This window comes from Haloterrigena sp. KLK7 (assembly GCF_037914945.1).
Lineage (GTDB): Archaea > Halobacteriota > Halobacteria > Halobacteriales > Natrialbaceae > Haloterrigena > Haloterrigena salinisoli.
Window position 1 is genome coordinate 3759534 of record NZ_CP149787.1, and the last position, 56396, is coordinate 3815929.

At 66.2% G+C, this 56396-nt stretch carries 56 protein-coding genes (2 of these 56 cut by a window edge); 21 read left to right on the forward strand and 35 right to left on the reverse strand.

The window, feature by feature from the left end; genetic code table 11:
• The 5 genes in view from WD430_RS18615 to WD430_RS18635 are tightly spaced (at most 2 nt apart) and all read right to left on the reverse strand, a layout consistent with a single transcriptional unit that may run on beyond the window.
• Positions 1 to 89: the beginning of an ABC transporter ATP-binding protein gene (locus tag WD430_RS18615; RefSeq protein ID WP_339103913.1), read on the reverse strand. 610 nt of this gene lie to the left of the window's left edge; only the first 89 of its 699 coding nucleotides appear in the window; its start codon is at positions 87 to 89; its stop codon lies off the left edge, out of view.
• Positions 89 to 868 (reverse strand): ABC transporter ATP-binding protein, encoded by a 780-nt coding sequence (locus WD430_RS18620; protein ID WP_339103914.1) that lies wholly within the window; start codon positions 866 to 868, stop codon positions 89 to 91. Before WD430_RS18620 ends, WD430_RS18615 begins: the two co-directional genes overlap by 1 nt.
• A complete protein-coding gene (locus WD430_RS18625; protein WP_339103915.1) occupies positions 868 to 1974 on the reverse strand; it encodes an ABC transporter permease subunit in 1107 nt (368 codons plus the stop codon). Before WD430_RS18625 ends, WD430_RS18620 begins: the two co-directional genes overlap by 1 nt.
• Entirely contained in the window at positions 1971 to 2852 is an 882-nt protein-coding gene (urtB, locus tag WD430_RS18630; protein ID WP_339103916.1) for an urea ABC transporter, permease protein UrtB, read from the reverse strand. The genes WD430_RS18625 and urtB overlap by 4 nt, the downstream gene beginning before the upstream one ends.
• A gap of 2 nt (positions 2853 to 2854) precedes the next feature.
• Positions 2855 to 4123, reverse strand: a complete 1269-nt coding sequence (locus WD430_RS18635; RefSeq protein WP_339103917.1) for an urea ABC transporter substrate-binding protein — start codon at positions 4121 to 4123, stop codon at positions 2855 to 2857.
• Between the two features lie 1089 nt (positions 4124 to 5212).
• Here WD430_RS18635 and WD430_RS18640 point away from each other — a divergent pair.
• The 8 genes from WD430_RS18640 (at position 5213) to WD430_RS18675 (ending at position 12053) form a co-directional block, all read left to right on the forward strand.
• Entirely contained in the window at positions 5213 to 5623 is a 411-nt protein-coding gene (locus tag WD430_RS18640; protein WP_339103918.1) for an urease subunit beta, read from the forward strand.
• Positions 5620 to 7326, forward strand: a complete 1707-nt coding sequence (ureC, locus tag WD430_RS18645; protein WP_339103919.1) for an urease subunit alpha — start codon at positions 5620 to 5622, stop codon at positions 7324 to 7326. The genes WD430_RS18640 and ureC overlap by 4 nt, the downstream gene beginning before the upstream one ends.
• Before the next feature lie 87 nt (positions 7327 to 7413).
• Positions 7414 to 7791 carry an urease subunit gamma gene (locus tag WD430_RS18650; RefSeq protein ID WP_339103920.1) on the forward strand — a complete coding sequence of 126 codons (378 nt, stop codon included), beginning with the start codon at positions 7414 to 7416 and terminating at the stop codon, positions 7789 to 7791.
• The gene (gene ureG / locus WD430_RS18655; protein WP_339103921.1) at positions 7791 to 8411 is read left to right on the forward strand and encodes an urease accessory protein UreG; all 621 of its coding nucleotides are present in this window, start codon (positions 7791 to 7793) and stop codon (positions 8409 to 8411) included. Before WD430_RS18650 ends, ureG begins: the two co-directional genes overlap by 1 nt.
• The gene (locus WD430_RS18660) at positions 8408 to 9418 is read left to right on the forward strand and encodes an urease accessory protein UreD (RefSeq protein ID WP_339103922.1); all 1011 of its coding nucleotides are present in this window, start codon (positions 8408 to 8410) and stop codon (positions 9416 to 9418) included. The genes ureG and WD430_RS18660 overlap by 4 nt, the downstream gene beginning before the upstream one ends.
• Positions 9418 to 10071: an urease accessory protein UreE gene (gene ureE / locus WD430_RS18665; RefSeq protein WP_339103923.1), complete on the forward strand. Its 654-nt coding sequence runs from the start codon at positions 9418 to 9420 to the stop codon at positions 10069 to 10071. The genes WD430_RS18660 and ureE overlap by 1 nt, the downstream gene beginning before the upstream one ends.
• Positions 10061 to 10858 (forward strand): urease accessory protein UreF, encoded by a 798-nt coding sequence (locus tag WD430_RS18670; protein ID WP_339103924.1) that lies wholly within the window; start codon positions 10061 to 10063, stop codon positions 10856 to 10858. The genes ureE and WD430_RS18670 overlap by 11 nt, the downstream gene beginning before the upstream one ends.
• Before the next feature lie 100 nt (positions 10859 to 10958).
• A complete protein-coding gene (locus tag WD430_RS18675; RefSeq protein WP_339103925.1) occupies positions 10959 to 12053 on the forward strand; it encodes a glycosyltransferase family 4 protein in 1095 nt (364 codons plus the stop codon).
• Between the two features lie 25 nt (positions 12054 to 12078).
• Here WD430_RS18675 and WD430_RS18680 read toward each other — a convergent pair whose 3' ends face one another.
• A complete protein-coding gene (locus tag WD430_RS18680) occupies positions 12079 to 12492 on the reverse strand; it encodes a MarR family winged helix-turn-helix transcriptional regulator (RefSeq protein ID WP_339103926.1) in 414 nt (137 codons plus the stop codon).
• A 153-nt stretch (positions 12493 to 12645) separates the two neighbouring features.
• Between WD430_RS18680 and WD430_RS18685 the strand changes: the two genes are divergently transcribed.
• Positions 12646 to 13215 (forward strand): hypothetical protein, encoded by a 570-nt coding sequence (locus tag WD430_RS18685; RefSeq protein WP_339103927.1) that lies wholly within the window; start codon positions 12646 to 12648, stop codon positions 13213 to 13215.
• Here the strand turns inward: WD430_RS18685 and WD430_RS18690 are convergent.
• From WD430_RS18690 to WD430_RS18710, 5 genes are all read right to left on the reverse strand, one after another.
• Positions 13202 to 14416 carry a transposase gene (locus tag WD430_RS18690; RefSeq protein WP_339103928.1) on the reverse strand — a complete coding sequence of 405 codons (1215 nt, stop codon included), beginning with the start codon at positions 14414 to 14416 and terminating at the stop codon, positions 13202 to 13204. The genes WD430_RS18685 and WD430_RS18690 overlap by 14 nt on opposite strands.
• Before the next feature lie 263 nt (positions 14417 to 14679).
• Entirely contained in the window at positions 14680 to 15654 is a 975-nt protein-coding gene (locus WD430_RS18695) for an aldo/keto reductase (protein ID WP_339103929.1), read from the reverse strand.
• A gap of 474 nt (positions 15655 to 16128) precedes the next feature.
• Complete coding sequence (locus WD430_RS18700) at positions 16129 to 17286, reverse strand: ABC transporter permease (RefSeq protein ID WP_339103930.1); 1158 nt, start codon at positions 17284 to 17286, stop codon at positions 16129 to 16131.
• Positions 17276 to 19219: a PrsW family intramembrane metalloprotease gene (locus WD430_RS18705; RefSeq protein ID WP_339103931.1), complete on the reverse strand. Its 1944-nt coding sequence runs from the start codon at positions 19217 to 19219 to the stop codon at positions 17276 to 17278. The genes WD430_RS18700 and WD430_RS18705 overlap by 11 nt, the downstream gene beginning before the upstream one ends.
• A complete protein-coding gene (locus tag WD430_RS18710) occupies positions 19216 to 20259 on the reverse strand; it encodes an ATP-binding cassette domain-containing protein (RefSeq protein ID WP_339103932.1) in 1044 nt (347 codons plus the stop codon). Before WD430_RS18710 ends, WD430_RS18705 begins: the two co-directional genes overlap by 4 nt.
• Positions 20260 to 20356: 97 nt before the next feature.
• Between WD430_RS18710 and WD430_RS18715 the strand changes: the two genes are divergently transcribed.
• Entirely contained in the window at positions 20357 to 20791 is a 435-nt protein-coding gene (locus WD430_RS18715) for an SRPBCC family protein (protein WP_339103933.1), read from the forward strand.
• A gap of 86 nt (positions 20792 to 20877) precedes the next feature.
• On the opposite strand, the gene WD430_RS18720 is transcribed toward WD430_RS18715, so the two are convergent.
• Positions 20878 to 22968, reverse strand: coding sequence for a glycosyltransferase family 2 protein (locus tag WD430_RS18720; RefSeq protein ID WP_339103934.1), 2091 nt, complete (start codon positions 22966 to 22968; stop codon positions 20878 to 20880).
• A gap of 615 nt (positions 22969 to 23583) precedes the next feature.
• On the opposite strand from WD430_RS18720, the gene WD430_RS18725 reads away from it, so the two are divergent.
• The 3 genes from WD430_RS18725 (at position 23584) to WD430_RS18735 (ending at position 25407) form a co-directional block, all read left to right on the forward strand.
• Positions 23584 to 23928 carry a helix-turn-helix domain-containing protein gene (locus WD430_RS18725; protein WP_339103935.1) on the forward strand — a complete coding sequence of 115 codons (345 nt, stop codon included), beginning with the start codon at positions 23584 to 23586 and terminating at the stop codon, positions 23926 to 23928.
• 102 nt (positions 23929 to 24030) lie between these two features.
• Positions 24031 to 24780, forward strand: a complete 750-nt coding sequence (locus WD430_RS18730) for a pirin family protein (RefSeq protein WP_339103936.1) — start codon at positions 24031 to 24033, stop codon at positions 24778 to 24780.
• Between the two features lie 66 nt (positions 24781 to 24846).
• A complete protein-coding gene (locus WD430_RS18735; RefSeq protein ID WP_339103937.1) occupies positions 24847 to 25407 on the forward strand; it encodes an FAD-dependent oxidoreductase in 561 nt (186 codons plus the stop codon).
• Between the two features lie 57 nt (positions 25408 to 25464).
• Here the strand turns inward: WD430_RS18735 and WD430_RS18740 are convergent, their stop codons facing one another.
• The 4 genes from WD430_RS18740 to WD430_RS18755 all read right to left on the reverse strand — a co-directional run bounded on the left by WD430_RS18740 (position 25465) and on the right by WD430_RS18755 (position 29331).
• Positions 25465 to 26079 (reverse strand): TetR/AcrR family transcriptional regulator, encoded by a 615-nt coding sequence (locus WD430_RS18740; protein WP_339103938.1) that lies wholly within the window; start codon positions 26077 to 26079, stop codon positions 25465 to 25467.
• 279 nt (positions 26080 to 26358) lie between these two features.
• Positions 26359 to 27216, reverse strand: coding sequence for an adenylyl-sulfate kinase (gene cysC / locus WD430_RS18745; protein ID WP_339103939.1), 858 nt, complete (start codon positions 27214 to 27216; stop codon positions 26359 to 26361).
• The gene (locus WD430_RS18750; protein WP_339103941.1) at positions 27216 to 28082 is read right to left on the reverse strand and encodes a hypothetical protein; all 867 of its coding nucleotides are present in this window, start codon (positions 28080 to 28082) and stop codon (positions 27216 to 27218) included. The genes cysC and WD430_RS18750 overlap by 1 nt, the downstream gene beginning before the upstream one ends.
• Before the next feature lie 25 nt (positions 28083 to 28107).
• Entirely contained in the window at positions 28108 to 29331 is a 1224-nt protein-coding gene (locus tag WD430_RS18755; protein ID WP_339103942.1) for a hypothetical protein, read from the reverse strand.
• A 468-nt stretch (positions 29332 to 29799) separates the two neighbouring features.
• Here WD430_RS18755 and WD430_RS18760 point away from each other — a divergent pair, with 468 nt between their 5' ends.
• From WD430_RS18760 to WD430_RS18770, 3 genes are all read left to right on the forward strand, one after another.
• Complete coding sequence (locus WD430_RS18760; RefSeq protein ID WP_339103943.1) at positions 29800 to 30477, forward strand: recombinase family protein; 678 nt, start codon at positions 29800 to 29802, stop codon at positions 30475 to 30477.
• A gap of 113 nt (positions 30478 to 30590) precedes the next feature.
• On the forward strand, positions 30591 to 32792 hold the full coding sequence (purL, locus tag WD430_RS18765; protein ID WP_339103944.1) for a phosphoribosylformylglycinamidine synthase subunit PurL: 2202 nt from the start codon (positions 30591 to 30593) through the stop codon (positions 32790 to 32792).
• A gap of 124 nt (positions 32793 to 32916) precedes the next feature.
• Positions 32917 to 33510 carry a HalX domain-containing protein gene (locus WD430_RS18770; RefSeq protein WP_339103945.1) on the forward strand — a complete coding sequence of 198 codons (594 nt, stop codon included), beginning with the start codon at positions 32917 to 32919 and terminating at the stop codon, positions 33508 to 33510.
• A 19-nt stretch (positions 33511 to 33529) separates the two neighbouring features.
• Here WD430_RS18770 and WD430_RS18775 read toward each other — a convergent pair whose 3' ends face one another.
• The 6 genes from WD430_RS18775 to WD430_RS18800 all read right to left on the reverse strand — a co-directional run bounded on the left by WD430_RS18775 (position 33530) and on the right by WD430_RS18800 (position 40885).
• Positions 33530 to 35431, reverse strand: coding sequence for a PAS domain-containing protein (locus WD430_RS18775; RefSeq protein WP_339103946.1), 1902 nt, complete (start codon positions 35429 to 35431; stop codon positions 33530 to 33532).
• A gap of 152 nt (positions 35432 to 35583) precedes the next feature.
• Positions 35584 to 36585, reverse strand: a complete 1002-nt coding sequence (locus tag WD430_RS18780; RefSeq protein ID WP_339103947.1) for an ornithine cyclodeaminase family protein — start codon at positions 36583 to 36585, stop codon at positions 35584 to 35586.
• 90 nt (positions 36586 to 36675) lie between these two features.
• Positions 36676 to 37902: a GNAT family N-acetyltransferase gene (gene eis, locus WD430_RS18785; RefSeq protein WP_339103948.1), complete on the reverse strand. Its 1227-nt coding sequence runs from the start codon at positions 37900 to 37902 to the stop codon at positions 36676 to 36678.
• A gap of 299 nt (positions 37903 to 38201) precedes the next feature.
• Positions 38202 to 39359 (reverse strand): aminotransferase class I/II-fold pyridoxal phosphate-dependent enzyme, encoded by a 1158-nt coding sequence (locus WD430_RS18790; RefSeq protein ID WP_339103949.1) that lies wholly within the window; start codon positions 39357 to 39359, stop codon positions 38202 to 38204.
• Between the two features lie 2 nt (positions 39360 to 39361).
• Positions 39362 to 39847, reverse strand: a complete 486-nt coding sequence (locus WD430_RS18795; protein ID WP_339103950.1) for an Lrp/AsnC family transcriptional regulator — start codon at positions 39845 to 39847, stop codon at positions 39362 to 39364.
• Between the two features lie 324 nt (positions 39848 to 40171).
• Positions 40172 to 40885, reverse strand: coding sequence for a hypothetical protein (locus WD430_RS18800; RefSeq protein WP_339103951.1), 714 nt, complete (start codon positions 40883 to 40885; stop codon positions 40172 to 40174).
• 231 nt (positions 40886 to 41116) lie between these two features.
• On the opposite strand from WD430_RS18800, the gene WD430_RS18805 reads away from it, so the two are divergent.
• The gene (locus WD430_RS18805) at positions 41117 to 41686 is read left to right on the forward strand and encodes a thioredoxin family protein (protein ID WP_339103952.1); all 570 of its coding nucleotides are present in this window, start codon (positions 41117 to 41119) and stop codon (positions 41684 to 41686) included.
• A 190-nt stretch (positions 41687 to 41876) separates the two neighbouring features.
• Positions 41877 to 43040 carry a mechanosensitive ion channel family protein gene (locus WD430_RS18810; RefSeq protein ID WP_339103953.1) on the forward strand — a complete coding sequence of 388 codons (1164 nt, stop codon included), beginning with the start codon at positions 41877 to 41879 and terminating at the stop codon, positions 43038 to 43040.
• A 110-nt stretch (positions 43041 to 43150) separates the two neighbouring features.
• On the opposite strand, the gene WD430_RS18815 is transcribed toward WD430_RS18810, so the two are convergent.
• Both WD430_RS18815 and WD430_RS18820 read right to left on the reverse strand, forming a co-directional pair.
• The gene (locus tag WD430_RS18815; RefSeq protein WP_339103954.1) at positions 43151 to 43609 is read right to left on the reverse strand and encodes a hypothetical protein; all 459 of its coding nucleotides are present in this window, start codon (positions 43607 to 43609) and stop codon (positions 43151 to 43153) included.
• A 158-nt stretch (positions 43610 to 43767) separates the two neighbouring features.
• Positions 43768 to 44874, reverse strand: a complete 1107-nt coding sequence (locus WD430_RS18820; protein WP_339103955.1) for an NADH:flavin oxidoreductase/NADH oxidase — start codon at positions 44872 to 44874, stop codon at positions 43768 to 43770.
• Between the two features lie 381 nt (positions 44875 to 45255).
• On the opposite strand from WD430_RS18820, the gene WD430_RS18825 reads away from it, so the two are divergent.
• On the forward strand, positions 45256 to 46086 hold the full coding sequence (locus WD430_RS18825; RefSeq protein ID WP_339103956.1) for a BtpA/SgcQ family protein: 831 nt from the start codon (positions 45256 to 45258) through the stop codon (positions 46084 to 46086).
• Here the strand turns inward: WD430_RS18825 and WD430_RS18830 are convergent.
• From WD430_RS18830 to WD430_RS18850, 5 genes are all read right to left on the reverse strand, one after another.
• On the reverse strand, positions 46083 to 47330 hold the full coding sequence (locus WD430_RS18830; RefSeq protein ID WP_339103957.1) for a tripartite tricarboxylate transporter permease: 1248 nt from the start codon (positions 47328 to 47330) through the stop codon (positions 46083 to 46085). The two genes, WD430_RS18825 and WD430_RS18830, sit on opposite strands and share 4 nt — an antisense overlap.
• Before the next feature lie 159 nt (positions 47331 to 47489).
• Positions 47490 to 48185, reverse strand: a complete 696-nt coding sequence (locus tag WD430_RS18835) for an HAD family hydrolase (RefSeq protein WP_339103958.1) — start codon at positions 48183 to 48185, stop codon at positions 47490 to 47492.
• A gap of 88 nt (positions 48186 to 48273) precedes the next feature.
• On the reverse strand, positions 48274 to 48627 hold the full coding sequence (gene rpl12p, locus WD430_RS18840) for a 50S ribosomal protein P1 (protein WP_339103959.1): 354 nt from the start codon (positions 48625 to 48627) through the stop codon (positions 48274 to 48276).
• A 21-nt stretch (positions 48628 to 48648) separates the two neighbouring features.
• Positions 48649 to 49698 (reverse strand): 50S ribosomal protein L10, encoded by a 1050-nt coding sequence (locus WD430_RS18845; protein WP_339103960.1) that lies wholly within the window; start codon positions 49696 to 49698, stop codon positions 48649 to 48651.
• 1 nt (position 49699) lies between these two features.
• Complete coding sequence (locus WD430_RS18850; protein ID WP_339103961.1) at positions 49700 to 50332, reverse strand: 50S ribosomal protein L1; 633 nt, start codon at positions 50330 to 50332, stop codon at positions 49700 to 49702.
• Between the two features lie 285 nt (positions 50333 to 50617).
• Here WD430_RS18850 and WD430_RS18855 point away from each other — a divergent pair, with 285 nt between their 5' ends.
• Positions 50618 to 51226, forward strand: coding sequence for a hypothetical protein (locus tag WD430_RS18855; protein ID WP_339103962.1), 609 nt, complete (start codon positions 50618 to 50620; stop codon positions 51224 to 51226).
• Positions 51227 to 51592: 366 nt separating this feature from the next.
• Here WD430_RS18855 and WD430_RS18860 read toward each other — a convergent pair whose 3' ends face one another.
• From WD430_RS18860 to WD430_RS18885, 6 genes are all read right to left on the reverse strand, one after another.
• Complete coding sequence (locus tag WD430_RS18860; protein ID WP_339103963.1) at positions 51593 to 52081, reverse strand: 50S ribosomal protein L11; 489 nt, start codon at positions 52079 to 52081, stop codon at positions 51593 to 51595.
• 92 nt (positions 52082 to 52173) lie between these two features.
• Complete coding sequence (cutA, locus tag WD430_RS18865; RefSeq protein WP_339103964.1) at positions 52174 to 52476, reverse strand: divalent-cation tolerance protein CutA; 303 nt, start codon at positions 52474 to 52476, stop codon at positions 52174 to 52176.
• Positions 52477 to 52578: 102 nt separating this feature from the next.
• Positions 52579 to 52776 (reverse strand): HEWD family protein, encoded by a 198-nt coding sequence (locus WD430_RS18870; protein WP_339103965.1) that lies wholly within the window; start codon positions 52774 to 52776, stop codon positions 52579 to 52581.
• Positions 52777 to 52931: 155 nt separating this feature from the next.
• Entirely contained in the window at positions 52932 to 53264 is a 333-nt protein-coding gene (locus WD430_RS18875; RefSeq protein ID WP_339103966.1) for a hypothetical protein, read from the reverse strand.
• Positions 53265 to 53456: 192 nt separating this feature from the next.
• Entirely contained in the window at positions 53457 to 54968 is a 1512-nt protein-coding gene (locus tag WD430_RS18880; protein WP_339103967.1) for a phosphoenolpyruvate carboxykinase (ATP), read from the reverse strand.
• Between the two features lie 335 nt (positions 54969 to 55303).
• Positions 55304 to 55744, reverse strand: a complete 441-nt coding sequence (locus WD430_RS18885; protein ID WP_339103968.1) for a plastocyanin/azurin family copper-binding protein — start codon at positions 55742 to 55744, stop codon at positions 55304 to 55306.
• A 117-nt stretch (positions 55745 to 55861) separates the two neighbouring features.
• On the opposite strand from WD430_RS18885, the gene WD430_RS18890 reads away from it, so the two are divergent.
• Positions 55862 to 56396 carry the 5' portion of a protein sorting system archaetidylserine synthase gene (locus tag WD430_RS18890; protein WP_339103969.1) on the forward strand. It continues 191 nt past the right edge of the window, so 535 of the gene's 726 nt are visible here — the first part of the coding sequence; the start codon lies at positions 55862 to 55864; its stop codon lies beyond the right edge, outside the window.

Here is a 56396-nt window from a genome sequence, read left to right on the forward strand (position 1 = left end):
ACGATCTCTCCCTCGTCGACGCTGACGTCGACGCCGCGGAGGATCGGTGTCTTGCCGTATGACGCGGATAGATTGGTGATATCGAGCATTAGTCGTCCTCTCCGAGGTAGATCCGCTTGACTTCGGGATCGCTCGTGACCGCCTCGATGGAGCCCTCCCTGAAGATCGAGCCCTGATCGAGGACGGTGACGCGATCCGCGATCGATTCGACGAAGTCGATGTCGTGTTCGATGACGATCAACGCGACGCCGTCGTCGTCCGAAATCTCCCGCAGGAGGTCGGCGATCTCCGCGGTCTCCTCGACCGAGAGCCCGGCGACGGGTTCGTCCAGCAACATCAGTTTCGGCTCGAGCGCCATCGCCATCCCGATCTCGAGTCGCTGCTGTTGGCCGTGCGAGAGGTCGGACGCGACGGTCCCGCGCTCGGCGAGCAGATCGAACCGGTCGAGGATCTCGGTCGTTCGTTCCTCGAACTCGTCGCTGTCGGCGACCTGCTGGAGCGGAATCCGCAGGTTCCCCGCGACGGTCAGCCCCTCGTAGATGCTCGGAACCTGGAACTTCATGCTGATGCCGCGGTTGACCCGCTCGTGGGACGGCAGCTCGGTGATCTCGTGGCCGTCGTAGTAGATCTCCCCGGCGGTGGGCTCGAGCTGGCCCGTCAACAGGTTGAGGAAGGTGCTCTTCCCCGCGCCGTTGGGACCGATGAGACAGCGCAGTTCCCCCTCCTCTACGGCGAAGTCGACGTCGTCGGTCGCGGTGAGCCCGCCGAACTCCTTGCGCAGGTCCCGCATCTGCAGGATCCGCGAGGAACCCTCACCGGTCTCGTCGACGGCCTGCGTCGTCATGACGGTCGGGTCGCTAGCGCCCATCAGTCGCTCACCTCCTCGGTCCCGGCCGGGGTATCCGCCGGCGTCGGCTCGGACGAGCGGTAGTCGACGATCGCGTCGCGGAGCCGCGGCGCGACCCCCTCGGGCATCACGAGGACGACGAACACCAGCAGCGAGCCGATGATCACCAGTGCCCACTCACTGCCCGACAATGCGAGCTGGTAGTCGACGAACTGGATCGCGAGCGCGGCGCCGACGGTGCCGATCAGCGAGGTCCGACCGCCGACGCTGGCCCAGACGACCGGCAGGGCGGCGGCGGTGATGCCGAACACGCTCGGATCGATGTAGTTGTTCTGCGTCGTGAACAGGACGCCGCTGAGGCCGGCGATCGCGCCGCCGAGCGTGAAGACGGCGAACTTGATGAACGTCGTGTTATAGCCGAACATCTCGGTCCGGCTCTCGTCCTCGCGAGTCGCGACCATCGCGTACCCGAACTGGCTGTTGACCAGCGCGCGCAGTCCGAGGTAGGTCGCCACGAGCGCGCCCAGCGTCACGTAGTAGTGGGCGACGATCCCGACCTCGAAACCGGTCGAGCCGATCCCGACGGCGAGGTCGGGGACGCCGCTCATGCCGTTGAAGCCGCCGAGGCGGGCGTCGCCGATCGCCCACTCGCCGCCGGCGGTCTGGCCCATGAACGTGTAGAGGACCAGGGCGACGACCAGCGTCATGATCGTCACGTAGACGTCCCGGACGCCGCCGTAGAACATGAAGTAGCCCAGCGCGGCGGCGAAGGCCGTCGAGGCGGCGACGCCCGCCAGCAGGCCAAGCGTCGCGCCGGCCGGCGTCGGCACGTTGATCGCGACGACGCCGAACGCGTAGCCGGCGACGCCGAAGAAGGCCACCTGCCCGAAGCTGAGGATGCCGCAGTAGCCCCAGATGAACGCGAGGCTCACCCCGAGCAGGGCGTAGGCGAGGAACACGGCGCCGATCTCGGCGGCGTAGTAGCCGAAGAGGACCGGCAGCGCCGCGAGGACGGCCACGGCGACGGCGAAGCCGAGCCAGAACCCCGGCGTGTTGCCCATCGTGTTCGGCCCCTCGAACGGCCGACGGAGCCCGGCCAGGGGTCCGTCGCTCGAGTCGACGCTCATTCGCTCTCACCTCCTCGCTCGCGGAGGTCCTCGAGCAGGCCGGTGATCCCGTCGGGCAAGAGGCGGATGGCGACGATGGCGGCGACCAGCATCGCGACCTGTCCCATGAAGGTCCCGGCGAGGTTCGTGACCGCGGCGTTGACCGCACCGAGGAAGCCACTGGCCAGCACCGTGCCGACGAGGACCGAGGCGCCGCCGACGACGACGGCGACGAACGACTCGACGAGGAAGCTGGTCCCGTACTCGGGCGTGACGGTCATCACGGGCGCGTACAGCGCGCCGGCCAGGCCGGCCAGCCCGGAGCCGATGGCGAACGTCGCCATGTACATCCGGTCGGTGTCGACGCCCATGCTGCGGGCGGTCTCCTCGTCTTGCATCGTCGCGCGTGCGCGGACGCCGAAGTCCGTCCACATGAACAGCGCGTACAGCCCGGCGAGCACGCCGACCGCGACGACCGCGAGTACGAGGTAGTAGACGGGGCCGTCGACGACCGGGAGCTGCCCGAACGGGATGCCAACGCCGGGCGCGGTGTTGCCGAAGGCGATCCGGGTGAGCTGAATCATCACGAGGCTGATCCCCCACGTGACGACCATCGAATCGAGCAGTCGGCCGTAGAGCCGACGGATGATCAACCGCTCGAGGACGAGCCCGAAGATGGCCGTCACGACGACGCCGACGGCCATCGCGACCGCCAGCGGCAGTCCCGCGGCGACGGCGAAGGCGGTCGCGTAGGCGCCGACGAGGATGAACTCGCCGTGGGCGAGGTTGATGATCCCCATCATGCCGAAGATCACCGCCAATCCCACCGTCGCGAGGACGATGAAGGCGAAGATCTCGACGAACTCGAAGCCGAGGTTCAGGAGTTCCGGTGCCGCCATGGTCAGACCTCCTCGTAGTATTCGGCCGGTTCGTACTGGGTCTGTTCGGCTTCGCTCGTGAGATCACAGCCGACGTCGTGCAGGAACGACGGTTCGATCGTCCGCTCGTCATCGAACGTGATCTCGTGGTTCTCATCGGCGTGTGCGACTCGCATGTTGTGTTCGACGTGGTGGGTCGCCGGATCGAGCGTCACGTCGCCCTCCGGCGCTTCGACTTCGATTCCGCTCTCGAGTTCCTCGATCACTGCCTCCTGATCGAACGTCCCCGCGCGTTCGACCGCCTCCTTGTACAGGTAGACCGAGAAGTAGTTGTTCTGGGCCTCCTGGTTGATGTACTCGGCGTCGTCCCAGCGGTCGTAGTAGCGCTCGACGAACGCCTCGTTGCGCTCGGTCGGCAGCTCCTCCATGTAGCTGACGCCGGCGTAGACGTCCTTCAGCGCGGGCGGATCGATCCGCAGGTGTTCGCGCTCCTGGGCCATGTTCGTCGACGTGCCGATCGGGATGTTCGTGAGCCCGCTGGCCAGCCGCTGCTCGTAGAACGAGGAGTGGTCCTGGCCGACGAGCATCGACATCACGAAGTCGGGGTCGGCCGCCTGAATGTCGTTGATCGTCGAGCCGAACTGCGACTCGTCCAGCGGAATGTACTCCTCGCCGACGACCTCGGCGCCGTGTTCCTCGGCGATGATCTTCACCCAGTCGCCCGACAGCTGCCCGAAGTTGTAGTCGGCGGCGATCGTGTAGATCTCGTCGCCGTACTCCTCGATCATGTAGGGGACGACCGCACCGAGCTGCTGGCGGGCCGTCGCGCCCAGCGGGAAGACGGTCTTATCGCAGACACCGCCCTCGTACTGGGTCGTATAGAAGTACAGCTGTTCGTGTTCGTTGACGATCGGCCGGATCGCCTCTCGGGTCGCGCTCGAGTAGCCGGCCCACATGACGTCGACGTCCTCCCGGTAGATCGCGTACCGGGTGAGGTCCTGATAGCGCATGTTGTCCGACTGCGGGTCGGGGGCGAAGACGTCGACCTCCTCCCCGAGGATTCCGCCGTCGCGGTTGATCTCCTCGATGGCCAGTTTCGTCGTGCGGTACTTGGCCGTCCCCGTCAGCGCGAACGTTCCGGAGCGATCCTCGAGGATGCCGACCGTCGGGCCGCTCGAGTCGTCGCCGAGGCCGACGACGCCGCCCTCCGCGACGCAGCCGGCGAGTCCGGCGAGGACGCTCGCGGAGCCCCCGGCGAGGACGTCGCGTCGGGAGCACCGACGGCCGGTCACGCGCGATCACCGGCGCCGGTCGCACCCGTCGGATCAGTCGGCGCGCTCATCTCAGTTGTCCCCCGTCGACCGTCGGTGGCATTCCTTCTCCCTTCCCGAACATATCTCGACTGATAGGCCACGATTGTCCGATCATATCACTGAATGCTTGAAAATAGACCAGGTATAAAAGGGTTATCTCAAGGGTGTACAATCGCTATGGTGGTATTTGGAACTGGCTAAACGTCCGCAATGGGACAGTATCCCCTAGTATTCCAGACGAATATCCGGTTCGGTCCGAATATAGCTGCAAACGTTCGGCGAATAGGCTGGATATCGCCGTCGCGACCCGATCGTCCCTATCTCGACGATCGTCAAATTATACTCGATCGACCGTAGGAAGCCGCTAGCGTCCGTAATTCGACGAAAATCCGATAGGACCGGTACTTTTCACTGACTAGTAGTATTCCGCCTAACTGTCGGTACGCTCCCGCTCCTCGGCTTCTACGACCTGATTTATCGAACGTTCACGTTCGAGAGGAGATCGAACGAACGGGTCCGACTCGAGATTCGGTTGACGAACCGAAGTCGATAGCGATCGTATTCGATGAATGGTCAGTAGATTCGATCCACGGCGCCGTGTCGTCCATCTGTGATCGACGAGACCGTTCTAGGACGATGGTGTTGTACCGGGGCTCCAGTCACCGTATTATTCTGTCGGGTTGTCAAATTCGCCGAATCCGGGCGAACGTCGCCGCGTGAGCCGGTTCGATCGGCCGTTCGGGACTCGAGGGCGGTGATCCGCACCGATAGCGACCGCACCCCGATATCGCAGGCGGCGGAACGGATCGCGCGCGGTAGCCGGCGCTGACGGCGGGAGTCGGGCCGGTCGGCGAACGAAGTGGCAAACGAACGCCCAATCCTAATATATCCTTTATGAGTGAATATTTGGGGAAAGGAGGAGTTAGCCTATCGTGGTAGAATATCGGAATCAGATGGGCAAGTATTGTTGTTCCCGAAGCTATTTACGTCGTTCGTCCGCCTATCTCGCGCCGTGATGAACTATCGTTTTCGTCCATCTGGCGGCATGACGGCCGGCGTGATCGGCCGATGAGCGGATTCGTTCCGGGCGAGCTGCGCCCGGCCGAGGAACCGGTACGGATCAACGAGGGTCGCGAGACCGCGACGGTGACCGTCGAGAACACCGGCGACCGGCCCGTACAGGTCGGTTCGCACTTTCACTTCTTCGAGGTCAACCCCGGGCTCGCGTTCGATCGTGAAACCGCCTACGGGATGCGACTCGACATTCCGGCGGGAACCGCGATCCGGTTCGAACCCGGCTGCGAGCGCGAGGTCGATCTCGTCGCCATCGGCGGCGACCGCACCGTCTACGGGATGGGCGGGCTGGTCGAGGGCGACCTCGACGACGACGAGATCGAAGCGCGGGCCCTAGAGCGCGCTCGAGAGCGAGGCTACATCTCGGAGACGACCGACGGCGACGCGACGGAGGGCGACGAATGAGTCGCGACCTCCCCCGCGAGGAGTACACGGAACTGTTCGGTGCGACCGAGGGCGACCGACTCCGGCTCGGCGATACGAACCTCTTCGCGGAGATCGAGACCGACTACGGCGTTCCCGGCGAGGAGGCCGTCTTCGGTGGCGGCAAGACGATGCGCGACGGGATGGGGATGCAGTCGGGCACGACCCAGGCCGAAGGGACGCTCGACTGGGCCTTCACGAACGTCGTGATCATCGACCCCGTGCTGGGGGTCTGTAAGGGCGACATCGGCGTCCGCGACGGGGAGATCGTCGGCGTCGGGAAAGCCGGCAATCCCGACACCATGGACGGCGTCGACATGGTGATCGGTCCGAGCACCGACACCATCCCCGCCGACGGGTTGATCGCGACGCCCGGCGCCCTGGACATCCACGTCCACTTCAACAGCCCGCAGTTGGTCGAGCACGCCCTCGGCTCGGGCGTCACGACGATGCTCGGCGGCGGCTTCGGCGGCGGTGCGACGACCTGTACGCCCGGTCCCCGCAACATCCAGCGGTTCCTGCAGGCCGCCGAGGACTGGCCGGTCAACGTCGGCTTCTACGCGAAGGGCAACAGCAGCCGGCCCGAGTCGCTGGTCGAGCAGATCGAGGCCGGCGCCTGCGGCATGAAGCTCCACGAGGACTGGGGCTCGACCCCCGCCGCGATCGACACCTGCCTCGAGGTCGCCGACGAGGAGGACGTGCAGGTCTGTATCCACACGGACACGCTCAACGAGTCGGGCTTCGTCGAGGACACCTTCGAGGCCATCGACGGTCGCGCGATCCACACCTTCCACATCGAGGGCGCGGGCGGCGGCCACGCGCCGGACGTCCTCGAACTCATCGGCCACGAGCACATGCTGCCGTCGTCGACGAACCCGTCGATGCCCTACACCGAGAACACGTTCGACGAGCACCTGGACATGGTGATGGTCTGTCACCATCTCGATCCGGACATCCCCGAGGACGTCGCCTTCGCCGAGTCGCGCATCCGTGCGGAGACGCTCGGCGCGGAGGACGTGCTCCACGACACCGGCGCCATCTCGATGATGACCTCGGACTCCCAGGCGATGGGACGCATGGCGGAGGTCATCAGCCGCACGTGGCAGACCGCCCACAAGATGAAGGCCCAGCGCGGCCCGCTCGAGGCCGACGAGGGCACCGACGCGGACAACGCCCGCATCGAGCGCTACGTCGCCAAGTACACGATCAACCCCGCGATTACGGCGGGGATCGACGACTACGTCGGCTCGCTCGAGCCCGGGAAACTCGCCGATATCGCGCTGTGGGATCCGGCCTTCTTCGGCGTCAAGCCGAAGGCGGTCATCAAGGGCGGGTTCCCGGTCTGGTCCCAGATGGGCGAGGCCAACGGCTCGCTGATGACCTGCGAACCGGTGATCGGCCGCGAGCGCGCCGGCGCCCAGGGTCGGGCGAAACACGGCCTCTCGGTGACGTTCGTCAGCGAGGCCGCCTCCGAGAACGAGGTCGGCGACGCCTACGACCTGCAAACGCCCGTTCGACCCGTCACGGGCACGCGTGAGGTCCGCAAGTCCGACATGGTCCACAACGACCACTGCCCGGACGACATCGAAATCGACGCCCAGACGTTCGAGGTCGAAGTGGACGGCGAACACGTCACCTGCGACCCGGCCGCGGAAATCCCGCTCGCACAGCGCTACCTGCTCTAATATGATCTCCGACACGACAGCCACGACGCCCGCGACGACGGTATCGCCGACGGAACCAGCCTCGAGTCCCCCGACGGAGGTGAGCCGATGGGAATGAACCTCTCGCCGAAGGAGATGGAGCGGCTCACGGTGTTCATGGCCGCGGAACTCGCCCGGCGACGCAAGGACCGCGGCGTGAAGCTCAACCACCCGGAGACGGTCGCCTACATCTCCGACTGGGCCTGCGAGGCCGCCCGCGAGGGCAAGTCCGTCTCGCAGATCCGTTCGGAGGCGACCCAGCTGCTCACCCGCGAGGACGTGATGGAGGGCGTCCCCGAGATGGTCGACATGATCCAGATCGAACCCGTCTTCCCCGACGGCACCAAGCTCGTGACGATCCACGACCCGATCCGGGCCGACGGCCCCGAGCAACTCGAGACGGTCGATCCGAGTCCGGACGAGGACCTCGAGGGGGAGGTCGAATAATGGGGTACCGAGACGTCGCCAAGGTCGGTCTCGGCGGCCCCGTCGGCTCCGGGAAGACGGCGCTGGTCAAGCGACTCGTGCCGGAACTGGTCGAGCGCGACTACAAGGTCGGCGTCATCGCCAACGACATCATGACTCAGGAGGACGCCGACGTCTTCCGGGAGTCGTTCGCCGACCTGCTGCCCGCGGACCTCGTCGAGGGGGTCGAAACGGGCGCCTGTCCGCACACCGGCATCCGCGAGGACCCCTCGATGAACCTCGCGGCCGTCGACGAGTTCACCGAGCGCCATCCCGAACTGGACGTCGTCCTGATCGAGAGCGGCGGCGACAACCTCGCCGCCACCTTCAACCCCGAACTGGCCGACTACTTCCTGTTCGTCATTAGCGTCGCGGAGGGCGAAGACATCCCGCGCAAGCGCGGGCCCGGCGTCACGCAGGCCGACCTGCTGGTCGTCAACAAGACCGACCTCGCGCCCCACGTCGACGCCGACCTGAACGTGATCGAGGACGATGCCGACGCGGTTCGGGGCGACGATCCGTTCGTCTTCACCAACTGCAAGGACGGTGAGGGGATCGACGCGGTGCTCGAGCACGTCGAGCGGGAGGTGCTGTTCGCGTGAGCGCGGAGCGCTCGGACGCGGCGACCGACGGTGACGACGGGGGGCGACTCCCGCCGGCTTTCGAGGGCTACGCAGACGAACCGCTCGCACAGGCCCCCGCCGCCGGCCCGGGCAAGAACGGCCTGCTCGAGGCGACGTTCGCCCGGCGGGGCGACGGCCCGACCCGGATGATCCGCGACCGCGTGAAGGTACCCTACCATCTGACCGGTACCCTCGAGACCGATCCGGCGCCGGGACTGACGACCCTCGTCGCGCAGGAGCCCACCGGCGGCGTGGCGCAGGGCGACCGACACCGGCTGCGGATCGAGACCCGCGAGGGGGCGCGCGCACACGTGACGACGCAGAGCGCGACGAAGGTCCACAGCATGGACGCCAACTACGCCCACCTCGACGCCTCGCTCCGGGCGCAGTCGGGGAGCTACCTCGAGTATATGCCGGGTCCGACGATCGTCAACGAGGACGCGCGCTGTCTCCAGACGATCGACGTCGACCTCGCCGACGACGCCTGCGTCGTCGTCGCGGACGTGCTCGTCCCGGACGGCCTGACCGACCACGAGCCGTTCGGATTCGATCACTACCACGCGCGCGTCGAGGCCGAACGCGACGGCCGACTGGTCTGTGCCGACGCCGTCGACCTGCGGCCGGACGAGCGCGATCCGCGCGACCCCGCCAGCGTCGGCGAGCACGGCGTCGTCGGGTCGCTGTACGTCTTCGCGCCCGCCTCGAGCGCCGAGATAGCGGGAGCGGCGGAGACACCAGAGACGGTCGATTCGGAGACCGACGAGGAACCGGTCACCCTCGAGTCGCTAATCGAGGGGATCCACGATCGGCTCTCGAACCACGACGATACCGAAGCGGGCGTCTCCACGCTCCCGCACGAGGCCGGCGCGATCGTCCGCATTCTCGGCGACCGCGAGGCCGACGTGACCGAGACGCTGCGGGCCGCGTGGGACGAAACCAGACGGCAGCTACTGGGGGTCGGCGCACCCGCCGACCGGCGATACTGATGGAGCGCATCGACGGCGTCGTCGGCAACGTCCACGCCGACGACGAACTGGCCGCGTTACGGGCGGCACACGACGAGCGCGGGACCCTCGAGCGCGTCGTCATCGACGCGGACGACCGCCGGCGCTCGCGGTTCCGCGCGACGACCGACGCCGGGACGGACGTCGGCGTTATCGTCGACAAGGCCGCGGTCTCGGCCGGCGACGTGCTGCTGGTCGAGGACGACCGGATGATCGTCGTCGCCTTCGAACCGCGGGACGCGCTGGCCGTCTCGCTGCCCGACGCGACCGACGAGGCGCTCGCGGCCGCGGTCGAACTCGGCCACCGCATCGGCAACCAGCACTGGGATCTGGCGGTCGAGGACGGCGTCGCCTACGTCCCGCTCGAGGCCGACCGCCACATCGTCGAGCGCGTCGTCGCCGATATCGTCCCGGGCTCGGAGGTCCGGGAGACGACCGTCGATGCGGACCTGTTCGTGACGGATATCGACGACGCCGGCGCTCACGACGTCGATCACGAGCACAGTCATCAGGGGGATCGCGATCACGGCCACTCCCACGAACGCGGCGAGCACGCTCACGGGCACGACGGACGCGGCCACGAACACGCCGACCACAGCCGCGACCACTCCCACGAACACGACCATGACCACTGACTGGAATACGGATCCGGAACCATCGGACCCGAACGCGAACTCAGACGGAACACCGGACTCGAGCGCGTTCCTCTCGGCCCTTCGGCTCTCGGACTCGTTCCTGCCGGTCGGCGGGTACACGGCCTCCTACGGCCTCGAGCAGTACATAAACGAGGACCGGATCGAGGACGGCGACGACCTGCGGGCGCTGATCGCGGCCTACCTTCGCCGCGTGGTCGGCCCCTGCGAGACCGTCGCGCTGGCCAACGCCCACGCGGCGAGCGCGGCGGGGGAGCTCGAGGCGCTGCTGGCGGTCGACGAGCGACTCCACGCGGTGACGATGCCTCGAGAGTTCCGCGAGAGTTCGACGAAGGCCGGGGCGAAGCTCTGTGAGCTACTGGCCGAGACCGATACCGACGATGTCGACGCCGAGAGTTCCGACGGAAGCGATGCCGACGGAACCGACCTCGAGACGGCCTTCGCCGACGCCGTCGCGGCCGACGAGACGCCGGGCCACTACCCGGTCGCGTTCGGCGTCGTCGCGCAGGCGCGGGGGCTCTCGCGACGCGAGGCCTGCCTGGCCCACGCCCACTCGTTCGTGACGGGGTTGCTGGGCGCGGCCCAGCGGCTCGGTCGGTTCGGCCATACGGAGATCCAGTCGGTGCTCGCGGACCTCGAGTCGGTGATCGCCGCGGTCTGTGAGCGCCACGTCGACGACGAGCCGGCGGCGATGGTTTCGTTCGCGCCGCTGGCCGAGATCATGGGGATGCGCCACGAGCGCGCGGGCCGGCGGCTGTTCATGAGCTGACGGGCCCACCGGCGGCGATCATTCCGGAGGGGATATAAACTGCCGAAGTGCTGAGAGAAACTGCTATTCTCGTCCGCTATTTAATTCACCTTCCGTCACCATGAAGGTAGTATACATCAGCGCGTCGAATCCGATCAGTTCGATCGGCGGCGCGGCGAACACGGCCGACAAGTGGATCGACGAACTCCGCCAGCGAGGCGTCGAGATCGACGTCATCTGCCGCGGCGAATCGGACGCCTCGCGCGTCGAGGACGGCATCGAGATCACGGAACTGTCCGGCTTCGAGCCGCGGGACGAGATCGCGGCACAGCTAGCGGGTTCGGCGTACGATGTCGCGCTCGTGCAGGACCTCTGGGCGGACATCGCGCTCGAGGCGGCCGAGGAGCACGACGTCCCGACCGTGCTCTCGTTGACGACGACCCACGCGACGGACGAGGTCGTCGCCGAACTCTCGCCGACGCGGTTCGTCGCGAACTCGCGGTACACCCAGCAGTGGATCACGAGCGTCTGGGGGCGCGACTCGACGCTCGTCTATCCGCACATCGACTTCGACTTTTACACCGCGCCGGAGGGACCGTCGGATCGGATCTCGATGATCAATCCGATCGACATGAAGGGCGGGCACACCTTCCGGGCGGTCGCCGAGCGGTTCCCCGACCGGGACTTCCTGGCGAAGGGCGGCTGGTACAGTTTCCGAAACGACGACTTCAGCTGGGACGCCGAGGCCCTCCACATTCAGGGCAGCACGTTCCACGGCGCCCCACCCGACGTTCCCGAGGCGGAGATCGTAGAGCAAGGCCCGACCGACGTCTCCTTCGACGACCTCGAGAACGTCGCGTTCACGAGCGAGCCGGGGATTCTGGACGTCTACGCGAAGACGGGCGTGCTGCTGGTGCCGTCCGTCTGGGCGGAGGCGTTCGGCCGCGTCGTCCTCGAGGCGATGTGGAACCGGATTCCGGTCGTCGCGAGCCACCACGGCGGACTGCCGGAGGCCTGCGGCGGCGCGGGCCTGCTCGTCGACGAGTTCACCGATCCGGACGCCTGGGTCGAAACGCTCGAGAAACTCGACGATCCGGACGTCTACGAGGGGTTCGCCGAGCGGGGGCGCGAGCGCGCCGAAGAGTACAGAGACCGACTCCCCGAGCAGATCGACGCGCTGGAGACCGCGTTGGCAGAGGCGTCGGCCGAGGGATAGCGAAAGAAGCGACTCGAGTCGGGACTCAGTTTCGGTCGGGTCGCGGCGCGTTCTCGTACGTGACCATCTTCTCGGATTTATCGGAAATCGTTCCGTAGATCCGCTCGAGCGTCTCCTCGGCCTGCAGCAGGTTGTGTCGCTCGAGGAACGCTCGGCCCTCGTCGGTCAGACCGTAGAACTTCCAGGGGTAACCCTGCCGGCGCTCGTCGTCGGGCAGCGCGACCTCCTCGACGATCCCGGCGTCGATCAGCTTCTGGACGTGTTTGTAGACGGTCGCGTCGCTGACGCTGGGGTTCAGCTCCTCGAGTTCGTACATCGAGGGCAGCCCCTCGGGGTGTTGCAGGATGTTGGCGACGATCGCGAACCGGGTCTCCTGGGTGACGAAGTGAAGGAGTTCGCGCCCCGCTGCCCCGTCGGCCGCGCCCACGTCGGTACTCATGCGAGGCCCTACGGATCCCTCCACCAAGTAGTTTACCCTGGAGTAAACTACTCTGGGGTAATTTACCCACGGGTAATCTCTAGTGGCCGGCCGCGTTTCGGAAACGGAAACCGTGGAGCAAACCCTATTGTCGTCTCCTTTGAACCGTGGGGTATGACCGACGAGTCGCCGCCAGTTCCCGAGGCAGTGCTCACGAGCGCGACGGAGCGACTCGAGGCCGAGGACCGCTCGCTCGCGGACAACGAGGAACTGCTCCGCGCGCTGAGCGATCTGACGCCGATCTACGAGACCGAGCGCTCGTATTTCGTCCTCGGGAACTACGATCCCGGACCGATGGGCCGGCTGGATCTCGTCGTCGACCGCCTCAACCGGCGCGACGACGCCTACGCGTTCCTCATGAGCGACGTCCGCGGCGACTGGGAGAACGGCATCGCGAAGTTCTGCCTGATCGCGGACCTCGTGAGCCACGTCGTCGGCGTCGCCGAGAAAGAGCCCAGCGGCTTCCTCGTCGAACAGGGGCTGCTCGCGGGCACCGAGGAGTACTTCGAGAAGACCCACGTCCTGAAGCGGGCGTACCCCGACGCCGACGAGGACCACCCGTACGGCTGGATGGAGGACGGCGTCTTCGAGTTGTTCGAGTCCGAGGGACGGCTCTACGAGTGGCGGACCGAGGATGAACTGCGCGAGGTCATCGCGGAAATTCCGTCATCTACCCACGGCTAAAGCCGTGGGCTTGAGCGTGGGACTCCCCTTCTGCCGACACGGTGTCGTAGGCGGTGTAATCGCCGTTCAGGGTCACTGTCCCGCTCTTGAGGGCGAGATGACCGTCGCCCAACCCCGAGGGGCGTTTGCCCTCGGGTAAAGAGAGTAGTCGCTTCCCGATGTTCTTGGAAGCGTTGTAGTCGCCGTCTCCCTCGTATCCGCACTCGTTGCACTCGAACCACCCATCCGAATTCCGGTTCGTGCTTGATTGATGGCCGCACTTCGAGCAGGTCTGCGAGGAGAACGCGGGGTTCACGCTCTCGACGCGAATCCCGTACTCGGTGGCTTTCCACTGAATCATCTCCTGTAACTCGCGGAACGCCCATTGGTGCATCTGGCGTTTCAGTTGGTCGTCGGAGGCGTCCATCCGCTCGCGGATGTGGGTCAAGTCTTCGACGGCGATGTGCGAGCAGTCGTAGTGGCGGGCTTCTTCCACAATGCGTCGAGAAATGGTATGCAGGCGATCCAAGACGAAGCGGTTTTCTCGCCCCGACAGTCGCGCTAACGCCTGCTTCGCGGAGCGAGTGCCTTTGTCTTGGAGGCTCCGACGCACGCGGAAGTAGTGGTTCTGCCCCCACAGTAATTCACCGCCGTCGTAGAACGACCCCGTGCTGGTCACGGCGACGTTCTTCAGATTCAGGTCAACGCCGAGAACGCGGTCGCCCTCACGCTCCTCGACTTCTTTCTGAATGACGATGTGGAGGTAGAAGTCGTCCTCTTGTTCGTCGTAGTGGAGCGTCCCCATTCGTTTCTCGTAGTCGTCGTCATCGAGGTAGTCGGCCTGATATTCACCAATGTCGAAGTCGACCTCGACGCGGGACTCGACAGTTGAGAGGGTCGCGCTCCTCTCGTTGATCGTCAGGGTGCGTTTATCGTAGACGACGGTGGGCTGGTCGAACGTCGGGACTGGACGACTGTTGCCCTTCTTCCAGTCGGCGACCGTGGATTTCATCATTTCAACTGCCTTCGAATAGGCGCGAACACAGAGGTTTGCGGGAAGGGCAGTCACGTCACGGAGATCGTGGTAGACTTTATCGTGGATGTTCGTCTTCGCAGTGATGAGGTAGCCGTCGTCGTTGCGACCGTTCTCGATGCTATAATTGACGGCAGTATTGAATTGCTCGATGGTCTGGTGGAGGTGGTCTCGTCGCTCGTCGGGCACGTCGAGTTTGACCCGAACGGCACGTTGCACCTCCATGACGTATTCACATATGGACTAGCCGTTTATATATGAAACGATTATTTCGGGAGTCGGCTCTACTGGTATCGGTGGTCTGTAACATAGAATTTACGAGCTCCCTCCAATCCTAAAGGGATGGGCTTCCGCCTGTACTGCTGTGATCGACGTCAAGGAGTACCGCATCTGACGGCCGATACGATCAAGCCGCACTGAGTCAAACTCCGATCGACGTCTCGCTCGAGAACTCAGCTGTGGCCCGACACCGGCACCGGCTCGTAGGGCTCCTCGAGGTAGGCCATATCCGACGCCGACAGCGAGATCTCGAGCGCCTCGACGGCCTGCTCTAGGTGTTCGACGCTGGTCGTCCCGACGATCGGGGCGTCGACCCAGTCCTTGTGCAGCAGCCACGCCAGCGAGATCTGGGCCATCGTCGCGCCCTTGTCGGCGGCGATCTCGGCGACGCGCTCGTTGATCTCCCGCCCGCCGCCCTCGCGGTAGGGGTGGTCGTACAGGTGTTCCTCCGTCTCGCCGCGGGTCGTCGCGTCGATCTCCTCGTGCGGGCGCGTGAGGTAACCCCGCGCCAGCGGCGACCACGGGACGACGCCGACGTCCTCCTTCTCGCAGAGGGGTAACATCTCCCGCTCTTCCTCGCGGTAGACGAGGTTGTAGTGGTTCTGCATCGTGACGAACCGCTCGAGCCCCAGCCGGTCGCTCGTCTGCAGCGACTCGGCGAACTGGTGGGCCCACATCGACGAGGCGCCGACGTACCGGACGTGCCCCCGTCGAACCGCGTCGTCGAGCGCCCGCAGGGTCGTCTCGATCGGCGTGGCGTCGTCCCAGCGGTGGATCTGGTAGAGATCGATCGTGTCCATCCCCAGCCGTTCGCGGCTCGCCTCGAGTTCCTGCTCGATCGCCTTCCGGGAGAGTCCGCCCGAGTTCGGGTCGTCGTCGCGCATCTGGAAGTAGCCCTTCGTCGCGACGACCGACTCCTCCCGGTGGCCCTCGAGGGCCTCGCCCAGAATCCGTTCGGACTCGCCTCGTGAGTACATGTTCGCGGTGTCGAAGAAGTTGATCCCGAGGTCGATCGCCCGCTCGATGATCGCTTTACTCTCCTCGTCTTCGAGGACCCACTCGCGCCAGTCGCTCGAGCCGAAGCTCATACACCCCAGACAGAGGCGACTGACTTCCATGCCGGTCGAACCGAGCGTCGTGTACTCCATACCGGTGGGACGGACGCCGTCGAAAAAACAGTACGTGCCGGGGCAACCGCTATGCGAACCGACTGTCGTCTCGAGCGAGAGATGAGACACTCGTTGTTTTGTAGTGCGATCGCGCCGAACGTCGGGTCTCACTTCGACCCGAACGACATGCAACGGCGGCGCTTGAGCACGATGAGTCCGCTATTGAAGGGATAGCGTTCACACTACTATCGTGGCAACGGGAATCGCCACTCCCTCCCCAGCCGATTCGCTCGTTCCCTCCGTCTGCTCACGGACGCGAAGCGTCCGTTCGCACGGTACGCGGAACCTCCGGTTCCGCGCCAGTCACTCGCTCATCCCTCGCACGATATCGTCTCGCGCTTCGCTCCGCTCATCGCGAGACAGCGCGCGCCACCGCACGCTATCGCCCTGCTGAACGATCGACGACCGGTCGATACGGCCGTCATAGAGCGCTGAAAAGGAGTATTCCGGCCGTTACAGGGAGTCGCTGTTGAGCCGCTCGATACCGGTCCTGACTCCGAGGTAGCCGCCGACCGCGAGCAGACAGTAGGTCGCGAGCGACAGCCACGTCGTCGCCGTGGCGCTGCCGATGGCGAACTTGGCGACGGTGTTGGCCGGGTGCTCGGGGAGCAGCGTGGCCAGGACCAGCGCGCCGACGATCCCGCCGGAGTAGGCCAGTTGCGCCTGTCGCCTGTCGGGGGCGACGAGCGCGATGCCGGCCCCCGCCGCGGTGACGGCGAGCGCCAGCGCCGCGACCAGGACGACCAACGCCGTCGGCGCGGCGATCGCGGTCCCGTTGGCCGCGAGCAGGGCGAGCCAGGCGACCGCCTGAATCGGCGCCAGCGCGGCGATCGTCAGGAGCTTCGCGTCGGCCACGTCCACGAGCGAGAGCGGACTGACTCGGAGCAACTCCAGCGTCCCCCGGGAGCGCTCCTCGATCAGCGAATCGACGACGATCGAGCCGCTGATGAACACCGGCAGGAACAGCAACAGCGGGACGAGGATCGTGTAGGTGAACTCGAGGTACGGACTCGCCCCGACCTCATCGGGGACATCGAGCGGCGGCGCCTCCAAGGCGTCGGCGTTGGCGAGTCGCTCCTCGTGCTCGAGGGTCTCGAGCAGCTCCTGGAGCTGGCTGATCAGCAGGGTCGTCTCCAGCCCCCCGTCGGGAACGGTCGCGTCGACGACCAATCGTCCGTCCGCGGTTCTGCTCACCTCGAGGACGGCCGCGACCTGCCCCTCGTCGAAGGCCGAGAGCGCGTCGGCCCTGGACTGAGCGATCGTCGGCTCGAGCCCGTCCTGTTCGCCGGCGAGACTGCTGAGTCGCTCGACGTCCGCCTCGTTTGCACCGGTGATGGCGACCCGGTTGCCGTAGCCGTCGACGGAGCCCGGATCGTACAGCGAGACGAGCCCGACGACCAGAAACGAGGAGAAGGCCGCGATAACGAGCTGGATCGCCAGCGCGAGCACGATCGTCTTCTCGGAGCGGAGCGAGCCGAGTTCGCGGCGGGCGAGGGCCCAGCGCGGGCCGAACGGCAGTCCGAATCGGGAATCAGCGTCGTCGGCCGGTTTCGGCGGATTCGGTCCGCGTCGAATCGGCGTCGACTCGTCGCTCGAGCGATCACGCGACAAGGGCGATCACCCCCAGGTTGTAGCCCGCGTGAACGAGCGTCGCGAGCAGGAACCCCACCGAGTACGCGTTCGGTCCGCGGCTCGCGCCGATCGCCGATATCATCGCCGTCGCGACGTGCAAGACCAGCGGCGCGAGGAAGACTGCTGCGAGCACGAGCGGGCCGCCCGAGGGGTCGGGACCGAACGCGGCGGCGCCGACGGTCAGCTCGGGGAGGCCGACGAACTGGACGACGTGCGTGAGCTTCTCGCCGACGAAGAAGCCGGCGCCGGAGCAGACGCCGAGGACGGCGGCGACGCGCGGAGAGGCCTCGAACCGCGAGCGGACGAAGCCGGCGTAGACGTGGACGCTCTTCGCGACCTCCTCGATTGCCGCCGCGAGGACGACGATGGAAACCGTGGCGACGACGGGATACTGTTCGGCGACGGCGAACAGGAGGGCGACGACGAGCAACTGGCCGGCGAAGACGAAGGGGATGAACAGGATCGTCAGAACGGCGACGCTCCGGTAGCCGTGCAGTCGGCTCGCGATCGCGTCGAGCACCTTCGCCGGGAGCGCCTTCTGGGCGAACATGTCCTCCTCGCGGTAGACGCCGATTCCGAGCAGGAAACAGACCGCGGCGCCGCAGTAGAACGGCGCGGTCGAGAAGACGTACTCCCCGAGCGTGACCGACTCGCCCTGCAGATCCGTCACGATCAGCGTCAGCGGCGAGATCAGCGCGATCGGGTTCACGTCGGTGAACACCGCCGGGATAAACGTGTACGTCGTCAGGAAGACGCTGATCGTGACCGTCACGAAGGTGAGCTCCTTGTACGAGCGGGCGAGCATCGCGCCGGCGAACGTCGCCGCGAGGAACAGCAGCGCGATCGGAATCGCCGCGGCGACCGAGAGGGGACCGCCGCGGACCGCGACGGTGATCCCGACCGCGACGGCGATCAGCCCCAGCAGGTACGGCAGCGTCTTTCCGGCGACGATCTCGCGTCTCGAGGACGGCGAGACCAACAGTAGTTCGCCGCGGCGTTTGACCCGCTCGTCCATGATCGTGCTCCCGTAGGCCTGAATGACGAAGTTCATCGGGACGACGAAGAGGAACGCCAACAGGAGCGACTGGAAGGGAAACGGCGGCGAGATCGATCCCGGCGGTCCGGACGTCCCGTCGACTGCGCCGTTGGCGCCGCCGATGTTCGGCACCTGCAGTCGACCGTCTCCGCCGTTATCGGCCGCATCGCTCTGCCCGCCGCCGTCGGTGTCCCCGCTGGAATCGCCGTCGCTACTGGAACCGTCGCCGCTCGAGCCCTCCCCGTCAGAGCCGTTACCGTTCGAGCCCTCGCTACCGGACCCGTCAGTCGTTCCGGTTCCGGTCCCGTCGTCCGAGCCGTCAGTCGACGCCCCGTCGCTCCCGTCGCCCTCGGTCGATCCGTCGAAATCGCGCTCCTGGTAGTCGAGTTCGACGTGGACCGGGTAGGCCGCCGTCTCGTTGTCCTCCCGGCGCAAGCGATCCTCGTTGTACGAATCGATCGCATCGATGAACGCGTCGTGGGCGGCCTCCCCGTGAGGGCCGTAGTGGACGATCTCGCCGTTCCGCGTCAGTACCACGTCGGCGTTGGCGTCGTCGCCGTTCTCGATCACGAGCTCGTCGAGGGAGATGGGTCTGAACGCCTCGCTCTCGACGGCGACGTCGTGGTACCGACTGTCCTCGTCGACCGCGACGACGTAGATCTCGTCCTCGAGGCCGAGTCCCTCGCCGGCGGCCGAAAGGCCGACGACGCCGACGACGAGCACCAGCGCCGCCAGCACGAGCACCGCCTTCCGATCGACGGTGCCCGCGCTCCGGGAAATCTCCCAGCGGGAGATCCGCGCCGTCCGCGCCAGCGTTCCGCGGAGTCGGCGACGCCGCGAGCGCCGATCCGGATCGTCGTCGGGCTCGTCGCTCACGGCTCCGCCTCCGCCGCGTCCTCGGTCGACTCTCGCTCGTCCGATCGCTGAGTTTCGTCGTCCGTCCGCTCCGCGGCGTCCGTTTCGGTTCGCCGGTCGGGACGACCGCTCGCGGCGTCGCCGTCCCCGGCCGGTTCGCTGGCGACCTCGAGGAAGATCTCCTCTAAGCTGGGCGTCTTCGTCTGGATGTCGGTCACGCGCCCGCCCGCCCCCTCGACGGTCTCGCGGACGGCCTCGACGGCGGCCATGTCGTCGACGACGTGGCGGAACGCGGTCTCCGCGTCGTCACTCTCGCGATCGCCGTCGGTCGGTTCGCCCGCGACCGGATCGCCGTCGGCGTCGACGGTCGCGTAGACGTGATACTCGGTGCCGCCGTGGGCGTCGCGGATCTCGTCGACGGTCCCGCGGGCGACGATCCGACCGTCGTTCATGATGACGATCCGGTCGCAGACGCTCTCGACGTGAAAGAGGTTGTGCGCGCTGAAGACGATCGTCTTCCCCTCGTCGCTCAGTTCGCGCGTGAACTCGATGATGTAGTTCGTCGTGAGCGGATCGAGTCCCGACGCGGGCTCGTCGAAGATGAGCACGTCGGGGTCGTTGACCAGCGCCCGCGCGATCGCGACCTTGCGTTTCATCCCCTTCGACATGTTGCCGAGCCGTCGGTCGCGGTGCTCCAGATCGAGTCGCTCGAGGGTGCGATCGATCCGGTCGCGGGCGGCCTCGGCGGGGACGTCGTAGAGGTCTGCAAAGAACTCGAGGTAGCCGTTCGCGGTCATCTCCTCGTAGAGGGGCGATTCCTCGGGGAGAAAGCCCAGTCGACGCTGCATCGCGGGTTCGCCGGGGGTGTGGCCGGCGACGACGGCGGTACCGGCGGTCGGTTCGATGAGGCCGGCGAGCATCTTCAGCGTCGTCGTCTTGCCCGCGCCGTTGGGGCCGACGACGCCGAACACCTCGCCGCGCTCGACCGAAAAAGAGCTGCCTTCGACGGCCGTGAAGCCGCCGTACGCTTTGCGGAGGGAGTCGACTTCGAGTATCGCCATTCGTTACCCGAGGGAGGGAGCCACCTCAGTAAAGTCTAGTGGCCCCTGAATGTCCCGGGCAAACCCCATTGGCGAGGCCGCCGTAGCGACGCGTACGATGACTCGTCTCCGACGGACGCGAACGCCCGACGGCCGGCGGCTCGAGGTCTCGCACGTCGTCGACGCGGCCCCGGACGAGGCGTGGGAGCTGCTCGTCGACACCGCCCGGTGGCCGGAGTGGTCGCCCATCGTCAACGGCGTCGAGGCGACCGAGCGTCGGATCCGGTTGGACACGAGCGGCCGGCTTCGGGTCCCCGGCGCGTGGGTCCCGTTTCGCGTCACGGCGTACGTCCCCGCGGAACGGCGCTGGAGCTGGCGCGTCCTCGGGCTGCCGGGCGCCGGCCACCGCGTCGACGACCTCGGCGCGAACCGCTGTCGGATCGCCTTCGAACTTCCCCCGACCGCGACCGGCTACGCGCCCGTCTGTCTGCGCGCGCTCGAGCGACTCGAGGAATTGCTCGAGGCGGACGGGACCGAAGCGCGGGCCGACTGACTGATCCGTTCGGTCGCGAGGAATCACAGTGCGTGTTCGGTAGCCGGACACTCGTGTAGACCTCGCGATGAGTGGCAGTGAGGTAGTTACGCTGTCGCGCCCGTGTCCGTTTTCTCCGTCACATACCACAACCGTGGGGCTCCTGAGAACTGGAGATACAACGCGTGAAGCTGGATGAACCAGCCGAACACGATCCACAGGTAGGCGTATCCGATGACCTGCACCACCCGTTTCGGCGTTGAAGGGAGCGGGATCTTCGGATCGCGAAGGGCCGCGTACCCGAACGAGACGGCTCGTGCGGGAAGGAGGACTACCGCGAGGATAATCGCTACGTACGTCGGGAATGGGGGAGCGAGTCCCAGATACCACAGGATCATGATTACCGGGAACATCGTGGACAATGGGGCGCTCACAGACGTGAACAACAGCCATTCGATTCCGAGTGTCCGTTTGAATCCCAACTTCCGGCGCGACTCCAGAATGTCTCCGAAGTGGCGTACTGCCGCTTGGGCCCAACCCCGTGCCCAGCGGATGCGTTGGCGCACCAGGGCGTGAAGGGTTGCGGGGTGATATTCCCACCCCACCATCTCGGAGTCGTATTCGACGATCCAATCGGTCTCAGTATACATGCGGAGCGTGAAATCGATGTCTTCCGTCAATGCGTCGGGATCCCATCCACCTGCTTCCGGTGGAACTTCACGCCGAAACATCGCTATAGATCCCCCGAAATGACCGGCCCCGAACACGTCATCAACGAACGGGTGGTCAACCCACGTACTGTGCTGTCGCTCGATACTCACAAACCGTGAAAAGGCGTCAGCGTCTGGATGGGTCGCTGCTTTCCGACCCTGTACCATACCTACCTCCGGACGTTCACGGAGCGTCTGTAACCCTCGTGCAACGGTCTCGGACTCGATTCGTTCGTCAGCGTCCAAGATGAACGCGTATTCCGTGTCGATGTGCTCCCACGCTTGATTCAAATCGCCAGCTTTGGATCCGGACGTACCCTCGACCACGCGGACGTGATCGCGCTCGTCCGCGAACTCCCGTGCGATTTCGACGGTACCGTCGTCGGACTTCGCCGCCGGAACGATGACGAACGGAACGCGTCGCCCGAGCGCTTCGATATTGTGAGAGAGGCTCTCCGGCAGAACGTTCGCTTCGAACGCTGCGACGACGATTATCGTCACGGATGCGTTATCCTCCAACGGCGGTGGTGAGTCCCCGTCCCGCCCTTTCCGGCGATGTGCGTGAACGACCTGCGAGTATTCGATCATCGCAGCGATAGCGATCCAAACGAGGAACATCCCGATAACCACGTAGAACGCCCACGTGGACAGGAGGATAATCGCGAGCATCAGGACGTTCAACAGCATAATGACGGTTGCTCCGTGCTGGAGCACAGTAGCGAACGTCCCGGTGAACGACTCGACGATATTCGGTGGCGACGGAGGGAGCGAGAGAACGGCGAGACTCAGTACGACGGTCGCGCCCGTCACCGTCACCGCCAGCCCCTCACCAGTCGGAGACTGAATCACTTCATCGGACGGAACGGTGAAACCCACTACGGCGACGCTAAATAATCCGCACAGGAGTATCAGCAGCAGTGCCGCTTCCCAAGGGGTCATCGTATCCGAGTCGGCCGGGACGTCATCCGCGAGTTGCCGCATCCAAAACGCGTGGAGGATGAGGGACGCGAATCCCGTGGAGTAGACGACTAACGCAACTCCCGGGTCGAAGGGACCGAGCCAATCGAGCACCAGTGCGGATCCCGTAAGCATCGCTCCGTGGCCTAGAAGCGGCAGCCGCCACGTCTGTTGGGTCGTGTCCGGCGGACGAACGTCCAAAATGAGCAGCAGCGCTTGAAGACTCGTGGCCAATGCGACGGCCCGTAACTCCGTCGAGACGCGTGGAGGTGCGAAATTGGAGCCGACTACCCCTGCGACGAGCAGTACCACTAGTCCGACGACGAAGACGGGGGTACCGCCCAACGGCTCCATCTCGTCTTCCCGAATTCGCACGTCGACGGAGAGAAGGGACAGGACGACGAGCGCGATCGCGCCGATAAACAGGAATCCCTCTTCGCTCGGCAACCACTCGACCCCCACACTGACGACTCCGAATAGCGCTAGCCCCGTCGCGATATACCAGACGCGTTCTCGGAGGTGTGAAACCACTAGCGATATTCTAATACCTACTTAAAAAAATCTCGAGGTTGCAATATCAACTTTCATTCATATTTTGGTACTGGTAACTAACTGATGAGACAATAGTATCGGTTATAAGTAGATAGATACTGGGAGACGTGGTTTTACGGCATATTCATCGAGTTCTGTGTCGGCCATTACCGAATTATTATCATTCTATTGTTTTGATGGCGGCTATCACAGTAGCATTCATTTATATGTAATCAGATAAAATATATTTATAAAATTATATTTTTCGAACGGCGCTTCAGTAGTTGGGGGAGACAATCCGTTCGAGAGACGCGATCACTATCGGCCGGACCAGCTACGCTCAGTTCGCATGTCCGGTTACTGATGAGTCACCGCCGACTCGTTCACCGACCCCCACTACGGGACTCGAGTTCGAACCAGCCGTTCGTCCGCGCGGATGAACTCTCCGAACGCGCGGCTTCGGATCCCGACTCGGGCGTTACCGTTTCTCACCGCTGGTGCGGATGCTTCGGACCGTCATTCGCGTTCTGTGATCGCAGTACCGAAGCTACTGGTGTCGTGTTAGCTGGTTCGCATCCGAACTGCTAAAACGGTTCGCGTCGTAGGTCGAGTCGAATGTCATCGCCCCAGACGGAACCCCGCGAGCGAAACGACGATGCCTGCCCCGTTATCGCTTCCCTCGAGCAGATCGGCTCCCAGTGGCGGCTGGCGGTCCTCCACGAACTCCTGTCCGGCGAGCAGCGCTTCAACGAACTCAAGCGCTCGACCGGCGCGAACGCCCGCACCCTCTCGCGCGTGCTCGACGACTTAGGCGAGATGGGATTCGTCGAACGCCGCCTCGAGGAGGACGCCCCGATCGCGACCTACTACAGCCTCACCGACAAGGGCGAGTCCCTCGAGCCGGTCTTCGACGAGATCGAGTGCTGGGCCGGCTCGTGGCTCGAGGAGTGCGACGCCTAGGGTCGGCGCCTCGAGCGAGAACGCTGCTTTCATCTTCGAATCGCGATCGCAGCGCAGCGCCTTCTCCGACAGGTTTTACCGGACGGTAAACGAAGAGAGAGCATGGTCTCATCCGAGTCCCGCGGGACTCCCGACGGTCCGGTTTCCGGTGAAACCGTGCGACACGGGACGGGCGTGAATTCGAACCGCGCGTTTCCGACGAACAGCTATCCGACCAATCTGGACCCGTTCGTGTTGTTCGAGCGCTTCTATATCGATCCCGACGAGGGATTTCCGATGCATCCCCACCGCGGGTTCGAGATCGTCTCCTACATGCTCGAGGGCGGGATGGAACACGAGGACTCGCTCGGCGTTACGAACACCGCGTACGAGAACGACGCGATGCGGATCACGGCGGGTTCGGGGATTCGTCACTCCGAATTTCCCGCAGACGGAGGGGGCTGTAGCGGCCTCCAGCTCTGGGTGAACCTTCCGCGAGACGAGAAGGAGACCGAGCCGGACTACGAGGACGCGACGGCCGACGACCTCCCGACCGAGGAGCGCGACGGCGCGACGATCACGACGGTCGTCGGCGACGGCTCGCCCATCGATCTCCGCACGCCGATGGAGTACCTGGACGTCTCCGTCGCCGACGCGTGGACGTGGTCCGTTCCCGACGGCTGGTCGGGATTCCTCTACGGCGTCGCCGGCGAGGGAACGGTCGACGGGGCGGCGTTCGCCGAGGGCGACGTGCTCCCGGTCACCGACGCTCGTGACGTCGAACTCCGGAGCGAGGAGACGCTCCGCGTCGTCGCCGTCTCGGGCCGTCCACACGGCGAATCGATCCGCCAGCGCGGTCCGTTCGTCCTCTGAGTCGCGAGTCCCGACCAGTTTTACCAAATGGTAAAATACTTCTTCGAGCGGTGAATCTCATCGAATATGGCAGACGTAGCTATCGTCGGCGGCGGTCCCGCCGGCCTGAGCGCCGCACTGTACGCAGCGAAGAACGACCTCGAGACGATCGTCTTCGACACGGACGAGTCGTGGATGCACAAAGCGCACCTCTTCAACTACCCCGCCGTTCGCAGTCTCAGCGGCGACGAGTTCCTCGAGATCTCCCGCGGCCAGGCCCGCGACCGCGGCGCGACGCTGCATGAGGACGAAGTGACCGCCGTCGAGGAGACCGACGACGGGTTCGTCGTGCGGACGGCCGACGACGAGTACGCCGCGACGTACGTCGTCCTCGCGACGGGCGGCGACCGGAGCCTCGCCGAGGACCTCGGCTGCGAGTTCACCGACGAGGAGGTCGTCGACGTGAACCTCGACATGGAGACCACCGTCGAGAACGTGTACGCGACCGGCGCGATGGCCCGACCGGAGAAGTGGCAGGCGGTCATCGCGGCCGGCGACGGCGCCGCCGCCGTCCTCGACATCCTCTCTGAGGAGAAGGGCGAGTACTACCACGACTTCGACATGCCGTCGGACGTGCCGGAGCTATAGGACGCCGCGACGACCGATCTCGGGACGCCGATTTTTCGACGACCGACTCCCGTAGCGCTACTCCTCGAGGTACAGCGAGTCGAGGATGAACTCGCGGATGGCCCGTCGGGCTTCTTCCGGCGCATCCTCGTGACCGAGCGAGAGCCGCCGCTCTCGAGCCGCGTGAATGACGTCGGTGACGAGCTGGCCCATCCGTTCGGCGTCGACCTCGCGGAACGCGCCCTGCTCGATGCCGTCTTCGATGACCGTCACGATCCCCCCGCGGAGCCGGTCGTAGTGCTCGTTGAACAGTTCCCGGTGTTCCTCGTCGTTCTGTGCGTGGGCGTACAGTTCGTGGTACACCTTCATCCGATCCCAGTGGCTGAAGTCGTCGAACTCCGGTCCGAACAGGCAGCGGTCGATCCGCGTCTCGAGCTCCGAACGGGGGTCCGTTTCGTCGTCGACTTCGACGCTGCCCTCGTACTGATCGATGACGTACTCGAGAAACGACGACAGGAGGTCGTACTTCCCGTCGTAATGGTAGTGGATCACCTGCCGGGAGAGCTCCATCTCCTCGCCGATATCGCGGACTCGCAGGTCCGAGTACCCGTGCTCGCTCAGCGCTCGAAAGGTGGCCTCCATGATCACGTCTCGGGTGTCTCGAGGCTCGACCTGCCCGTCCGAATCGCTCATGTCGTCAGTCGTCGAGAGGGAGCCATAAATCGGTTTCTCCATCCGGGAGCGGCGCGGTTCGGCCGCTGGTCGAAACGAGTTCGACGCGCCTGCGCAGGGATCTCGAACCGTCGAAGGAGCTCCGTCGGTTCGGCCGCGAACGGAGCGGATTCGCTGCGTTCGGCCTCCTCACTGCGACTCGAGCGGCAGGAGGCAGACGCTCGTATCGAACCCACCGGAGATGGGGAACGCGATGCGGTCCGCGTCGTTCGTAGTGGTGGATGCCGTTAGCTTGCCCCCTCAGTCCGCGAAGTGCTCGCCGGCCAGCAGTTCGCTCTTCTCGTACTCCTCGCGGGTCTCGGTGCCGCTGATCTGTGCGACCTCCTCGGGGACCGAGACCAGCGAGTAGCCGACGTCGCGGCCGACCGCGACCGTGTCGACGTCCGGAATGATCATCACCTCGACGTTCGGGTGGTCGCCGTACACCTCGTTGATCAGCTCCTTGCGCTCCTGTGCGGTCAGCGGGTTCTTCTCGCTGAGTTCGGTGTCGCGGATGCCGATGACGACCTCCTTCCCGTTGTCGGCGGCCGAGTCGATGATCGTCCGGTGGCCGTCGTGGAGCGGCTGCCAGCGGCCGATGAAGATGTGGCTCGGATCGAACTTGAAGTTCAGTTCGTCGTTGATCTCCTTGAGCGTCTCCTCCGTGGAGTGGGTCGCGGTCCGCACCTCGAGTTCGGCCTCGCCGGGTTCGGGTTCCTCGAAGGGGGCGTCGACGCCCGTGAAGTTCTCGATCTCGCCCTCGCGGGCCTGCTCGTACAGCCCCTTCTCGTCGCGGTCCTCGCAGACGTCGACCGGCGCCTTGACGTGGACGAACGAGACGTCGTCGACGATGTCGTGGATCAGCTTGCGCTGCTCCCGATAGGGCGTGATGAACGACGCGATGACGTCGAAGTTCTGCTCGTTGAGACACTGGGCGATGCCGGCGGCGCGCCGCAGGTTCTCGGTCCGGTCTTCCTTCGAGAACCCGAGGTCGGTGTTGAGCGTCTCCCGGAGGTAGTCGCCGTCGAGGTGGACCGTTTTCGGGCCGACCAGTCCCTCGGCGAGGGTCGTCTTGCCGGCGCTGGGGAGGCCGAACAGCCAGGTGGTCTCCCCCGGCATCAGTCGACCCTCCCCGTGAGGCAGGCCAGTCCGCCCGCTCCGGCTCGAATGGCCTCGACGCTGGTGGTTTCGACGCTGTACGAGTCCGCGAGTTTCGATTCCGCGTTGGGTGTGTCGTCTGGCATGAAGATCGTCTCGTCGGTCGCGATCGTGAAATTCATCGCCTGTTTCCGGACGACCTCCTCGGTCTCGTCGAACTCGAGGAAGCCGTCGTAGCACTGTTCCAATCGTTCGAGGACCTCGTCCGCGATCTTGTCCGGACGGATCGCCGCGCGACCGTCCGGGAGGGGCCGAAGCGCGCCCATCAGGTGCTGGACGTCGTCGCTGATCCGGACGGTCGTCGTCTCGGCGTCGACAACTGAGGCGAACCGCTCGGCGGCCGCCGCTGTCCCGCGCTGGCCGACGCCGAGGACCAGTCCCGAATTCGAGGGAATCGCGTTGCTGACCTCGAAGTACTCGCCGGCTCGGAAGGGGACGACCGGATCGTAGCCGCGCTCGTGGGCGAACGCGAAGTACTCCGGTTCCTCGGGTTTTCGAACCTCCGAGGCCATCCGCGAGAGGTACAGATCGCCGTCGAACCCGAGGAACGCGTCGGCGCTGTAGACCGCGTTCGGATGGGGTGACTCCCGGACGACCGTCTCGACGCCGTGGGCCTCGAGGCGGTCCCGGTAGGCCAGCACCTCCTCGTTGAACGCCTCGGCGTCGGGCGCCTCGAGGAACTGGTAGGCGTCGGGGTCGTCCGCGGGCGTCTCGGCCAGCGTACAGAGGAACGCGGTCTCGAGCGTGCCGCAGTAGTCGCCGCCTTCCGGCGCGTCGCGGTGCTCGTAGGCCCCGCCGTGGTAGGCCGCGGCGTCGGTCAGATCCACGTCGATCCCTCCGCGCTCAGGTCCGTCAGATCCATTCTGACTCCTCGGTGTACCCCAGTTCCTCGACGACGGTCTCGTATGGCTCGCCGGCCCGGTCGAGGGCGCCCTCGACGAGGTCTTCCCGGTCGCGCCAGCGGGCGCGTTCCGGCTCCTTCGTCGTCATCACCTGATTGAGGTCGTCGACGTTCGCCTCGAGCAGGTCGGAGTCGCCGAGGCCGGCGAACTCGACGATGTCGGCGACGGTCGACGCGGTGTCGGTGAGGAGATCCTCGAACCGGGCCCGGTGGACGTCGTCGAACGCGTCGCGCCCGTCGAGGATGTGGCGGTGAGCGCCCGTCCACTGCTTCAGGCACTCGTCGATGAGCCGTCCCTCCCGCTCCCACGCCGGCGGGAGGTCGTAGTTCCACAGCGAGCCGTCGTACCCCTCGAGGTCGAGGTCGCCGACGTCGTACGTCTGGAACCCCCTGTTGAGCCGCCAGCCGTCGTAGAGGCCGTTGATCGACGCGGCCGGGTTCCGCGAGAGGTGGACGAGGTCGACGTCCGTCTCGGGGAACAGCCGCTCGCGGATCCACGGGAGCCGGTAAGCGTCGACGCTCGTCTTCAGGACGAGCGTCTTCTCGAAGTCGTCCCCCCTGAGCCCGCGCTTGTGGTCGTGGGATGTGATGAACGGCCGTTCCTCGATGGCCTCCCGCTCGACCGGTTCGTCGGCGTCCCCGTCCGCGAACTCGTCGTAGTGGATCGGCGAGACGCCCTCGGCCTCGAGGGCGTCCGCGAGCGAGGCGCCGTCGAGCAACCGCTCGCGCAGCCGCTCGTAGGGGAGGTCCCGGTCCGGGAACTGGAGGGGGAGCCTGAGCAGGGCGTTGTCGACGCGGTGGGTCCGGTCGCCGTCGCTCACGGTCGCGCCGACGTCGCTTAGGAGATCCGTCAAGAGCCGCTCCCGATCGAACGACTCGAAATCGGCGGGGACGTGGTCGGAGTCGAACTCGGGGTAGCAGACCCCGTTGAGGGTGTACCACTTCCCGTGCTCCCCGTCGGGGCTACACGTCGCTTCGTGATGCCGGAGGACGTCGAAGAGGAGGCTGCTGCCGCCCCGCGACGCCGAGGCGATCAGGAGAACGCTCTCGAAGTCGTCCGCCCGGTGCTCCGAGAGGACCGAGCGTTTCCCGTCCGCGATGACGTTCTCTCGTACGTGTCGATACTTCCGTCGCGCCTGTTCTTGGGGGTCACCCAGCGGCTCCTCGAGGCTCATCGATCACCCTCCATCGGTGATCGCCTCGAGTCGGTCCGCCGGCGGCGCTGCCGCTGGCGGTCGCTGGATACCCGTAGACGTGGCTGTGATCATCTCTCGTGCTCTCGCCGACCCCCGCTGCGGCCGAAGGTGGCTGTGCCGCCGCGGATCCGATCGGACCCGACGGGAATCGACTACGTAGTCCCATACCTGCCAGCTAAAACAAAGACAAGCTTTCGCATGCGGGGAAGGAGGGAGTTTCTGCCAGGGGTCGGAACGCCGCAATACCACCGTACACGCGCACAGCGGCCGTCTATCGACCGACGCGGCGGCGAAAACCGACGGGTTTCTGCCACAGACGGGATCGATGTCTGCGTAGACCACGGGCGCTCGAGGCAAACGACCATAGCGCGGCCGCCGCGTCACGGAACGCTAGAATCCCCGTAAAGTACATCCTCGCTGAGACTCATATATGGAGACTAACAGTCGATGGTCGAGACAACGACAGCGGTCTACGTTCGCGACACGGAGGCCACCGATTCGGCGGCGGCGCAGCGCGAACTGGCGCTCGACTACGCCACGTCGGTACTGGGACTCGATCGAGAGGAGATCACGGTGCTCTCCGACACCGCCCTGAAGGGTCGCGAGGCCCCGTCCTCGGGCGATCAGGAGCTGTTCGAACTCGCCGCGGCGGGCGACATCGAGCGCGTGATCGTTCGCGACGCCGCCCGGATCGCCACGAACATGCGGGACCTCAACGACCGTATCAGGGAGCTCCTCGACGACGACGTCGCCGTTCACGTCATCGATCCGGGGCTCCGGCTCGGCGACTCGAGGCCGGAGCTCGACACCGCGGTCGACGACCGCACGATGCTCCGCGCGCTCGGCATCGCCGCGGAACTCGAGGCGGCGGTGAGCAGCGAACGGACCAGAGAGGGAATCGCCGCCGCCCAGGCGGAGGGCAAACACGTCGGACGGCCGCCGTTCGGCTTCGATAGCGATGGAAACGGCAACCTCGTTCCCAACGAGAACTTCGAGACCGCGCTGGCGGTCATCGAACAGATCGAGGCCGGCGACAGCAAGCGCTCGACGGCGCGGGACGCCGGCATCACCCGAGCGACGGTCCGCAATATCGTGAACCGGAAGGACCTCTATCGCTTCGGCTAAGACCGCTCGTCGCCGTCGCTCGTTTCGACGTCGTGACGACCGGTGAACGTCGACCGATGCACGAACGTGCATATAGAAACCCCTTTACTCCCCGACTTCCACCACTGACGTGAATGAGTCTTGCCGATTCGGACCGCGAACTCGTCGTCGAGGAACTGGACCGGGAGCCCACCCCGGCCGAGGCGGCGCTGTTCGAGAACCTCTGGAGCGAACACTGCGCGTACCGCTCCTCGCGACCCCTCCTCTCCGCGTTCGACAGCGAGGGCGAGCAGGTCGTCGTCGGGCCGGGCGACGACGCGGCGGTCGTCGCGCTGCCGTCGGCTGACGCCGACGACGATCGCGCCGGCGGGCGCGCAGACGATGAAACGTACATCACGCTGGGGATCGAGAGCCACAACCACCCCTCCTACGTCGACCCGTTCGACGGCGCCGCGACGGGCGTCGGCGGGATCGTCCGGGACACGCTCTCGATGGGCGCCTACCCGATCGCGCTGGCGGACTCGCTGTACTTCGGCGAGTTCGACGCCGATCACTCCCGGTACCTCCTCGAGGGCGTCGTGGAGGGGATCAGCCACTACGGGAACTGTATCGGCGTCCCCACGGTCGCGGGCAGCGTCGACTTCCACCCCGACTACGAGGGTAATCCGCTGGTCAACGTCGCCTGCGTCGGTCTCACGAACGAGGAGCGACTCGTCACCGCCGAAGCGCAGGAGCCGGGCAACAAACTCGTCCTCGTCGGGAACGGCACCGGTCGCGACGGCCTCGGCGGCGCCTCCTTCGCCAGCGAGGACCTCGCGGAGGACGCCGAGACCGAGGACCGGCCCGCCGTGCAGGTCGGCGACCCTTACACCGAGAAACTGCTCATCGAGGCCAACGAGCGACTCGTCGACGAGGGCCTGATCGAGTCGGCCCGCGACCTCGGCGCCGCCGGCCTCGGCGGCGCCTCGAGCGAACTGGTCGCCAAGGGCGGCCTCGGCGCCGACATCGAACTCGAGCGGGTCCACCAGCGCGAACCGAACATGAACGCGCTGGAGATCCTGCTCGCCGAGTCTCAGGAGCGGATGTGCTACGAGGTCGAGCCGGAGAACGTCGACCGCGTGCGCGAGATCGCCGAGCGGTTCGACCTCGGCTGTTCGGTCATCGGCGAGGTCACCGAGGACACCTACACCTGCACGTTCGAGGGCGAGACGGTCGTCGACGTCGACGCCTACTTCCTCGGCGAGGGCGCGCCGATGAACGACCTCCCGTCCGAGAAACCGGCACGGCCCGAAACGGACCTCCCCGAGGTCGACCTCGAGGACGCCTTCGACGCGGTCGTCTCGAGCCCGAACACCGCCTCGAAGCGGTGGGTCTACCGCCAGTACGACCACGAGGTCGGCGTCCGCACCAGCGTCGGGCCGGGCGACGACGCAGCGATCATCGCGGTCCGAGAAGCGGAGCAAGGGCTCGCCATCTCCTCCGGCGCGGCGCCGAACTGGACCGACGTCGCGCCCTACGAGGGCGCTCGCGCCGTCGCCCTCGAGAACGCGACGAACATCGCGGCCAAGGGCGCGACCCCGCTCGCCGCCGTCGACTGTCTGAACGGCGGCAACCCGGAGAAACCCGACGTCTACGGCGGCTTCGAGGGGATCGTCGACGGCCTCGCCGAGATGTGCGAGACGCTGTCGACGCCGGTCGTCGGCGGGAACGTCTCGCTCTATAACGACTCCGTGGCGGGGCCGATTCCGCCGACGCCGACGCTCGCGATGGTCGGGACGAAAGCGGGCTACGACGCGCCGCCGCTGTCGGTCACGGCCGACGCCGACGACAGCCGACTGCTGCTGGTCGGGGATCTCGGCCTCGAGGGCGACGCTCGACTGGGCGGCTCCGAGTACCTCGCCCGGTTCGACGGCAGCGACGCCTTCCCCGCGCTTCCGGACGATCCCGCCGCCGTCGTCGAGACCCTCGCCGCCGTCGCCGACGACGAGGACACCCTCGCGGTCCACGACGTCAGTCACGGCGGCCTCGCGGTCGCCCTCGCGGAGATGGTCAGCGACGACGCCGGCCTCGAGGTCTCGCTTCCCGTCTCCGAATCGCCCGACGACGCGACCGCCGCCGCCGCGGCGCTGTTCCACGAACAGCCCGGCCGCGCCCTGATCCAGACCGCATCGCCCGACGCGGTCCGCGAGGCGCTCGACGGCGTCGCACCCGTCGTCGAACTCGGGTCCGCGACCGACGACGGCCGACTCGAGCTGACGGTCGGCGATCGAACGATCGCGACCGACGCGGCCGCGATCCGCGAGCGACGCGAGACGATCGAGCGCGAACTCGAGTGAGCCGGCACGCGGTCGCGAGTCCGTCGCAGCCGTCGGCCGTCGCTTCTCCCCGCGGTCTGCCGATATCTTGATATACTCCCGGTACAATTGCTTCCACGAATCGATACACCGGAGGACACCGTCAATGGCCACTGATACCCCGTCCGTCCTGATCGTCGAAGACGAGCCCGATCTCGCGAACCTGTACGCCGCCTGGCTCGACGAGACCTGCGATCTCGAGACGGCCTACGACGGCGAGACCGCCCTCGACGCCATCGACGAGACGGTCGACATCGTCCTCCTCGATCGCCGAATGCCGGGGCTGTCCGGTGATACGATCCTCACGACGATCCGTGACCGTGGACTCGACTGCCGGGTCGCGATGGTCACGGCCGTGGAGCCGGACTTCGACATCATCGAGATGGGGTTCGACGATTACCTCGTCAAACCCGTCTCGAAGGAGGAACTGCGCCGGATCGTCGATCAGCTCGCCCTGCGCTCGAGCTACGACGAGCAGCTCCAGGAGTTCTTCGCGCTCGCCTCGAAGAAGGCGCTGCTGGACGCCCAGAAGACCGACGCCGAACTCAAATCCAGCCAGGAGTACGCCCGGCTGCGGGATCGGCTCGCGGTGCTTCGCGTCCAGGTCAACGACACGATGGAGGAACTGCTCGAGCAGGACGGGTATCGACAGCTCTGTCAGGATCTCACGCGCGATACGATCCTGCAGGAGTCGGACTAACCGCCGGGAGTCGGACTTCCTACGCCTCGCGCTCGAGCGTCGTTACGTCCCGGACCTCGAGTCGCGTCCCGCCGTTCTCGCCGTTGTCGATCGACAGCTCCCAGTCGTGGGCTTCGGCGATCGCCCTGACGAGGGCCAGTCCCAGTCCGTCGGTCGCGACCCCGTCCTCGGTCTCGGCGACGTCGGGATCGGTCGTCGGATCGAGGACCCGCTCGTGTGCGGCCGGCGGGATCTCGGCGGCGTCGTCCAGCAGGAAGAAGCCGCGCGACCGCTCGCCGTTCTCGAAGCCGACGAGCCCCACCTGGATCGTCACTTCGCTGTCGGCGCGGGCCGCGGCGTCGTTGAACGCCGTCTTGAGGAGGTGGACGAACCGATCGGTGTCGGCCCGCAGCGTCGCCGGCTCCTCGACGACGACCGAGTCGTAATCGAGCCGGGAGCGCTCCAGCGCCTCGTCGATCGCCGACTCGAGGCAAATCCGGCTGCGGGTGCCGACGGTCGAGGCGTTGCGGGCGAACTCGCGGACGTCGTCGACGAGCCCTTCGGCCCGATCGAGCGTCGCCTCGACGGAGTCCTCCGCGAGCGGGAACTCCCACTCCTCGTGCGTGCCGGCGTCGCCGCCCGGCTCGCTCTGGAGCGCGTCCGCGACGGTCGACAGCTGCCCTTTCAGGTCGCTCGAGAGGACGTTCGCGACCGACTCGAGGCGTTCGGTCTGGCGCTCGAGTTCGGCGGTCCGCTCCCGGAGGACCTGTTCCCGGTCGGCCCGGTCGAGGGCCGCTCGGGTGTTCTCGACGAGCGTCGAGATGAGGTCGACGTCGGTCTCGTCGAACTGGTGGGGCTCGAGCGATCCGGTCATGAGGACGCCGTGGGTGCCGATGGGCGCGATGATCTCCGACCGGATCGGCGTGTCCGGGTTGTAGATGTCCTCGACGGTCCGCAGGTCGTCGAACCGCTCGATCTCGCCGGACTCGAAGACGTCCCAGACGAGCCCCTCGCCCGGGTTGAAGCGGGGGAGGCCGCCGAACTCGTCGTGGGCGCCGGCGGTCCCGGCGACCGGATCGAGATAGCCCTGTTCCTCTTCCAGCAGCCAGACGCCGCTGATCGGGAGTTCGAGCAGGTCGCTCCCGGAGTGGACCGCGATCGCACAGATCTCCTCGGGGTCGTCGGACTCGAGCAGCCAGCGGGTCACCTCGTGGAGCGACGTGACGACGCGCTCGTACTCGTGGCGGTCGGTGACGTCGCGGATCACGGCGGCGACCGTCGCGACGTCGTCCTCGATCGGGACGAACCGGAACTCGCCGATCCGATCGGTGCCGTCGGCGTCGGTAAACGGCACCTCGAGCGTCCGTTCGACCGCGCTGCCGATGTCGATGTCGGTGATCGCGCGGCCGATCTCGACGGCGTCCTCGTCGGCGATTCCCGCGCGTTCGATGAGCCGTTCGACGTGTTCGCCGATCAGTTCCGTCCGGTCGATGCCGAGCGCCGTCTCGGTGGCGTCGTTGACGGTGACGATCTCCCGGGTCCGGTCGAGAGTGACGACGGCGTCGTTGACGGCCTCGACGACGGCGGCGTGCTGGGCCAGGGTCGTCTCCTGGACCTTCCGCTCGGTGACGTCGCGCATGTAGACCGAGAGGCCGCTCTCGGAGGGGTAGGCCCGCGCCTCGAACCAGGTCTCCAGTTGCGCGTGGTAAATTTCGAAGGAGACGGGGACCTGTTCGTCCATCGCCCGGTGGAAGCCGTCGGGGAACTGGGTCTCGACGGTCTGGGGGAACTCGTCCCACATGACCCGGCCGATCAGTTCCTCGCGGGAGCGCTTCAGCAGCGTCTCGGCGCGCTCGTTTACGTACGTGAAACGAAAGTCCGTATCGAGCGCGAAGAAGGCGTCGGTCACCCGGTCGACGATCGGCACGGATCGCAGCGTCACGGCTGCTCACCTCCGTTCCCGGTCGGAGACGGCGCGACGATACCCTCCTCTGCGAGCCGATCGGCTCGCACCCTCGTTACGATCATCGACAGCCAGTTGTGCTCTTGCTTCGGGGACCGCGTATTTCAGTGTCGTGGCCGAGCGGTACCACGTCACTCACCTGGCCGTAGCGGTACCGTCGTGCCGAGTCCCCGCTCGAGCGCTCGCTCGAAGACGAACTCGGCAGTGGCGGCGTCGAGAACCGCCGTCCCGACGCTCTCGAGGACGACGATTTCCGACGACGACTCGCGACCGTCGGTTCCGGTCAGGACGTCCCCGAACGGGCGGACCTCGAGTCCGGCGTGCTCGCGGAGATCCCCCGTCTCGCGTGCCTCGTCGGGGACGTCGGCGAAGACGCGAGCCGCGCGGGCGATCGTCTCGTCGTCGAGTTCGCGCATTTCGGGCGTGTACGCGCCCACGGCGATCACGAGCGCCCCGTCGGCGAGGGCGTCGCCCGGGAAGACCGGCTCGGTGCTCGTCGTCGCCGTGACGACGACGTCGGCGTCCGCCACCGCCGCCCGCGGACTCTCGACTGCCGTCGCCGAGACGCCCAGCTCCGACTCGAGGTCCCGAGCGCACTCGTGGCGGGAGTCGCTCGGCGAGGAGACGTGGATCGACTCGAGGCGGTCGGTACCGACCGCGGCGGCGATGGCCCGCGTCTGCCAGCGGGCCTGCGTGCCGGCGCCGACGACCGCCAGCGACAGGGGACCGTCCGCGGCGAGTTCTCGAGCGGCCAGCCCGCCGATACAGCCCGTCCGGGCGCTGGTGACCCGATTGCCGGCGAGGTAGCCGACCGACTGGCCGGTCTCGGCGTCGATCACCTCGAGCTGTGCGGTGACCGTCGGCAGCCCGCGCTCGGGGTTGTCCTCGACGACGGTCGCGAGCTTCGTCGCGGCGTAGTCGGCGCCGTGGACGTACGCCGGCATGCAGAGCCCGATTCCCGTCGGCTCGTCGGGAGCGTCCGGATCGAGCCCCGTCCCGATCGGGTAGTGCGGTCGCTCGGGGCGTTCGACCGCGCCTGCGCGTTGCTTCTCGAAGGCGTCGGCCACGACCGGGAGCAGTTCCTCGAGGTCGAGGACAGACGCGACGTCGTCGTCGGACAGCACGCGAACCATACCCGAGAATCGTCCTTCGAGCACTTGAGTGTGGACTCGATCGGATCGAACGGACGACGTCGGACCGTCGCCCGCTGTCGCGGTCCGAATTCAGAAGAACTCCCCGAGATAGACGTCGGTCTCGGGGAACAGCGCGGCGAGCGTCGGGACCGCGTCCGAGTCCCGCGCCTCGAGTCGGCCCGTTCGCTCGAGATCCCGTACCGACCGAGTGCCGACGACGAGTTGCGAGAGCGCGCCGATCTCGAGGCGGACGTCGGCGTCGGCCGAATCGGGAGCCGCTGCGGTCCGCTCGCAGGTGGCCGTTCCGTCCGCGACCTCGAGGGCGAACGTTCCGTCGTTCCAGTCGACCAGCGGGTCCTCGATGGCGATCGTCAGGGTAGCCTCGCGGCCGGGATAGGACAGCGCGGACAGCGTCTCCGCGACGTCGACGATGCGGACCATCGGGCCGTCCGAGACCGTCGTCTCGACCTCGTCGGGATCGCGGACGAGGTCGCGAATCGGGACGTCCGCGGGGAGTTCGAAGCGGACGCGCTGGACCTGCGACTCGTGTCTGTAGCAAAACGCCAGCAGCGACAGCAGGGCCTCGCGGTCGGTGAAGACGAGTTCGGAGACGTCCATCCGCCGGTCGCCCTGCCCGCCCTCCATCGTGTAGACGAGATACCCCGCGATATCGCCGTCGCGCTCGTACGCGTAGACGAACGGATCGCGGTCGCTGCCGCCGAAGATGCGAGCGCGCCACCAGTCCGCGTCGCGCTCGAGCGCCAGCCCGTAGCGCTCGGCGCGGGTCGCGTAGGCCGACTCGAGGCGGTCGTACTCGTCGGCCTCGAGACGACGGTACCGTCCGCCATCGGCCGTCTCTCCGGTCGCGACCGACAGCAGCGACGGCTCGAACTCGTGGGTGTGGACCCGGTTGGCGGTGTCCCAGCCGTACTGCCGGTAGAACCGGTAGCGGAACGGCCACAGCACCGAGAAGCGGACGTCGCGGTCGCGGTACTCCGCCAGCGAGCGGGCGAGCAACTGCCGGACGTGGCCTCGTCGACGGTACTCGGGCGGCGTCGCGACCGACGCCAGCCCGGCGGTCCGATGGAGGTCGCCGCGGACGTGCGACTCGAGCCAGTAGTGCCGACAGACGCAGCGGGGGTCCGCGTCGTCGGCCGCCTCGCTCGCGTAGAGGCCGCGCCGGGAGCCCAGCGTGTCCCGCAGCGTCTCGTGTTCGTCGGAATCGTACGCCGGAACGCCCTCCTCCGGACTGAACGCGTAGCTGCGGTACTCGTGGAAGACGTCCCGTTCGTCGGTGAGAGAACGATAGTCGACCATGCTATCGTGAGTGGAGAGGATCGGGAAAACTGTTCGTGATCTCACCCGATAGTGATTTGCACTCAGAGTGATCGGGTCGCTGTCCGTGAGCAAATCTGCTGACTGCGAGCGAACGCAGTGAGCGAGCAGGCCGACGACCGATGTGGAGTGACGCGAAGCGTCACGGAACGGAGGGAGGAGTGCTTTTCATCAACGCTAAGCGGGATCGAAGATCCCGCGAGGTCCAAAAGAGCGCTACGCGCTCTTTTGAAGATTTTGCCGAGGATGCGCCTTCGGCGCACCCGCAGAGCAAAAGGTTGTTAGGCGCGCTCGTCGACGAACGCCTCGATGCGGGCCAGCGCCTCGCGCAGGTCCTCGAGACCGGTCGCATAGGAGATCCGGAGGTGGCCGTCGCCGCCGGCGCCGAAGACGTCGCCCGGAACGACCGCGACGCCCTGTTCGCGGAGGACCTCCTCGGCGAACTCTTCGGCGGTGAAGCCCTCGGGGACTTCGGGGAAACAGTAGAAGGCGCCCTTGGCCTCGAAGACGTCCATCCCGATCTCGCGGAATCGAGAGAGGACGAACTGGCGGCGCCGATCGTACTGGTCGACCATCTCCCGGACGTCGTTCTCACACGAGTCCAGGGCCTCGAGCGCGGCGTACTGGGCCGTCGTCGGCGCCGAGAGCATCGTGTACTGGTGGATCTTGTTCATCGCGCCGATGGCCTCGGCCGGCCCGAGCGCGTAGCCGAGTCGGAGCCCGGTCATCGCGTGGGCCTTCGAGAAGCCGTTGAAGACGATGGTGCGCTCGCGCATTCCCTCGAAGGTCGCGATCGAGGTGTGTTCGCCGTCGTAGGTGAGTTCGGCGTAGATCTCGTCCGAGAGGACCATCAGATCGTGTTCGCGGGCGAACTCGGCGATCGGCTCGAGGTCTTCGGCGGGCATGATCGCCCCCGTCGGGTTGTTCGGGTAACAGAGGACGAGCATGTCCGCTTCGTCGGCGCCCGCTTCCTCGAGACCCTCGACGGTGAGCCGGAAGTCGTCCTCCTCGTAGGTCGGCACGGGAAGCACCTCGCCGCCGGCGAAGATCACGCCGGGTTCGTAGGAGATGTACGACGGCTGGGCGATGGCGACCGTGTCGCCGGGGTCGACGAACGCCCGGAAGGCCAGATCGACGGCCTCGCTGGCCCCGGCGGTGACGATGATCTCCTCGTCGGGATCGTAGCCCAGGTCGAACCGGTCGGCGACGTAGTCGGCGATCGCCTCGCGGAGGTCGCGCTTGCCGCGGTTGGCCGTGTACGACGTCTTTCCCTGCTCTAGGGACGTGATCGCGGCGTCGCGGGCCGCCCACGGCGTCGCGAAGTCCGGCTCTCCCACACCGAGGGAGATGACGTCGTCGCGTTCCTCGGCGATCTCGAAGAACCGCCGGATCCCCGAGGGCGGCACCGTCTGGACGCGGTCGGACAGTTCGAACGTCATGGTCAGGGGGAGAACGAGAGTCGCTCGTCGTCTTCGCCGTCACCGAGTTCGATCCCGTTCTCCTTGTAGGAGGTCATCACGTAGTGGGTGACCGTCTGGGTGATCTCGGGGACGGGCGCGACCTTCTCGCTGATGAACTGCGAGACCTCGCGGATGGAGTCGCCCTCGACCTCCATGTCGAAGTCGTAGTCGCCGCTCACGAGGCGCAGCGCCTTGACCTGCGGGAACCGTGCGAGGCGCTCGGCGATGTCGTCGTAGCCCGTCTCGCGGTCGAGGCGGACGTTCAACTCGACCTCGGCGCGGACGCGCTCGTCCTCGAGCTTGTCCCAGTCGACGACCGCCTGATAGCCGCGGACGACGCCTGCCGCCTCGAGTTCCTCGATGGCTGCCTCGACCTCGCTCTCCTCGAGGTCGGTCATTCGCGCGATGTCCGCCGTGGAGTACCGCGCGTTCTCACGAAGCAACTCGAGCACCTCGCGTTCGCTCATACCAACGCGAAGCGCGAGCGCGAGTAAAGGTCTAACGTTGTTCGTTCGTCGGATCGACGGCTCGACCGGCGACCTAGTGGAGCGAGCTTTCGCATTCGGGACAGATCCGCGAGTGCATCGGAACGCGCCGGTTGCAATTGGGACAGGTGATATCCTCCTCCAGCTGGAAACGGTATGCTCGGTCCATAGAGATCCATTCGAAGGAACACCGACTACTACCATAAGCTACATCGTAAGAAGTGGCGACTCTCAGCCCGATCGTTCAGTCACGACGGTTGACTCACCGGTGTTCGCGGTCAGCGACGGAGTCCCGTCGCTACCGGCCTACCGATAGTTCTTGAACAGGAGCGCCCGAACGTCGTCTTTCGTCTGCACCTGCTCCGTCGTGCCGTCCGGCAGTTCGACCTCGTAGCGGTAGTCCGCGGAGTTCGATTCCGACCACTTGTCGTCGTGGGTCTCGAGCAGGCTCATCATCTCGTCTAACATATCGTCGTCGTCGGCCGAGCCGTCGCTGTCGCTCGAGTCGTCCGCTGCGTCCTCATCGTCGCCCGACTCCTCGGAATCGTCGTCCGTCGATCCCGCGTCGGTAACCGATTCGTCGTCCTCGCTCGAGGCGTTCCCGTCGCTACTCGCGTCCGTCGGCTCGTTCTCATCCTCGGATTCGCTCTCGTCGCCGACGTCGGGCTCGAGGTCGGAGTCGGGATCGACGACGTCCGCGTCCGCCGCGGCGTCGGACGCCGGCCCGTCGCCGTCGACGGAGTCGTCTTCGATGTAGGAGACCTCCTCGAGGTCGTCCGGGGCCGGTTCGCCGTCGATGGCGGCTCCGACCGAGGCGGCGACGTCGTCGGTCGCCGAGGAGTCCAGGTCCGTGTCGATCTCGACGTCGATGTCGGGGTTGCCGTCGAGATTGTCGATCAGAAACTGGACGGCGTCCCGTTCGCGGACGAAGCCGTACTTGCCGACGACCTGTTCGGAAATCTCCTCGCGAAGCTGCTGGATGACCGCGTACTGTTCGTCGGTGACCTCGAGCGTCTGCATACTCAGTCGATGCGGCCGGGGGTACTAATAGGTAAGTCGTCACGTCGAGGGCGCGCCGCGGACCGTCACCGGCCGCCGTCGACCGTGGAGGTGACTCTCGAGTCCGTCACGAGGCGGGCTCGGACTCCGACCGTCTCGAATAGCTCGGGACCGACCCCGCTTTTCGGGCCGCTCGGGGATCGAGATTGCGACAAGCGGGACCGTTAAGAACACCCAGACGGAGTACCAGATATGGTACTCAAGGAATCCGACTCCGAACTCGAGGCCGGCGATCCGGCCCCGGAGTTCGAACTCGAGGGCGCCGACGGCGAGACGTACACGCTCGACTCCTTCGCCGACAACGAGGCGCTGCTGGTCGTCTTCACCTGCAACCACTGTCCCTACGCGAAGGCGAAGTTCGACCTGCTGAACGAGTTGGCCGACGAGTACGACGACGTCGCCGTCGTCGGGATCAACCCCAACGACGCCGAGGAGTACCCCGATGACTCCATAGAGAAGATGCGCGAGTACGTCGCGGACGGGACGATCGACTACGACGCGTACCTCCGCGACGAGAGCCAGGACGTCGCCGCGGCGTACGGAGCGATCTGTACGCCCGATCCGTTCCTCTTCGCGTGGTCCGACAGCGACGAGGAGTTCCGACTGGTCTATCAGGGCCGTCTCGACGACGCGCTGAACCCCGAGGACGAACCGACTCGGTTCCACGTCCGGGAAGCCATCGACGCGGTGCTGGCCGGCGAGTCGGTCGACCTCGAGTGGCAGCCGTCGCAGGGCTGTTCGATCAAGTGGACTGACGACTGACCGCTCGGGCGGAACGACTGACGACTGACCGCTCGGGCGAAACGACTGACGACTGATCGTTCCTGCCGGCCTATTTACCGTCGGTCGTATCGGTCGGACTCGTCTCGACAGTCGGTACCGCAATCACGGCGGCGGGTTGCACCTGCCGGGCGGTCGTTAAGGGCGCTCGCATTCCTATCACCGACGACGAATGGACTGGTTCGCTTCGATCCTTCTCAGTGTCGGGTTTACCCTTCGACCGGCGCCGATTCCGGAACTCCAGCGAACGTACCTCGACTCGGTGGAGATCCAACTCCTCGCGACCCTGCTCCTCGCCGTCGTCCTCGTCGCCGGTATCGGCGTCGCCTCCCGAGTGCGGGATATCGCCCGCCGACGGCACGGCCGCCAGATCGCCGAGGCGAGTTACGTGTTCGTCCTCGGCGGCCTCGTCACCGGCGGCGTCTACGGCTTCAGCGTCTTCTGGCGGGTCACGTACGTCCTCGAGTACACGCTCTCGGCGATGATGATCGACCGGTGGCTGGCCGCCCAGCAACTGGTCACGCTGGCGATCGCACTGAGCGCCTACCTCGCGATGCGGTTCGTCAACCGATCGATCGATAAACTCGCACAGACGAGAGCGCTCACGAAACACCAGAGCGAGGTGGCCTACCACGTCTCGGACGTCGCGATCGTCGCCTTCGCCGCCACGATGATCCTGACGCTGTGGGGGATCGATCTGACGAACATCTTCATCGGCGCGGGGGCGATCACGGCGGTCGTCGCGCTGACGGCTCGCGAGACGCTGACGGCGATGCTCGCCGGCTTCATCCTGCTGTTCTCGCGGCCGTTCTACGTCGGCGACTGGATCGAGGTCAACGAGACCACGGGGATCGTCACCGACGTCACCATCTTCACCACCAAGATCCAGACGTTCGACGACAAACACGTCCTCGTTCCCAACGACGAGGTGACCGACAGCCAGCTGATCAACTACTCGCAGAACGACCAGCTCCGCGTCGACGTCGAGGTCGGCATCGACTACGACACCGATATCGACCACGCTCGCTCGGTCGTCGTCGACGCGACCGAGGACCTCGAGTCGATCAAGAACGCCCCGAACCCGCAGGTGATCGCGACGGAGTTCGGCGAGTCGGCGATCCTGCTCGAGTGTCGGGTCTGGATCGCCGATCCGACGATGCGGCGCATGCTGCAGGCCCAGACGAACGTCATCGAGGCGATAACGACGGCGTTCGAGCGCGAGGGGATCACCATTCCCTATCCGCACCGCGTCCACGCGGCCCGCGAGGAGGGCTTCTCGGTCGATAGCCGTATCGAGCGGGGACAGGGGAGTACTGTCTCGGCGTTCGAAGACTGAACGAAAACGAGCGGACGGATCGTCGACCCTATCGAACGGACCCCGACTATTGGTTCGTCACGTCGAATACCGGTGGGTGACTGGCGGAGCCGGCTCGAGTGAGCGACGCCCTACTCGACCCGAATCTCCCCCTGCATGTTGCTGTGAGGATTACAGCGATAGTACGCGATCTCCGAACTGGCGGTGAACGAGAGGGGATCGCCCGGATCGTTGGTCAGTTCGAGTTTGTACTCTTCGTCGACGAGTTCCTCGTTTTCGTCCCAGAGTTCGATGTTGTGGTCCGAGCCGTCGCCCGGTTCCCAGCCGATCTCGTACTCGGCGCCGTCCTCGAGGACGAGCGTCGGGTTCTCGACGCCGTCGATCGCCTCGGGCTGGAGCCCGGTCCAGCCGCTGATCTGGCCCTCGAGCATGATCGTCTCGCCGGCGTCGATCTCGTACGTGCCGTCGTCGCTTTCGTCGCCGTTCTCGCTGTCACCGTCGTCGTCACTGCCCGTGCAGCCGGCAACGGCGACGGCGAGCGTCGATGCGCCGGCGGCCTTCAACACGGTCCGTCGAGTGTGTTCGGTCATGATGTCTTCACCGCACAGTACGGATCGAGAGATAGTGAAGAGAGGCGTATATTCCCGCAGGGTGGGAGTACGTGCGACTCTGTTCGTCCCCCCGTCTACGTTCGGTCGCGTCAGAGACCGGGATTCGAACGCGGTCCGATACCGGGCTCTCGGACGAGCTACCGGACGGCGCGCCGGTACTGAACCGGCCAGTGCGGGGCGGCGTCGTCCTCGAGTTCGCCGGCCGCTCGCAGCCCGAAGTACGGGTCACGGAGGAACTGCCGGCCGACGAGGACGAGGTCCGCTCGTCCGTTCCGGACCAGCGCGTCGGCCTGTGTGGGTTCGGTCACGCCGCCGACCGCGCCGACGGCGACGTCGCTCCCCTCGCGGACCGCCTCCGCCAGCGGGACCTGGAAGTTGGGGCCGCCGGCCACCTGCTGGTCGGGGTGGAGCCCGCCGGAACTGACGTCGACCAGATCGACGCCCAGCTCGGAAAGGTCGCGAGCCAGCCGGACCGACTGGTCGATATCCCACGACTCGCGGTCCTCGAGCCAGTCCGTTCCGGAGATCCGCACGAAGACGGGCTTGTCGTCCGGCCAGACCTCGCGGACCGCCTCGACGACCTCGCGGACGAGTCGGGTTCGATTTTCGAAACTCCCACCGTACTCGTCCTCGCGGCGGTTCGTCGCCGGCGAGAGGAATTCGTGGAGCAGGTAGCCGTGAGCCGCGTGGACCTCGGCGATCTCGAAGCCGGCCGCGAGCGAGCGCTCGGCCGCCTCGCGGTAGGCGTCGATCACGGTCTGGATGTCGTCGTAATCGGCCTTCCGCATCGCCGGCCGATCCCCGTCGAACGGCGGGTAGGCGTCGGGCGACGGCGAGAGCACCTCCCAGCCTTCCGCACCGTCGGGGTCAGTTTCGTCCGGTTGGATCGGGACGTTGCCGTCCCACGGCCGCGTCTTGCTGGCCTTGTGGCCCGCGTGGGCGAGCTGAATCCCGGGTACCCCACCCTGCTCGCGGACGAACCGGGTGATCGGCTCGAGCGCCTCGGCGTGGTCGTCGCTCCAGATGCCCAAGTCGTGGGGCGTGATTCGACCGCGAGGCTCGACGGCGGTCGCTTCGGTCATGACGATCCCGGCCCCGCCGACGGCGCGACTCCCGAGGTGGACGCGGTGCCACTCGGTCGGGAGCCCGTCGTCGCCACAGGAGTACTGGCACATCGGCGAGACGGCGAGTCGATTCGGAACCTCGAGGTCGCGCAGCGAGAGCGAGGAGAATAACTCTGGCATCGCTCGAGGCTTACGACGGGCTCGAGAAAAGGGCCGTGAACGGGGGCGGTGTTGCCGGCTTGCGGTTCGGTACTCCGACACGGGTTCTCGAGACACGTTGATGGCCGGTCCCACGCGGTGGCGCGCGCTGGGACGCGGTGAGTCACCGACGAACCGCGTCCCGAAAACGTGCGAGGGACGAGTGAACGAAGTGAGCGAATCGGTTGGGGAGGGTGTGGCGTTCCCCGTTGCCACGGGAGCAGCAAACTCGAGTGCAAATCGGTGCGAGCACCGATTGCCGACATAACATCGGCATCGAACCGCAGATCTCGAGTTCGAATTCGCCGTCGTTCGAACCCACACCGACTTATCCCGCTCGAGGGCTCAGCATCACCCGTTCCGATGCCTCCACAGACCTCACCGTTGGACCGCTTCGACGCCGACCGACCGCTCGTCGGAATGGTCCACCTCCCGCCCCTGCCCGGCGCACCGGCGTTCGACGGCGACCGCGACGCCGTCCGCGACCGCGCCCTCGAGGACGCCCGCCGCCTCGAGGCCGGCGGCGTCGACGGCATCATTCTCGAGAACTTCGGTGACGCGCCGTTCTACCCCGACGACGTCCCCGCCCACGTCGTCGCGGAGATGACCGCCGTCGCGACGGCAGTGACCGACGCCGTCGACGTGCCCGTCGGGATCAACGTGCTCCGAAACGACGCCGAGGCGGCGCTGTCGATCGCCGCGGCCGTCGACGCCGAATTCGTCCGCGTGAACGTGCACGTCGGCACCGCGGCGACCGATCAGGGCGTCCTCGAGGGGCGGGCCCACGAAACGCTCCGGCTTCGTGACCGGATCGACGCCGACGTCGCGATTCTGGCGGACGTCCACGTTAAGCACGCGACGCCGGTCGGCGAGGATTCGATCGAGCGTGCGGCCCTCGAGGCGGTCGAGCGCGGCCGCGCGGACGGCGTCATCGTCTCGGGACCGGGGACCGGCGTCGAGACCGCGCTCGAGGACGTCGAGCGGGTCGCGGCGACGCTGGACGGAGCCGCTACCGCCGAGCGAACGCCCGTGTTCGTCGGCAGCGGCGTCACGAGCGAGACGATCGGTGATTGTCTCGCGGCCGGCGCCGACGGCGTCATCGTCGGTACGGCGCTCAAGGAGGGGCGCGAGACGACGAACCCCGTCTCGCGCGAGCGCGTCGAGGCGCTGGTTGCGAGTCGGGACTCGCGTTAGCTCCCGACCAGCAGGGGGCCGATCAGCACCCCCATCAGGTGGACGCGTCGGGCGCGGAAGCGAATCGGGACCATGCCGATCCCGGTCGCGACGGCGAAGACGCCGATACCGATGAGTCCCGTGAAGAGATACGAGAGACAGCACAGGAGCGCGAGGACGGCGATCGAGATCTTCCAGTAGGCCGTCCGCCCGACGAGGTCGAGATAGGCGTCCCCGACGGCGATCACGAGGACGAAGCCGACACAGCCGGCCAGGACGATCCCCGCGACCAGCACCGGCAACTCGAGGGGCGCGTTCGCAGTGTCGAAGGCGACCATCACGCCGGTCCGGGGCTGGCCGATGGCGGCCAGCGCGAACAGCGCGAAGATGGTGTTCGCCGTGTCGACGCCGCTCGTCGCGACGATATACCCGCGGTCGCCGGATCGGCCCGGGACGACCACCAGCACCGCGACGGCGGCGATCGCCGCCGAGATGCCCGGAACGTAGCCGACCACCCCACCCGCCAGCGCCCCGGTGATCGCCGTCGCGCCGACGAGCGGACGGGACATCGCGATCGACTCGTCGCGCTGCGGCGGAACGCCGCCCCCGCGAACCGCGTCGATCAACACCGGTGCGCCGAACAGACCCGCGAACAGCGGCGCGAGCATCCCGCCGGCCTCGAGGGGCGCGTCCGTCGCGAGATCGAGCGTCCCGAGCCCCAGTCCGGCCGCGAGCGCGAACGAAACGAGGCCGCCGAGGCGGGTCCACCACGTCCGTTCCGAGGCGATCAGCGCGACGACGACCATCGCCAGCACGAGCGAGAGGTGGGCCCGAATCGTCGGATACGCGGCCGTCACGCCCCACGTGACCGGGACGGCCAGCGGGACCGCAGCGAGGACCGCGAGCAGACTGCCCAGCGCCGAGAGCCGGATCGCCTCGTAGCCCCGACCCTCGAGGACCAGCCGGTGGCCCGGCAGCGCGGTGACGGCCATCTCGGCGTCGGGAACCCCGAGCGCCATCGCGGGAACGGCGTTGACGAAGGTGTGGACGACGCCCGCCGAGAGCATCGCACAGCCGACGAACAGCGGCCGGCCGGGGATCGACGGCGCGAACCCGGCGAGCAGGAGGGCGAAGTTGTTCGCGTGGAGCCCCGGGACGAGCCCGCTACAGCAGCCCAGCGCCGCGCCGGCGAGGATCCACGCGACCAGCCCCGCGGTCAGCGACGGCTCGGCGAGGAGTTCGACCGACGCGGGGACAGCGGCCATCGCTCCCTCTGGGCGCGTCCCGTCGGATAAACTCGAGGATCGATCGACCGGCGGTGCGAGGAACCGATCGCTACGTTGCCGGCCGGGTATCGGCGCCGTCTCCGGCCGCGGTCACTGCGATCCATCCGTTCCCAGCCCAGTCGAGTCCGACGTAGCTGCTCATGTCGGATCTTCGAACGGTGGCCGAACGGGTGTCGGAAGGGATTCGGGTTCGAGCAACTCCTCGACGCTCGAGACGACGGCGTCGGCGGCCGCTGCGGACCCGTCGCTCGCGAGATCGTCGTCTCCCGTCACGTACACCGTCCGGAATCCGGCGTCCCGTGCGCCGACGATATCCGCCTCGTAGTCGTCGCCGACGAACGCGTAGTCGTCGGCCGGTAGCCGGTCCCGCGCGGCGTCGAAGATCCGTCGGTCGGGTTTCCCCGCGCCGACGTCGCCCGAGACGACGATCTCGTCGACCGATTCGTCGAAGCCGTGGCGCTCGACTTTCGCCCGTTGATGTCGCCCGTCGCCGTTCGTCAGAATTCCGGTCGGACAGGTCTCCGCGACCCGCTCGATGGTTCGGGTCGCTGCCGGCGACGCGCTTGACGCCTCGAGTTCCCGCTTCCGGTACGCCCGGGCGAGCGTCTCCGGCGCCGCATCGAGTTCCGTCGCGGTCGCAGCCGCCTCGAACGCCTCGCGGTAGGGATCGGCCTCACAGCGCTCGAGGGCCGCGAGCAGACGGTCGACGTACGTCCCGTAGGCGGCGTCGGTCGGCTCGCCGTACGGGGAAACGGTCGCCTCGAACAGGGCCTCGAACGGGACCGTATAGGTACACAGCGTTCCGTCGAGGTCGAAGTAGACGGCGGTCGTCACACGCCTTTCGTCTCGCGGCGCGGAGAAGTAGCTGTTCGTCCGTCGCGTCGAAGAAAAATCGGGATTGCCGAAATCGTCGCGTCGCGACTTAGCCGAAGAGCTCGCCGAGGCCCTCGCCGCCGGCGTCGTCGTCCTCGTCGTCGTCCTCGTCGGTCGTGTCCGGGACGTCGCTGGTCTCTTCGACCTCTTCCTCGTCGCCGCCTTCGTCGCCACCGGCGTCACCGCCCGCGGCGGCACCGCCTGCGGCGGCTCCGCCAGCGGGGACGGCGGCGGCCTCGGAGACTGCCTCGTCGATGTCGACGTCCTCGAGCGCGGCGACGAGCGCCTTGACTCGGGACTCCTCGACGTCGACGCCGGCAGCGTCGAGCACGTCGGTCAGGTTGTCTTCGTTGATCTCTTCGCCCGATTCGTTCAGGATGAGTGCAGCGTATACGTATTCCATTGTAGTGTCCTCCAGTAGTGATTATCCGAACATCTCGCCGAGACCGGCCCCGCCGTCACCGCCGTCGTCTTCGTCGTCATCGTCGGTGTCGGCGTCGGCCTCGTCGGCGTCAGTTTCGGTGTCGTCCTGTTCGTCAGCCGATTCGTCCTCGCCCTCGTCGGCGGCCGGTTCAGCGGCCGCGTCGACGCCCTGCAGTTCCTCGGGCAGGGCCTCCTCGTCGTCGATCTGGGCCGCGAGCGCACGCAGCTGTGCGTCGGCCTTGCTGACGAGGTCGGGCATCAGCTCTTCGTCCTCGATTGCGGCCTGCAGGCCGAGGCTCTTGGCCTCGCCCGTGGCCTTGGCGATGAGCGTCGGCGCCGTCGACGCGGTCGGGAAGCTCGCGTTGATCGCGAGGTTCCGTGCGCGTGCGGCGGCGGTCGACACGTCGCTCTCGTAGGCCTCGACGTCGATGTCGAGGTCCTCGGGGTCGAAGAGGACGCCGTCGGCGACGACGGCGCGGAGGTCGAGTCCGACCTCCTTGGGCTCGATCCCGAGTTCGTTGAGGACGTTCGCCAGATCCGCAGAGACTTCGCCGCCGGCCTCGAGGACCGTCGAGTCCTCCATGACCTGAATCGAACCCTCTTCGATGCGCGCGTTCGCACCGATGCTCTGGAGTTCGCCGACGAACGGTCCCGGGTCGACCCCGGTGTCACCCTCGGGGATGACGATGTCGTTCGGGGCGACCTCGCCCTCGTTGATGGGCGCGGGCGTCTTCGACGCCTCGAGCTCCTTGTAGAGCGTGAACGGGTTGTCGTTCGTGCCGACGATCCCGACCTGGCCCTCGACGTGTTCGACGAGATCGTCGAGCCCGGACTGCTCCAGTGCGCGGACCTGCAGGGTATTGCGGCTGACGCGGAGCTCGGCGGTACCGTGCAGATCACGGCGCATGTCCTGGAGCTGCTTGCTCGGGATGCCGGTGATGCCGACGATGCCGACGCTGTCGTAGCTCTCGATGATCTCCTGGAGCTCGTCGACTTCCTCTCGCTTCCACTGGGGAAGGTTCTCGGTCTTGCGTTCAGCCTGTGCGCTCATATTAGGCCACCTCCACGGACGGCCCCATCGTCGTCTTCACGTAGACGGCGTCGATGTTCTGGGGCCCCTTCTCGAGGTCGGCGTGCAGGCGACGCAGGATGACGTCGATGTTGTCGGCGACGTCCTCGGCATCCATCTCTTCCGAGCCGACGAGCGTGTGGAACGTTCGTCGGTCGCCGGAGCGAAGCTGCACGGTGTTTTTGAGCCGGTTGACGGTCTCGACGACGTCGTCGTCGGGCGCGAGCGGGTCCGGCATCTTCCCTCGGGGACCGAGGATGGTACCCAGGTGCCGGGCGATATCTTGCATCATCGCCTCTTCGGCGATGAAGAAGTCCGTCTCGTCGGCCATGTCCTTGGCCTCGTCATCGTCCAGATCGGCCACGTCGTCCTCCGAGAGGACCTCGTCCGCCGCCTCTTCGGCGCGGACGGCGGTTTCTCCCTCGGCAATGACGACGATTCGCGTATCCTGGCCGGTTCCGGACGGCAGGACGATAGACTCGTCAACTCGGTTCGACGGTTCGTTTAGGTCTAGGTCGCGCAGATTGATCGCGAGGTCGACCGTCTCGGTAAAGTTCCGATCCGGGGCGTCCTCGAGTGCGCGAGCGACTGCTGTTTCAATATCCGAATCTGCCATCGTTCACCTCCGTAGTACGCAGGAGTGCTCCTACGGGTCAGTGAAACAGGCTAGGCCTGTCTCCTTTGAACGGAGTGCTATGCCGAACTTAAACCCGTCGAACTGTCAGTGACCGACGCCTCGTCGCGCGTGACGGCCAGACCCACTCGCGGTATCGTCCGGCGATTCGTATCCGCTCACACCCCCTCACTCTCTCGAGAAATCCGATGAGAGCCGCGACGAGCGGCGCGGAGATAGGTCCGATGAACGAAAATATTATGATCAGTGATAGTGTAGATTTCCTGTATGTGGCCATCAAACTTATATAATGTTAGTGGGGCGACGGGAACCGGGTCGGGCACACCGCTGACGGTCAGCGGGTTCGGCCTCGAAACGCTAGCGGCACTCGGACCGCTCGAGCGTGCTGGACTCCAGTTCGCCGCGACGCTCGTGCTCGCGGTCGTGGTGCTCGGATTGCTTCAGGGGTACGCCCCGCGAACGGTGACGAAGGCTCGCCGGAGCCCGGTCATTTCGACCTGTGTCGGCCTACCGGGGCTGCTCGTCGTCGCCGGGCTCGGGAGCACGGGATATCTGATACTCGATACGGATCTGGGGCCGTTCTTCGGGATTCCGATGATCGTCCTCGGCGGGACGATCGTCCCCGCGTCGACGGTCCTCGGCTTCGTCGCGTTCGGACGTTCGATCGCGGCCCGACTCGGCCGCGACCGCCTCTCGCTCGGCGTCCTCGTCGGCAGCGTCCTCGCCGGCATCGCCGGCCTCTCGCTGGCACTGACCGCCGTCGTGGCCGGTCTCGCCGGGGCCCTCGGACTCGGCGCGGGCGTCCGCGTGATCGTGACCACCGGCGGGACGTCTCAGCCCGACGACCGCACCGTTCCCCCCGCGAACAAGATCTAAGTCGCTGGTCGGATCGTCGCGCGACGGCCGAGCGGTTCGACGCTGATGGATCCGCCGGGAGACGGTTCCCAGAACGGCTCGTGACTATTCTCGTGTCAGTTTCGCGTTCGCCGTTACCGTCGCGTTCGCGTCGACGGACCCGTCGTAGCCGTGGGCGTGGACGGATCCGGTACCGTCGGAATTCCGTCGCTCTCAAACCGAGGCGACAACGAGACGACCGACCGCGCGTCACCTGAACGACTCTGCTTCAGTCTGGACGACGGAACTCGAGTGCAGGTGGAGTTTGCGTTCCCGTGACTACGGTGGCGGTTCGTCGGAGACGGATGAAGAAGCACTCAGTGCGCTCGTGCCCCGAGCGCTCGTCGATTACGCTGCAGCTTCGTCGAGGAGCACGTCGTCGTACTCGCCGGCGTCGACCTTCTCCTTGAACTCGCGAGCGTCGTCGCCCTCGATGGTGACGCCCATCGAGGCGCAGGTGCCGACGACTTCCTTCGCGGCGTTTTTCGCGTCGTAGGCGAGCAGGTCGGGGTGTTTCTGCTCGGCGATCTGCTTGACCTGATCGATCGAGAGATCGGCGACGAAGTCCTTCTGGGGTTCGCCGCTGCCGGTGTCGAATCCGGCCTCGTCCTTGATCAGTTCGGCCGTCGGTGGGACACCGACGTCGATCTCGAAGGAGCCGTCGTCGTCGTAGTCGACGGTGACGGGGACCTCGGTCCCGTCGAACGCTTCCGTCTGGTCGTTGATCTCCTGTACGACCGCCTGTACGTCGACAGGGGTCGGTCCGAGCTCGGGACCGAGCGGTGGGCCAGGGTTGGCCTGGCCACCCGGAACGAGCACTTCGATGGTTCCAGCCATACCCGTCACAACCCGTGCGCGAGTTTTAAGGGTTGCTAATTCGGGCAGTGAACCCTGTGACTCGGTATCGTACGCGTCGAGTCACGACCGCGTCACTCGACGCTCTCGGTCCGCCACTCGGCGAACGACTCGAGCACCTGCGTCTCGTCGAAGCGTTCGATACACGGCACGTCGTAGGGGTGAATCTCGTCGACGCGATCGATCAGGTCGTCGGCGGCGTCGGCGGTCGTCTTCGCGAGCAGGACGACTTCGTCGTCGCGGTGAATCTCGCCCTCCCAGCGGTAGGTGGAGGTCGTCGACAGCCGGTTGACGCAGGCCGCGAGCCGTTCCTCGACGAGCGTCTCGGCGATCCGATCGGCTTCCGCCGGTGGAACCGTGATGTAGACCGTGGACATCCGTGTCGTCGGGTACGCTCGAGACGGAGAAAAAGTCCCCTGACCGGGGACGACCGCAGGGCTCTAGCGACGGCGGCGGTCCGAGACTCGGCCGCGACCGCGTCAGTCCGCGTTCGCGTTACCGGTGACGGGATTGAACGTTCCGTTGATGTCCCACTCGTGAATGCAGTGTGGATTGCCGACCTGCTTTTCGCCGTCGTCGCGGGCGATCTGCCAGGCCTCGAGGTCGTCATCCCATCGCTCGGTTCGATCGCACCGTTCGCAGACGCGGGCAGTCGGCGGTCGTACTTGTGCGCTCATTATCGACCGTGGGTACTGGACGCATATAACACTGTTTGTGTGCGGCAACTTCTGCCCCACATTCGTTCACGATTATTGTAGAATTTAAAGTCAGAGAGCCGATCCCAGCGTTTGACCGTTCGTCGTAAGTCGTTCGAAACGTCCTGAGATCGGTTTCAGAGGCGCTCGCCGTCGGTTCCGAGTCGCTGGTTCGTCTCCGCGACCGCCGCTCCGTCGATCGGTGCCTCCGGCCGGCCGATCGAGAGGTACCGGCCCGCCGGGGAGCGATATCGGACGACGAGCGACCACATGACCGCGGTCCCTAACAGCCCGATCGCCGAGAGGGTCATCCCCAGCGAATAGAACGTCCCGGTATAGATCACGGCGAGTACGAACTTGGGAACGCTGGTCGCCAGCGGGATTCGCGCGTCGAGATCGCGCAACGTCGGGAGCAACGCGAGGACGGTGAGTAAACTGCCGCCGAGAAAGACGAGATCTTGCCAGGCCATAGAATGGATACTCGGCTATGAGTAAATACTCTTCCGGTTGGGATCGGTCGAACGAGTCCGTCTCGAGCGGGTTCCGATCCGAAGAGGATCGACGGCGACGTCGATCGCGTACCCGCAGTACCCGCGATTGGTACTGACTGAAACAGACGGACCCGAAAATAACAGCGATACTCGATCAGCCGACGGTCCCGATCAGTAGACGGCGTCCGCGATCTCCTCGCGGAGTTCGTCGAACTGCTCGAGGTAGTCGCGGCGTTCGGCCCGCAGCGCCGCGACGGCCTCGTCGTAGTCCTCGACGTGGTCGGGGACGTAGTACTCCTCGATGTCGATTCCGGGCACGGTCTCGGGGATCGTCAGGCCGGTTCGATCGTCGTCGGTCCACTCGATCGTTCCGCGGGCGGTTTCGGTGAGGATAGTGACGGATTCCTCGACGCCGATATCCTTCGATTTCTCGCCGAGGTAGCCCGTGTTGATGACGTAACACTCGATGTCCAGCGCCTCGATGAGGTCGCGGAAGATGTTGCCCTCCTCGCCCTCGGGACCGATGATGAAGGGGTTGGTCCCGACGACGCGGATCGACTCGCCGGCCCGCGACGGGTCGCCGGCGCTGGTCTCGATCGATTCGCCGAGCATGAAGGCGACGGCCGCCTGGTCGTCCGTGAGCTTCGCGACCGGCGGCATCAGCGGGTTCCGGGTGATGAAGAAGGCCTGATCCATCCGCTCTAAGTCGATCTCCTCGTCGGCGCTCTCGAGCTGGTCGCGCTGGACGACCGCCCGGGAGTTCGAGGTGTAGCGATCCTCGTCGAAGTGGACCGTCCCGTCGTCGTCGACGGCGACGTTCTCGAAGACGGCCGACTCGTGGGTCGCGGCCTCGTAGAGTTCGGGTTGTTCCTCGGCGTCGAGGCCGATGGTCTTGATGAACAGTCCCTGACCCTCGCTGCCGGCGACGGTGCCGTCCGGCAGGAGGCCACAGACGTCGTCCTGGAGCATCGTGGCGTCTTCGGGGTCCTCGAGCCAGCAGCCGTGGGAGGTGAGCGTCGACTTGCCGGTCGCAGAGAGGCCCATGAACACCTGGCCGACGGTCTGGAGGTCGCCGTCCGCGTCACGAACGCGGACGCGCTTGCTGCCCGCGTGGAGACCGAGGCCGCCCTGTTCTTTGATCCGGTACATGTACAGCCGGAGGAACGACTTCTTCGCCTCGCCGATGTAATCGGTCCCCAGCACGGCGGTAAAGCCCTCGTCGGGAAGGACGCGAACGGCGGTCTCGTCGTAGTCGGGGTCCATAACCGTGTAGAGGTCGGGCTCGCGACCGTCCGACGGTTCGAACAGGTCCCGCCAGCCCAGCGCGATGTGGGCGTGCTCGACGGGGACGAACAGTCGGCAACAGAAGGTCGCGTCGGGATGGCGCCCCATCAGTCGATCGACGCAGATCATCTCGCGGTCGCCCGCGCGGGCGATCGCGTCGTCGACGAGGTCGTGGTCGCGCTCGTCGAACGCGGCGTCAACGGCGTTTTTCGTCAGATCGGCGCTTCGCGATCGCGTTTCGCTGACGTACGACGGGGATCCGAACTCGGTCGTCGTCTCGTCGTCGGCTGCGAGATCGCGGAGTTCCTCGAACGAGGGATCGTACCGCACGTTCGACGCTGTCGTCGGGTCAGGAAGTTCTCGGACCAGCGGACGGGTCTCCGCCCCGGTTTCGGACATATACGTAATCAACCATCGTCGCGATGTATAAACATGGAGGATTCTTCTCTCCGTGTGTCACATCCTCACCAATCACTGTAACGATATGGCAATTTGCGTCCTGTAGGGGCGATACGTAGCCGATTCGGTATCTAGGACTAAACTATCTGAATTCGGATACGAATGGGAAAGATACTCGAAAGTGAAATAACTTCTACGGGGCGAGTCACCGTTCGGACGGCGGTTCCCCTCACGGAACCGCCCCGGTGAATTTTATCGGATCGGAGGCTCCGTCGTTTCGACTCTCGATACCGCTCCCCTCGAGGTCTCGATATCGGAGAACGACCCGGCGCGTCTCACTCCGAGACGATTATCCGACCGGTCATTCCGGCGTTGACGTGCGGTTCGCAGATGTACGTGTAGGTCCCCGGTACCTCGAACGTGTGCTCGAACGTCCCGCGGGTCTCGAGCTTCCCGCCCTGGGACTCGTGCCAGGCCTCGATGGCCGTCTGTTCGTCCTCGTAGCCGCCGGTCGCGAAGTAGTCGGCGCCCTCGGGAAGGCTCGCCTCGCGGGCCGTCACCGTGTGGATCGCTTCGCTGGTGTTCTTCCAGACGACGGTCTCACCGACGCTGGCCTCGTACTCGTCGGGGAGGAAGGCGTTCCGGTTCATTCCGATGGTACAGCTCTGGCCCTCGCAGGGGTCGTCGCTATTGAACGCGTTGCCGACGGCCGAACAGCCCGCCAGTCCGACCGAAACGGCGGAGCCGACGGCGGCGAGATAGACGCGCCGATTCATACCGTTGGCTTGGGAGCATCCGAATATAACCGCCCCGGTTCGATCGTCGAAACCTCGAGCGTCGGATCGGTGGCGAAACGAAAACACGTAAGGGACCTCCACGTCGAATCCGGGAGTATGCTCCCCCGGTTCGTCGGGCGACTGGGCGTCGCCGACGCGGTGACGATCGCCAACGCCGCTCTGGGATTCGTCGCCGTCGTCGTCGCCTTCGTCGACATCGGGCTCGCCGCGCGCCTCATCCTGCTGGCGGCGATCGCGGACGGACTGGACGGGATCCTCGCTCGCCGCTACGGCGGCACCGACACCGGTCCCTATCTGGACTCGCTCGCCGACGTCGCCTCCTTCGCGGTCGCCCCCGCGGTCGTCGCCTTCGTCGTCATCACGGAGGGTCTCGAGATCGGATTCGACGCGGTCACCGGCGAATTGGTCCTCGTGACGGGGGTCTGTGCGCTGTTCGTCGCGATGGCCGTCACCCGACTGGGGATGTACACGGCCTACGATGTCTCCGGGAACTACACAGAGGGGATCCAGACGACGCTGGCGGCGACGATCCTCGGCGCGGCGATTCTCGCCGGTGAAACCCATCCGAAGCTCGTCCTCGCGGTGACGGGCGCGTTCTGTTACCTGATGGTCTCGCGCATCGAGTATCCCG

Excerpts from the sequence above, each read along its gene's own strand:
- WD430_RS18850 (WP_339103961.1), bottom strand. The coding sequence starts at position 50,332 with ATGGCAGATTCGGATATTGAAACAGCAGTCGCTCGCGCACTCGAGGAC.
- WD430_RS18735 (WP_339103937.1), top strand. The coding sequence starts at position 24,847 with ATGGCAGACGTAGCTATCGTCGGCGGCGGTCCCGCCGGCCTGAGCGCC.
- cutA (WP_339103964.1), bottom strand. The coding sequence starts at position 52,476 with ATGTCCACGGTCTACATCACGGTTCCACCGGCGGAAGCCGATCGGATC.
- WD430_RS18870 (WP_339103965.1), bottom strand. The coding sequence starts at position 52,776 with ATGAGCGCACAAGTACGACCGCCGACTGCCCGCGTCTGCGAACGGTGC.
- WD430_RS18880 (WP_339103967.1), bottom strand. The coding sequence starts at position 54,968 with ATGTCCGAAACCGGGGCGGAGACCCGTCCGCTGGTCCGAGAACTTCCT.
- WD430_RS18860 (WP_339103963.1), bottom strand. The coding sequence starts at position 52,081 with ATGGCTGGAACCATCGAAGTGCTCGTTCCGGGTGGCCAGGCCAACCCT.
- WD430_RS18875 (WP_339103966.1), bottom strand. The coding sequence starts at position 53,264 with ATGGCCTGGCAAGATCTCGTCTTTCTCGGCGGCAGTTTACTCACCGTC.
- WD430_RS18805 (WP_339103952.1), top strand. The coding sequence starts at position 41,117 with ATGGTACTCAAGGAATCCGACTCCGAACTCGAGGCCGGCGATCCGGCC.
- WD430_RS18830 (WP_339103957.1), bottom strand. The coding sequence starts at position 47,330 with ATGGCCGCTGTCCCCGCGTCGGTCGAACTCCTCGCCGAGCCGTCGCTG.
- WD430_RS18670 (WP_339103924.1), top strand. The coding sequence starts at position 10,061 with ATGACCACTGACTGGAATACGGATCCGGAACCATCGGACCCGAACGCG.
- WD430_RS18810 (WP_339103953.1), top strand. The coding sequence starts at position 41,877 with ATGGACTGGTTCGCTTCGATCCTTCTCAGTGTCGGGTTTACCCTTCGA.
- WD430_RS18855 (WP_339103962.1), top strand. The coding sequence starts at position 50,618 with ATGTGGCCATCAAACTTATATAATGTTAGTGGGGCGACGGGAACCGGG.
- WD430_RS18845 (WP_339103960.1), bottom strand. The coding sequence starts at position 49,698 with ATGAGCGCACAGGCTGAACGCAAGACCGAGAACCTTCCCCAGTGGAAG.
- WD430_RS18795 (WP_339103950.1), bottom strand. The coding sequence starts at position 39,847 with ATGAGCGAACGCGAGGTGCTCGAGTTGCTTCGTGAGAACGCGCGGTAC.
- rpl12p (WP_339103959.1), bottom strand. The coding sequence starts at position 48,627 with ATGGAATACGTATACGCTGCACTCATCCTGAACGAATCGGGCGAAGAG.
- WD430_RS18675 (WP_339103925.1), top strand. The coding sequence starts at position 10,959 with ATGAAGGTAGTATACATCAGCGCGTCGAATCCGATCAGTTCGATCGGC.
- WD430_RS18815 (WP_339103954.1), bottom strand. The coding sequence starts at position 43,609 with ATGACCGAACACACTCGACGGACCGTGTTGAAGGCCGCCGGCGCATCG.
- WD430_RS18620 (WP_339103914.1), bottom strand. The coding sequence starts at position 868 with ATGGGCGCTAGCGACCCGACCGTCATGACGACGCAGGCCGTCGACGAG.
- urtB (WP_339103916.1), bottom strand. The coding sequence starts at position 2,852 with ATGGCGGCACCGGAACTCCTGAACCTCGGCTTCGAGTTCGTCGAGATC.
- ureG (WP_339103921.1), top strand. The coding sequence starts at position 7,791 with ATGGGGTACCGAGACGTCGCCAAGGTCGGTCTCGGCGGCCCCGTCGGC.
- WD430_RS18885 (WP_339103968.1), bottom strand. The coding sequence starts at position 55,744 with ATGAATCGGCGCGTCTATCTCGCCGCCGTCGGCTCCGCCGTTTCGGTC.
- WD430_RS18760 (WP_339103943.1), top strand. The coding sequence starts at position 29,800 with ATGGTCGAGACAACGACAGCGGTCTACGTTCGCGACACGGAGGCCACC.
- WD430_RS18770 (WP_339103945.1), top strand. The coding sequence starts at position 32,917 with ATGGCCACTGATACCCCGTCCGTCCTGATCGTCGAAGACGAGCCCGAT.
- WD430_RS18800 (WP_339103951.1), bottom strand. The coding sequence starts at position 40,885 with ATGCAGACGCTCGAGGTCACCGACGAACAGTACGCGGTCATCCAGCAG.
- WD430_RS18640 (WP_339103918.1), top strand. The coding sequence starts at position 5,213 with ATGAGCGGATTCGTTCCGGGCGAGCTGCGCCCGGCCGAGGAACCGGTA.
- WD430_RS18680 (WP_339103926.1), bottom strand. The coding sequence starts at position 12,492 with ATGAGTACCGACGTGGGCGCGGCCGACGGGGCAGCGGGGCGCGAACTC.
- purL (WP_339103944.1), top strand. The coding sequence starts at position 30,591 with ATGAGTCTTGCCGATTCGGACCGCGAACTCGTCGTCGAGGAACTGGAC.
- WD430_RS18625 (WP_339103915.1), bottom strand. The coding sequence starts at position 1,974 with ATGAGCGTCGACTCGAGCGACGGACCCCTGGCCGGGCTCCGTCGGCCG.
- WD430_RS18715 (WP_339103933.1), top strand. The coding sequence starts at position 20,357 with ATGACTCGTCTCCGACGGACGCGAACGCCCGACGGCCGGCGGCTCGAG.
- WD430_RS18790 (WP_339103949.1), bottom strand. The coding sequence starts at position 39,359 with ATGACGTTCGAACTGTCCGACCGCGTCCAGACGGTGCCGCCCTCGGGG.
- WD430_RS18730 (WP_339103936.1), top strand. The coding sequence starts at position 24,031 with ATGGTCTCATCCGAGTCCCGCGGGACTCCCGACGGTCCGGTTTCCGGT.
- WD430_RS18820 (WP_339103955.1), bottom strand. The coding sequence starts at position 44,874 with ATGCCAGAGTTATTCTCCTCGCTCTCGCTGCGCGACCTCGAGGTTCCG.
- ureC (WP_339103919.1), top strand. The coding sequence starts at position 5,620 with ATGAGTCGCGACCTCCCCCGCGAGGAGTACACGGAACTGTTCGGTGCG.
- WD430_RS18780 (WP_339103947.1), bottom strand. The coding sequence starts at position 36,585 with ATGGTTCGCGTGCTGTCCGACGACGACGTCGCGTCTGTCCTCGACCTC.
- WD430_RS18740 (WP_339103938.1), bottom strand. The coding sequence starts at position 26,079 with ATGAGCGATTCGGACGGGCAGGTCGAGCCTCGAGACACCCGAGACGTG.
- WD430_RS18725 (WP_339103935.1), top strand. The coding sequence starts at position 23,584 with ATGTCATCGCCCCAGACGGAACCCCGCGAGCGAAACGACGATGCCTGC.
- WD430_RS18755 (WP_339103942.1), bottom strand. The coding sequence starts at position 29,331 with ATGAGCCTCGAGGAGCCGCTGGGTGACCCCCAAGAACAGGCGCGACGG.
- eis (WP_339103948.1), bottom strand. The coding sequence starts at position 37,902 with ATGGTCGACTATCGTTCTCTCACCGACGAACGGGACGTCTTCCACGAG.
- WD430_RS18685 (WP_339103927.1), top strand. The coding sequence starts at position 12,646 with ATGACCGACGAGTCGCCGCCAGTTCCCGAGGCAGTGCTCACGAGCGCG.
- ureE (WP_339103923.1), top strand. The coding sequence starts at position 9,418 with ATGGAGCGCATCGACGGCGTCGTCGGCAACGTCCACGCCGACGACGAA.
- cysC (WP_339103939.1), bottom strand. The coding sequence starts at position 27,216 with ATGCCGGGGGAGACCACCTGGCTGTTCGGCCTCCCCAGCGCCGGCAAG.
- WD430_RS18650 (WP_339103920.1), top strand. The coding sequence starts at position 7,414 with ATGGGAATGAACCTCTCGCCGAAGGAGATGGAGCGGCTCACGGTGTTC.
- WD430_RS18695 (WP_339103929.1), bottom strand. The coding sequence starts at position 15,654 with ATGGAGTACACGACGCTCGGTTCGACCGGCATGGAAGTCAGTCGCCTC.
- WD430_RS18710 (WP_339103932.1), bottom strand. The coding sequence starts at position 20,259 with ATGGCGATACTCGAAGTCGACTCCCTCCGCAAAGCGTACGGCGGCTTC.
- WD430_RS18825 (WP_339103956.1), top strand. The coding sequence starts at position 45,256 with ATGCCTCCACAGACCTCACCGTTGGACCGCTTCGACGCCGACCGACCG.